The following is a 55,442-nucleotide window of genomic DNA, read 5'->3' as shown; positions in this document are numbered from 1 at the left end:
AACACGAAGCTTGTCCACAAGTCCGGATGCATCCACGAGTTGGCCAAAGGCTGCAAGCTGCTCATCCAACTTTCGACCATTGGCCGCCGTTAGACCGTGGGTTTGATATTCAATACCGATGCGACAGCCCAGCAGATCAAGGTCATTAAGCAGTTCGCGCAAATCCGCCGCCGGATTGGCATTGTCCCGATCTGCCCAAACAATGATGTTTTCAATATTGGAGGTCTGCCGCGCCTGCCGCAAATCGGCCGAGCGGGTCATCAGCACATTACTACCATCGGCTTTGACAACGAGGCATTGGAAGAAGCAAAAGCCAAAAGTATCGTAGCCGGTCAACCAATACATGCTTTCCTGTGCAAAGAGCAGGATCGCATCAAGCTTTTGCTCGGCCATGACCATCATCAAACGATCACGGCGCGCATTGAATTCTTCCGGTTCGAAATGAAGGCCCATAATGCTACTCCGTAATTGTAATGGCCGATATCTGCCGGCCATAATCTGGTTCGTTGCGGTGCGTGGTGCGGCGATAGGAAAAGAACTGGTCTTCATCAGCATAGGTACACAGTTCAAGTGCTGAAGCATTTACACCTGCTTGCTCAAGCTGTGTGATTATGAATGCCCAAAGATCAAACATCTTATGGTTTTCATTGGTTGATTCGCGGAAAAATTTACTGAATGACGAATTCGTTGAGACGAATTGCTCGTAGAATTCCCGGCCCACTTCGTAATTGTCGGGACCAATGGTAGGTCCCAGAACAGCTTGGATACGATCACGTTTGGCACCAAGCCCGATCATGGCCTCGACCGTGTTGCCCAGCACGCCACCAATGGCGCCACGCCAACCGGCATGAGCCGCGCCGATGACCCCAGCGTCCGGGTCGGCGAAAAGAATTGGACCGCAGTCGGCCGACAATGCGCCTATCACTATACCGGGCGTGGCCGTTACCATAGCGTCGGCTTTGGGCCGGTCTCCAGTGAGGGGAGACGTCACGGTTATGACGTCCGGCGAATGCACCTGATGCACCGTCACAAGTTGAGAAAGTGGCACGCCTAACGTTTCTGCAACCCGCCGTCGGTTTTCCGTGACATTGACTTGATTGTCATTGGAGCCGCTACCGACGTTCAGGCCGCGATAAATACCATCAGAGACACCACCTTTTCTGGTGAAAAATCCATGATCGATTCGGTTTTGCCCGGGTGAGCCCAGCAGGGAAGAACGCAGTGGTGCTGGTTTTTCGTACGTGTTCATCGTGGAGTGGTTTCTCCCAAAGGCTGCGGATGGTGATTTAGCTCTCGGACGAAGTCAATCTTCCGTTTCATTTTGTCTGAAAAGGAAATGTATGGGTGGCAGGATCTGTTATACACAGAACCTTGAATAAGGTTCCCATCTCGGTGGGTCCGGCTAGACGTTCAACATCAATATGCAGTTGCTCCTGAACGTCGGGAGATTTGCCTTGCCCTAAAGCACCGGCGCGGTCCAACAACCCCATGGCAATGAGAAAATCGCCTTGTGTCATTGCGCTGGATTTGCACCCTTCAGCACGGGCAGATTGCGCGAGACTATGAAAGTCGACGTGGGTCGTTATGTCCGCTGCGCCCGGCGTGCTAAGGGCATTGATCGGCCTGTGCTGGCTCAATGCCTGCAAAGTGTCGCCATAACCTTGTTCCAGGTGGCCATAATCAACAAGCAATGCTGCTCCGCGTTCGCGGCAAATATGGTTGGCGATCTGATGCATGAGCGCGTTGCGAGCGGGAGCGATTTCAAAAATACTGCCATCTGCCGCAGTATCGCTGCTGCCGGGCAACAGGGCCTTTTCAAGAGAACCAGAGCCTGCAGCAAAAAACAGATTGCCCTCACTGTCGGCAGAAACCATTCTTTCGACAAAGCGACCATTTGATTTCACATATTGCCTTGATGGGATTGCGTCGAAAAGTTCATTGGCAACAAGGATGAGCGGGTTCGCCGGAATTTCGGCGATAGTTTTACGCCATTCGATGTCTGCTGTGTGCTGCGCCAGCGCTTCTTGCTGAATTTTGGTCAACCGCTCGCTAAGTTCAACCATTATTACCTTGGCCGCCTTCATAAAGGCGGGCGAAATTTTTCCGGCGGTGCGTAAAAGATCGTTCATTAAGGTCCCGCGGCCGGGCCCCACTTCACAAAGGCTGAAATGTTGCGGAGACCCTAGTGCTTGCCAGGCTCCAACGCACCAGACACCAATGAGTTCGCCGAACATTTGGCTGACTTCCGGGGCGGTGATAAAATCGCCACTTCTGCCGAAGGGTTCTTGTGTTGTGTAGTAGCCATTATCCCGATCGAACAGGCACAAAGCCATATAATCTGCCACGCTGATCGGACCCGTTGTCTCGATCTGCCGGATAATGCGCTGCTTTAAACTCATCGTTGCGTTTTTACCTCAGGGTTGCGCGCGGACAAGATAAACGCCAGACCAATAATGACCATTGGGATTGAAAGCACCATGCCCATCGTCAACCAGCCGCCAAAAAGATAGCCGAGTTGAGCATCCGGCTCGCGGAAAAACTCGACAAAAATACGAGACAATCCATAGAGCGCCACAAATGTGCCCGAGATAAAACGGGGGCTTTTTAGTTTGCGGCCATAGAAGATCAGTACTGCAAGCACCGCAAACAGCACGATACCTTCAAGTGCGGCTTCATAAAGCTGGCTTGGATGACGTACTACAAGTCCTCCCGTCGGAAAAACCATTCCCCACGGCACATCTGTCTCTCGGCCCCACAACTCACTATTGATAAAGTTTGCTACGCGAACGAGACCAAGGCCGACCGGTACACCGGCGGCAACAGTATCAAGCATGCTGGATATATTGATTTTGCGCGAGCGGGCAAAAAGTACCATTGCGAGTGTCGTGCCCAGCATGCCGCCATGAAATGACATTCCGCCTTCCCAAACCTTGAATATGTCCAAAGGATTGGCGATGTATTTGGCAAAATCGTAGAAGAGAATGTAGCCAATACGGCCACCCAGAACTACACCCAGTGCGGCCCACAAGACGAAATCGTCGAGATCTATGGGCTTCATTGGCGGGGTATTGTTTGCCCAAAGTCGTGGCTTGCTGATGAGTTTCTTGGCGTACCACCAAGCAAAAAGAATACCGACCACATAGCCAAGTCCATACCAGTGTACCGCTATGGGACCTATGGAAAAGATAACCGGATCGATCTCGGGGAAAGCTATCGCAGCAAATGTCGGTACAAGTAGCTCGCTCACAAGGACACTCCGTCTCGTTTTTCTCGATTTTGCGGGACCATGCGCGAGGGCGTGATAGGCGTCAAGCCGCATCTGCGGTAACATTTGTGCGGGCTGGCTTAGCGCTAACTTGCTTGCAATCATTATAAGTGGTCATTATTTGAATGGTGAAACCAGAAAGGTATCTGCAATGACCAATGGATCAAATCGCGTTCTCGATGAACTGGCAAAGCTCGTTACAGATGCTGCCGGTGCTGCCCAAGGCGTGCGCCGCGAAGTTGAAACCGCATTTCGAGGTCAGGCGGAGCGTCTGCTCAATACAATGGACGTTGTCCAGCGTGAAGATTTTGAAGCTGTGCGTGAAATGGCAATAAGGGCCCGGGCGGAGAATACAGCCCTCCAAGCACGTATCGAGGCCTTGGAGGCGCTGGTTGGCAAAAAGGACGAATCGGCGAAGCCCACCTCATCGCGTGCCAAAAAGGCTTAGTGCCTTTTTGAAATTATCTAGGCAATGTCGTCTTCGGCCAGGCTTTCTTCACCGTCGGCGATTGCCTCTTCTTCCGTATCATAAGGGCCGACCTTCGGTCCTTCTACGCCGTCTTTAGTGACGACATAATACCAGTTGCCATCATCGTTTTTTTGTACGGCTTTGACTGTTGGTTCAGTTGCATCGGACATGCTCGTTCTCCTGTTTGACCGTTCCAGACTCCCGCGAGAGTCGCGTTGGAAATAACAAGCTAAGACGTTTTGATATCGACTATATGACGAAGTTTTTTAGACCCTAATCCATTCGGGTCCGCTGATAGTCCCGCTTTGGTCGTTTTTCTCTCCCGCGGACCACTATCCCCAAAATAAATCTTAAGTATTTATCAACAGGTGGAAATCGCCGAAAACTGTTTCCTTAGAGTCAGTTAAAGCGACCAAGTGAATCTTTTTCCTAACTTCTGTCCACACCCATTCTCGTCAATTGGTCAAAAGGGGACTGGCGCTGTGACTCAGCATCAATACACTGAAATTACTGCATGATTCGTTTCAGTGTTCATGCAGCGGTCCGTAAGTTCATGGCCGCAACCCGGTTGGTGTGTTCTGCCTGCCGGTGAGTTTAAAAAATGTTACCGCATTCAGCGTGGGTCTATGTTGACGTGCAGAAAACATTTGGTGTGCTTGGTTTGGGTGCGCTGTATCTCCCGCAGCGTTATACGAGATTCGATTTAGCAGGTAATGGCGATGAGCCTTCTGGAACTAGAGATTGCGCGTGACTTACATCCCGTAGATGTGATCGAGCACGTTGCCCATGCAAACGAATGGGCATTTGAGCGCACCGGTGAAGATGAGATTGCGATTACGGTCGAAGGTAGCTGGACTGATTACCAGATATCCTTTTCGTGGATGGAAGACTTTGAAGCCCTGCATCTGGCCTGTGCTTTCGATATCGCCATCAGCGAGCCTCGCATCAATGAAGTGATGCGGCTTCTCTCATTGGTCAATGAGCAATTGCTGATGGGACATTTTGATCTCTGGAGGCAGGAGGGTGCGGTCATGTATCGTCAGTCCCTGCTTCTTTCCGGCGGTGCCGAGCCTACCAGTAAACAGGTTGAAGTTTTGCTTTCGAGTGCGCTCGATGCATGCGAAACCTATTTTCAGGCTTTCCAGTTTGTCGTCTGGTCCGGCTCAACAGCGCGGGAATCGCTCGACAGCATTTTGTTCGAAACCGTTGGATCAGCCTGATTTTCCTGAAATGGGCTAGGCGGTGGAGTTGAGAAATCATGACCATCAGTTTTGATGATTTCGAGAAAGTCGATATTCGCGTCGGGACTATTATAGAGGCGGAAATATTCCCCGAAGCGCGTAAGCCCGCATTCAAATTACGGATCGATTTTGGTTCAGAGATCGGTATCAAAAAATCCTCCGCCCAAATTACCAAGCGACACACATTGGAAGAGCTAAGGGGAAAGCAGGTCATGGCTGTGGTCAATTTCCCGCCACGCCAGATCGGTCCCTTCATGTCAGAGGTATTGACGCTTGGTTTTCCCGATGAAGCCGGTGACGTTGTTCTAGCTACCGTGAGCCATACGGTTCCGAATGGCGGCAAATTGTTTTAAGCAACGTGTTCTCGTCAGGCTGGAACTTTGACTATCGCACGTAAGCCGTTCTTAGGGCTGTCTTCAAGCGTAATATCGCCGCCATGACTACGAGCAATATCCAAGGCGATTGCAAGTCCCAGGCCAGTGCCGCCTGCGTCCTGGTTGCGGGCCTGGTCAAGCCTGAAGAATGGTTTGAAAACCTCATCACGCATTTCTTTCGGGATACCTGGCCCATCGTCATCGATGGTCAGTATCAGCCAGCCATCGCGATGATCGGCTGCGACAAAAACATTCTGCGCATAGCGGAAGGAATTTGAAACAAGATTGGTGATCAATCGCGAAAACGCGTTGGGGCGGACATGAATTTCCGGTTGTCCGCGAATGGTAGAGGTGAATCCCCGTTTGAGCAGTATCGCTTCTTCCTTGAGTTTGGCGAATAGGCGCTCAAGATTGAAGACGCCGGTCTCTTCGTCAGCCTCGCCCCGTGCGAATGAAAGGTAGCCTTCTAGCATTGACTGCATGTCGTCTATGTCTTGTTCCATCGCTTCGGTATCGACCCTGTTGCTCACCAGTGCCAGTTGAAGCTTAAAGCGGGTCAAAATGGTTCGCAGGTCATGACTGACGCCGCTGAGCATTGTTGTACGCTGCTCAATTTGCCTTTCAATACGTTCACGCATGACAATAAAGGCCGCACCAGCGCGCCTCACTTCTTCGGCGCCGCGGGGTTTGAAGTTTGGTGGCGGTGCTCGTCCTTTGCCGAAACTGTCTGCGGCAGTGGCCAATTGCTGGATTGGTTTAATCTGATTGCGCAGAAACAGGATCGCAATAGCCAGCAACACAAGGGCTGAACCAGCCATCCATACCAGGAAGATCAACGTGTTGGATGCATAAGCCTGACTACGTCGTGCAAAGACGCGCAAAACCTTGTCCTCGAGTTGTATTCGAATTTCCACCAAATCCGAATCCCCGATCGTATCGATCCAGAACGGTCGATTAATCTGCTTGGTGATTTCTTCACTCAGAATATTGTCGAGAATGGAATAGAACGGTTTGGGACCGGGTGCGGGGAGCGGGTCGGGTGGCAATATGGATATGTTAAGAGCTAAACGTTCGCGCGAAATGCGGATCAGGTTCTCGTAGCCCGGATCTTGGGGAAATGTGTCCATCAGATCAATGATGCCGGAAATATCCCGCACCACGGCAGTCGAAAGACGCTGAGTGACTGTCTGCCAATGGCGTTCCATGAACACGAACGCAATAAGCGATTGTAACAGCACCATTGGCGCAATGATGATGATCAACGAACGGGCATAGAGCCTTTTGGGCATCCAGCGGGCCAGCCAACGCGTCAGCTTTCGCCAAGGACCAAGCAATGTGCTTCGTTTGCGCCGCCAATGGCGTTTCTTCACGGCCAATGCGCGATCTGCGGCGTCCGGGGGGCTCATTACATCGATATCCGCTTGCGCTTCCTGCTTTGCGTGTTCGTTATTCAACACTCAACTTATAGCCAACGCCTCGTACTGTCTGCAACCAAACCGGATTTGCAGGATCGTTCTCGATCTTGCGACGCAGGCGATTTATCTGAACGTCGATTGTCCGCTCACCTACGTCTCCTTCCTGTCCGGTCAGTTCGTGACGTGGAACAGTTTCACCCGCGCGGGCAGCGAAAATCGCCATGATGTCCTGTTCGCGATCGGTGAGACGAATCAAATCCCCTGACCGTTTCAGCTCGCGTTTTGCGATGACGAATGTGTAGGGTCCAAATACGATCTGCTCGATCTTCGCCTGTGTAGCGGGAGCGCCACGCCGCAGAATATTGTTGATGCGGAGTATCAGTTCACGCGGATCGAATGGTTTGGGCAGATAATCGTCTGCGCCTGCTTCGAGACCGGTAATGCGGCTGTCTGTTTCCGAGAGCGCGGTAAGCATGAGAATCGGAACGTTTTTTTCCTGACGCAAAGCTTGAGTCAAAGCGATACCGCTTTCGCCCGGCATCATAACATCGAGGATGAGCAGATCATAATCTATACCGGCAAGCTTTCGTCTTGCCTCGTCGGCATTGGCCGCTACCGTAATGCGAAAGCCGCTGCCTGTCAGATATTGGGACAGTAGATTTCGAATTCTGGTATCGTCATCAACGATCAGCAAATGTGGGGCATCGTCCGACAGCGCGAGATCGCTGCTAACGGGTGTTTTTTCTGTATCCTGTACCATGCATCCCCTCTTCACCAAGTGGAACCTATATCTATCCTGACTTCGGCAGGCTGTCGATCTGTTGCCACTGTGCGGGATTTACCATGGCTTTGAGAAAATGCTCAATCACCGCCCGGTCGCTTGGATCGAGCTGTTCCAATGCATTGGCAATGCGGCGTGATTGCGGTGCTGCCAATTCAAGTGCAAGCTCACGCCCCTGATGCGTGGGGTAGAGTTCGCGCTGCCGCCGATCGCGCGGCCCTTGTATCTGCACAATGTGGCCGGTGTCGATCAATTGCTTGAGGACGCGCGCCAAGCTTTGCTTGGTGATCTTTAAAACTTCCAGCAATTCTGCAACGGTCATGCCGGGCTTTCGATTGACGAAATAGAGAACACGGTGGTGCGCCCGCCCGAAAGTAAGCTTTTCCAGTATCATATCCGGGTCGGCGGTAAAGTCGCGATAGGCAAAGAAGAACAGCTCGATAATATCGAGTTCCTTGGCGTGCTGCTCGGTCAGGGCTGTCTCAATGTGCCTATCTGGTGTATAAGATTTCATGCAAGGTCCCCGGTCTTGGAAAAGATTATGTCAGCGTTGTTGACTTAATTTTAGACTGCTGATAATTTTTGGCAAGCTGTTGGCTGCATTTTGAATGAATCGAAAAGCCAATACGTGTTTCTGGAAACTTTCCGTAGTGAAACGCCTATTGGTGCTGAAGGGCAATGGTACACCAATTGGGAAGCGGGACCAGTTGGCGGAAGGCAAATCCCCGTAAAACATCAGGATAAGGCCTGGAGGAAAACATGGCATCCGTTCCATTCGATCAGCTTGAAGGTTACATCTGGATGAATGGCGAATTTGTTCGCTGGGCAGATGCAAAGGTCCATGTACTTACACATGGCCTCCACTATGCAAGCTCTGTGTTTGAAGGTGAGCGTGCCTATGGTGGCGAAATTTTCAAGCTGAACGAACATACGGAACGGTTGCACGAATCCGCGCGAATTCTTGGCTTTACGATTCCCTATTCTGTTGACGAGCTTAACGATGCCTGCCGGAAGCTTTTGGCGAAGCAGGGTTTTCAAGATGCTTATGTGCGTCCGATTGCATGGCGCGGAAGCGAGTCCATGGGCGTTTCGGCGCAAGCGAACAAGATCAATGTTGCGATCGCGATCTGGCAATGGCCGAGCTACTTTGATCCAGCGCAAAAGCTGAAAGGTATCAGGCTCGATATGGCTGAATACCGCCGTCCAGATCCCAAGACCGCGCCTTCTAAATCAAAGGCTGCCGGTCTTTACATGATCTGCACGATCTCAAAGCATGCGGCTGAAGCCAAAGGCTATGCAGATGCATTGATGCTGGATTGGCGCGGGCAGGTGGCTGAGGCGACGGGGGCCAATGTGTTCTTCGTGAAGAACGGCGTAATTCATACGCCAAAACCTGACTGTTTCCTGGACGGGATTACGCGGCGTACGGTTATCGATCTTGCCAAGCGCAGAGGTTATGAAGTTATCGAGCGGGTAATCATGCCCGAAGAGATGGCAGACTTTGAGCAATGTTTCCTGACAGGAACTGCTGCTGAAGTTACGCCCGTATCTGAGATTGGTTCATACAAATTCACGGTAGGCGAAATCGCCATTAACTTGATGAATGACTACGCTGCAGAAGTAACGCCCAAGAAAGTCGCAGCAGAATAACCGCAATTTTCGGTCAACATTACAAGCCTGATACAAATCGATTGTGGTATCAGGCTGTTTGACATTGCTTAAAACTTAGTCATCATGATGTATGTCAGGCATGAGTCTGACGTTGAAACGTTGACGGGGTGTCCATTATGGAAGCGCTTCTTCCTATCGTTATCCAGCTTATCTCTGGTGGTGTCGGCGGCAATATTGTCGGCGGTCTTCTTAAAAATCTCAGCCTTGGTACAACCGGTAATACTGTCGCAGGCGGTGTTGGCGGATTGATTGGTGGTTATCTAACCCAATATCTGGGTGCAGGTGGCGCAGCAGTCGTTGCGGATGCGGTTGCATCTTCCGGGCTCGATATTGGTGCTATTGTCGGCCAAATTGCAGGCGGTGGTATTGGCGGTATCATCTTGACCGCAATTGTGGGAGCCATAAAGAACTCAATGGCCAAGACCTGATCATTGCTAGATGAAGATTTGTTGGGGCGGTCGCTTAGACCGCCCTTTTCATTTGGTATGCTGTTACATTAGGTTCTTTGCGGTTTGATCAGTGAATGACATAGGATTTAGATATTATGGGACAATTGCAGGCCGGTATTATTCCCGTCACGGCCTTTCAACAAAACTGCACCATTCTTTTCGACAGCGATGACAAGCGGGGTGTGCTTATTGACCCGGGTGGGGACAATGATCAGGTGCTTCACGCCATTCAGTCAAATGGGATCATAATCGAGGCAATCTGGCTGACCCATGGTCACATTGATCATGCTGCTGGTGCCATGGATATGAAAGAAGCATTGGCTGTTGATATTGTTGGACCGCATGAGGCCGACCGCTTTTTATTGGAAAGCTTGGAAGAAAAGGCGCTTCAATACGGAATCTCGGGGAATGTGCGCAATTGCACACCGGATCGCTGGCTGAGCGACGGGGACACAGTGTCGTTTGGCGATCATTTGTTTGAAGTCCTGCATTGTCCGGGACATGCTCCTGGTCACGTTGTATATTACAACAAGAAAGCCAAGTTCGCTCACGTTGGAGATGTGCTTTTTAACGGTTCCGTTGGACGGACTGATCTGCCTGGCGGCGATCACGCTGTGTTAATCAATTCAATCACGACAAAACTTCTGCCGCTGGGGGATGATATCGGGTTCATCTGCGGTCACGGTCCGGGTGGAAGATTTGGTGAAGAGCGTCGTACCAACCCGTTTTTGAACGAATAAATGAAAACCGCCGGAATGACCGGCGGTTTTAGTTCAAAATTTAGTTTGCGTTACAGAAATAGTCACGTCCGTCATAGCCGCGAAATGTTCCTGTTTCCGGATTGAAAGACCGATAACGATCCGTGCAATAGCGATACCAAGCGCGAGTCCAAGGCTGAGCCGATCCATAATAGCGCGGTGCTTCGACCTGGCGGTACACTCGAACCGGAGCTCTGTATGTGGGACGGTCGTCATAGTCACGATAAATCACTTCCGGTTCGCGCGGTTGCGCAAGTGCACCACCAATCAGCGCACCGGCTGCAAGCCCAATAGCCCCGGCGGCCAGAGCGTCACCGCCGCGGTGATGATGACGATAACCACGATCATAATGACGCCAGCGATGATCAGCTGACGCTGACGACAGTGGTGCGATGACGGTCGCAGCTACAGCAGTTGCAAGAATGGCAATTTTCATACCCTTATTCATCTGTGCCTCCTTGAAGCATCTTGGCGATTTTCTACGCCGCTTGATTATTTTGGGTCGCGATCACTTGGACCGCCAACCGTAATGTTGTTTTAACCATCTCAGAATGAATGCAGGCTGAACGGCGACCAAGGCAGTTTGTTCCTTGCTGATCCAGTCAAACATTGTTCCGGAGGGGGGAACAGGACACATGATTTCAGCAATTCCAAGGCGCGATAAAGATACTTGAAACCAATCTGACGAGTTGGTTTCAAATTCTTGGTCAAGAAGATTGAAATCCCCGTGCGAAAAGGGGATTTCAACAAATGTTATTCAAGCATAGATCGCTCAGGCCCGCCCCGTTTGGCAGGCTAAAATGGCAGTGCGGTTACAGAATTTACTCTGTAATCGAGATATTCACTGCTTTTGGGCCCTTACCACGGCGATCTGGCTCTGTATCGAACGAAACTTTCTGATTGTCTGCAAGATCTGTAAGCCCGGATGCCTGTACTGCAGAGATGTGAACGAAAATATCCGCTGCTCCGTCATCCGGCTTGATAAAGCCAAAACCTTTTTCGCTGTTGAAGAATTTGACCGTACCGGTCTGTGCCATGCTCAGTTCCTTTTTCTAAATTACCGCGTTCCCCTCCGGGTTTGCGGGATTGGTAGTGCCGTCTTCTGTACTTACTTCCGACGGAGGTCATGCAGGCAATTCTCGAATTCAGGAAAGGAGCCGATCATTGCCGGGATTACTCCCGACCCGGTATTCTTGCGGTTCCGGCGCGCCGTTCTTCCAGTCTTCCAGTGTTCATAGATGCCCGAACGCTTTGAGACTGCTAGAATAAGTCTTTTTTGGCAAGCAAAAGTTTTTCTACCACTTGAGTGAATAGGTAGAAATGCGTTGCCGCTATGAGCAAGGCATGTAGAAATTACGTCGTTATATGTATGTTGCAAACCTATGCCTGTTACGTGGCGAGCTAGAGCAAGTTTTGCTTATAGAGAGTATCTCGCGGTGCTCCGCATTTTCGGCTAACGGCTAGCCAATAAAATTGCTTCGGCGTCAACGATTACGCGTAACGATGCAGGCGCCACCAGCACTTTGCAGTTGTGCGCAGATTTGGTTGGCTTCCCCGCGGCTATCGGCACCGATGCGGACCGCGTAAATTCCGCGCCTGCCCATAGCTGAACGTTTCCGGCTGATGATCGGTTCATGCTTGTCGAGAATGGTGGGGAAGTTTCGCTTTAATCGCTGCATCTGACGTATGGCCGCAGATTGCCTGAAATTTCCGGCGATCTGGATACCCCAAGGCTTTGGCTTGATCTGCGCCATCGAGACTGTCGCAAACCGTACGATTGGCAGCTGTCTGCAAGCAGCGTCAAAATTGAGTTTGCTGTTGAGCGGGAGCTGCTTGATTTCGGCACCGGTTGAAAAATCGTCGGCTGAAATTCCGGTTATATCGAGCACATATTCTTCGGTTTCCAGGGGGAGGAAGCCTCCATTGGATATCCAACGGGAAACTCTTGTGGGGCCTGCATTATAGGCAGCGGCAGCCAAACCCCAGTTTCCAAATGCTTTTCGGAGATCTTTCAATAGTTTAGCTGAAGCAGGAAGCGCCTGCAAAAAATCATAAGGGTCGGCGAGGCCGCGCTCTTTTGCGGTTCCGGGCATGAACTGTGCGATCCCTTGCGCTCCGACTGGGCTTGTTGCGGACACGTCAAACCGGCTCTCTTTCCAGATCAGTCTGGCAAAAAAGTCCCGAGGAACACCATGACCATCCGCATTCGTCGCTATGGCTGCGCAAATTTGGGTAACGCTGGGTGGTAACGGTGCAGCCGGAATTGAAACAGACGGATTGTCCGCAGCAAATGCATCAAAGGCGGCTAAAACACCGCCAGCCACAAGTACGGCAATCGATCTGTAACGGGTCACAATGGCCTTTCAACCTGGAGAACGATATTGAGCATTAAGCACGCTTATATTTCTGATAAAAGGTACTGGTTTACGATTCCGTTGCTACCGGATGGCCAGTGTAGCCATCCAGATTGAAGAGAAATATTATGCCGCTCTCCGTTACAACGATTGGTTTTGATGCAGACGATACGCTCTGGGAGAATGAGCAGTTTTTTCGTTCGTCAGAAAAGCATTTTGCAAATCTCTTGGCGCCCTATGCTGATATCGCCGATCTACCCCAGAGGCTGCTTGAGGTCGAGAAACGCAATCTGGAGTCCTATGGATTTGGGATCAAGGGCTTTACACTTTCATTGGTCGAAACAGCCGTAGAGGTAACTGAGGGAAAGGTGCCCGCAACAATTATCGCCGAAATCCTTGATGCTGGGCGTGAAATGCTGCGTCATCCGGTTCAAACTTTACCCCATGTGGCGGAAACACTTGAGCAACTGACTGGGCGCTACAAGCTGGTGTTGGTCACGAAAGGGGATCTATTCGATCAGGAGCGCAAGCTGGCTCAATCCGGACTGGGAGATTTCTTTGATGCAATTGAAATCGTCAGTAACAAGGACACTGGTACATATGAGCGTGTGTTCAGCCGGCATGGCAACGGTGCCGAGCGGGGTTTGATGATCGGCAATTCACTAAAATCCGACATCGTTCCCGCGATTGAAGCTGGAGCGTGGGGCATATTCGTGCCCCACGAACTTACTTGGGTGCTGGAGCATGTTGAAGCCCCGATCGAGAATCCGCGATTTCGCCAGATAGAACATCTAGGCCAGCTCACTACTCTCCTTGAGGAGATAGGCTGATTATTCGGCCGCGTATTGTTCTTGGGTCTGTTCGTCCGGTCCGTTGGGATCGCCCGCTGCTGTCTCGCAGCCTAAATCCGGGAACGCCACCACGCGGTTACCCGTAAAATCAGTACGTACAACGACCAAGCCCTGTTCCTCAAAATAGGTTAGCAGCCGTCGCGCGCGGCGGGCCGAGTGCGTACCATAGGCTCGCGCTATCGTTGCATCAGAAGGGCATGGACTCGTGGTGACGGCCGCTTGGGCCACAATGAAGAAAACGCCTTGAACATCGTCTGGCAGGCTCTTTGAAAGTTCCAGTGCCTGCTGCCAGGGCTCGCTTTGCGCGGTCTCTCCATCAATTCCAGCGCGTGCGACAGCCAATTTGCGCCGAAATGCGGGGAGTGAGAGCTGATCTCCCGGAACGCGGCGAATGCGGCAGCGGACAAGAAAATCTTGGTACAATACGGCGTCGGTGCGGAAGGACGCGTCGGGATCATTGAGCATTTCATGCATGACCGCCTCGATAAGACTGTTGCGTTCGGCCTCGTCGATTTCAGGAAACAAGGTTGGCGCGGGCGACTCTGCCTGCGCCATAGCCTTGGCCTGGGTCAGCTGGTTGAGGATATCCGCTGTGGGGGTGGGGGCAGGCGGCGTGTGCGTCTTGCGCACCACAGCGCGACGCTCCTCCGGAGCTGGTATGAATATAAGATCACGGGCATCGTCACCCGGTTGGGGAAGAGGGGTAAGCTTGGGGCTGGAAGAGCGCGCTGATGTCTCGACGGCTCCAATGGTAACCGGAAGCGGTCGGCGTGATAAAGCAGGCCCTAGCGCCACGAAATGACCCCGAGCCAGATCACGAAACTGCTCTGCCTGGCGACGTTCCATACCCAACAAATCTGCTGCTCGCGCCATATCAATATCGAGAAATGTGCGCCCCATTAGAAAATTGGATGCTTCTGCGGCTACGTTCTTTGCAAGCTTCGCCAGTCGCTGGGTTGCGATCACTCCGGCTAGGCCGCGTTTGCGTCCACGGCACATGAGATTGGTCATCGCGCCCAACGAAAGTTTACGAGCTTCGTCCGAAACTTCACCAGCTACGGCTGGTGCAAATAGCTGGGCCTCGTCCACGACGACCAGCATTGGATACCAATAGTCTCGCTCTGCATCGAATAGCCCGCCAAGAAAGGCTGCGGCGCATCTCATTTGCTGTTCTACATCCAGACCCTCAAGATCCAGAACCACCGATACGCGGTGTTGCCGGATGCGGGCGGCAATCCGTGTCAGCTCGTTCTCCGTACGAGCTCCATCAACAATGACATGACCATATTTGTCCGCCAGCGTGACAAAATCGCCTTCTGGGTCAATGACGCATTGCTGAACCCATTGCGCGCTCTGTTCAAGAAGGCGGCGCAGGAGATGAGACTTTCCAGAACCCGAATTGCCCTGAACAAGCAAGCGTGTTGCCAAAAGCTCTTCAAGGTCGAGCATGGCCTTTGCGCCTGCTGGCGCTGCTCCCATGTCGATATCGACCTTCATCGCTTCTCCAGTCTTGATATGATTCCGCGCGCGAAATTTCGCGCGCGGCTTGTCTAGCACTCCTTCACGCCGGATGCTTGAGCGTTCTCGTATTTTGCAGATTTAACCCACAGCTGGTTTGACGTTCTCCTGAAAAATTGCGCCGAATTCTTTCATCCGATCAACGATATAATCAGCATCTATCAGAGAGTCCGGCAGATAGAGTCCGGCTTTTACGGGTTCGCCGCCATGCAGCCCAAGAAGACGTTCAACGCTAAGCGCCACGTGCAGCGCAGTGAGAGGAGCCTGTCCCTCCGGGTGCACAATATCAAGCCGAATCGCAGCACGCTCGCCGGTAACCAATTCACCAGTGATCTCGATAGCGATCTCAGTTGAAAAAGCTTCTCCGCGTCTGCGGCTGGCCGAAGTGCCATAGACAAGGCCAACACGGATGGATTTGGCATTTGTAGCTGCCGATAGGCTGAGGACATCCAGCGGCGAATAGGCCGTGGATTCTAATATTGTGCCGTCAATATCCACAAATTGCCGCTTGGCATCGTCATCATTTATCCATTGCCAGTGTCCATCCACTAGGAGGAGTGGATTGGGTGCCGATTCTGTAAGCCGTTGGTAGTCCGCAAGAGCGGCTGGTCCGCCCATGTCTTCTTCGTCAAGCACGACTGTGATTGAGATGTTGTCAATAGTTTTAAACTTACGTACGGCCTGCAAAGTCGGAAATGTTGCAGCACCCGCAAGCCAATTGCTCGCCATTAATATTGGAGCTGCGTTCGGCTTACTGATAGCGAGTGCCATTTCAGGTCCTACTTCGAAAACTCCGCTCGACACACTGAGGTAGGGTAAACCATGCGCCTGAGCATATTTCATGCTATTGAGCGTCGCGTCTTTTACGAAGACTGCAATTGCACTGTAGTTGGTACCATCGATCTGGCCCAGATCATCGCGTTCCAAGTGAATTTTGACAGCTTGCGCGTGACCGATCCCGTCAGCGACGCGTTGCGCTTTGGCCAAGTTACGACCACCGATGGCAATGGGCAGATCCGGATATAATTTGCGTAGTATTTGCGCTGCTTTTGCACCGACAACTCCTGATCCGCCGATGATTAATACGGGATCGGTGATGGATAGTGGCATGGCCTCGACTCCTGCTTTAAACTGGACAATGGTTAAACGTTGGCTGGGATTTTCTTTCCCGATAGTTCATATTACTATTAGTAAGTTACTATTGGTAACATTGCAAGATGCCGAGGGACCAATATTGCCGTTTGTTAAATCAGGGTTGAATGCGAAATGGGACTAGCCGCTGCCAAGAAGATGCCAAAGGCGCAACGCCGCGATCAGCTTTTATCGATTGCTCTCGATATCGTTCGAGACGAAGGTACTGATGCCTTGACCCTTGGCTACGTTGCTGAAAAGGCAGGTGTGAGCAAGCCGATTGCCTACGAGCACTTCGGGACGCGTAGTGGATTGCTCATTGCTCTGTTCGAGCAACTTGATCAGCAGCAAATCGACCAGCTTGCCGCTGCGATTGCAGAAGCGCCCAAGCGGTTGGAAGATGTCGCCCGTGTCGTGAGCGATGCTTATATGGCATGCTATCAGGCCATTGGAGCAGAATGGTCATCCATTTCTGCGGCTCTTAGAGGCGACGAGGTTATGGATGAAATCCAATGCGGCCTAATCGACAGCTACGTCGATCTCTATTGTTCCATACTCGCGCCATATACAAAAATCACTGCAGACGATCTTCGCTTGCGCTGTGTTGGAATCGTTGGCGCGGCAGAAGCAATTTCACGCGAAATGATCCGCGATAAGCTTGAAGAAAAAGCGGCTGCTGCGGTGCTGCAGTCGCTCATCGTCACTTGGTTATCCAAATAGATTTGCCCGTTAATTAACAGGAACAGTCTCCAGAACAGGATTTGGCTTGCCGTGCTTGCTAAGAGTTAACACCAACAGAGCGGCGATCAAACACAATATGCCTGCTACGAAAAATGCGGGCATATAGGTCTGGTATTCGGTGCGAACGAACCCGCCACCATAGGCCGCGGAAGCGGCGCCCAATTGGTGGCCCGCAAAAACCCAGCCAAAGATCAGCCCCGCCTTTTCGCGGCCAAAGCGATCAGTTGCCAGTTTGACTGTCGGGGGCACTGTCGCAATCCAGTCCAGCCCATAGAACATGGCAAAAAGTGACAGGCCATAGAATGAAAAGTTCGAGTAAGGTAGGTACAGGAGCGAAAGACCACGCAGGCCATAATACCAGAAAAGCAACCAACGATTGTCTACGCGATCGGAAAGCCAGCCGGAGCCGATTGTACCGAAAAAATCAAAGAAGCCCATCATTGCCAGAACGCTGGCTGCCATTATCGGTACCATGCCGAAATCACCGCACATGGCAACGAAATGTGTTCCGACAAGACCATTGGTACTCGCCCCGCAGACGAAGAAGGTCGCAAATAGAACCCAAAAGGTGCTGCTACGTGAGGCGTCCTTCAGGGCGATCAACGGCATGGTGATAAGGGTGATAAGCCCTCCCGTGACCGGAGGCGTGGGGACAACCTCTTTGTCGCCATAGGCGGGCAGACCAACATCCGCAGGTCGATCACGCATGAGGAAAAAGACCGCAAGAACTGCAACAATCAACAAGCCACAGATCAGCATAATGGCAGTTCGCCAACCATAATTTTCGCTAAGAGAAGCCATAAGCGGCATGAAAGCTAGCTGGCCCGTAGCGGAGCTCGCCGTCAGCATACCAAGGGCAAGTCCTCTGCGCTCAGTGAACCACCGAGCTGCAACCGTTGCGCCCAGTACCATTGCGGTAAGACCTGTACCGAAACCAACGACTACGCCCCACAACAGGATGAGTTGCCAGATTTCCGTCATTGCAAGCGATGCAAAGAGACCGCCAGTGATAAGGATTAGCGCGACGCAAACGACCTTCCTGACACCAAAATAGTTCATGAACGCCGCTGCAAACGGACCCATCAGGCCGAACAGCAGGAGCCGGATTGAAAATGCTGTTGCAATTTCCTTTGTCTCCCAACCGAACTCTTTTTCGAGCGGGACAATCAGTACGCCGGGAGCGCCGACAGCGGCCGCCGTTACGAGCATTGTCAAAAAAGTAACGGCAACAACCACCCAGCCGTAGTGGAAGTTACGCTTCGCCAGGGCGGCTGCGAGCGGATTGGAGATCATGTCAGGTCTTTCAACAATGGGCTGCTGATTGCTGCCGCTTAAATGATGGGCATCATGTTTGACTATTCATGACGATCATCATATATTTTGTCAATAGTTGTTTTGAAGGGGACCGCAGCATGCGTGTCAGTAAAGATCAGGCAGCGGAAAACCGCGCCCGTATCATAGAAGTTGCAAGCCAGCAGTTCCGTCAGAAAGGCTTTGATGGAATTGGGGTAGCTGATTTAATGAAAAGTGCCGGGCTGACCCATGGGGGGTTCTATGGCCATTTTGCATCAAAGGATGACCTGATCGCAGTTTCCTGCGATGAGGCGATGAAGCGATCTGCGGAAAAATGGTCCGCCTTGACTGAACAGCAAGAACCTGAGGATGCGCTAGCTGCGATTGTATCATCATATCTGGCAAAATATCATTCGGGTGGACTTGCCAATAGCTGCACCATGGCGATGTTAGCGCCGGATATTGCGCGGCACGGTGGTGATGTTCAGACGAATTTCACTGATGGCACCAAGAAATTGCTCGAAATCCTTGCAAGCGTAACTGCGGGTAAGACTGACAAGGACAAGCGGGAAAAGGCTATTGCCACCATGGCCGGTTTGGTTGGTGCCGTCGTCTTGGCCCGCGCCGTTAATGATCCGGCTTTTGCCGATGAAATATTAAGCGCAGGCAGTGTGATTTTTGGACCGGAAAGCGACGACCGATAGGTCGTCCTTATCGACCTGGCCGACCTGTTTTTCCGGGGCGACGCTTTTTACGCGCATCGCTAGAGTCCTCATATGAACCCGCTCCGGTACGTTCGCGGCGAATGATCGTCTGGTCATTCCGGTTCGTGCCCGTGAAAGCGGGTTTCTCCGGAACATTACCGATGACAGGCTTTTCGGTGCGCCCGACGGTCATTTCATCCAGTGAATTTTTACGGAAAACTCCAGGTCCAAGAGGGCGAGTTGTATCACCACCCATTTCGTCGAGGTGCGGTTTGCGAAAGAGCGCAGTGTTCGCCTCGCTTTCATCGGTGACCACGCGATGCACCGAGCGACCGGCATTATGTCTGCCCTTGGTGCGGCCAGTGACAGGACTTTCCATCTCCACTTCTCGAGCCATTGGATCGTCCGAAATGGCAAGCTCCATTTCCCGCAAGCGCTTAATTTCGTCGCGCAGTCGGGCAGCCACTTCAAAGTCCAGATCGTCCGCCGCATCCCGCATTTGTTTCATGAGATGTTCAAGATGGGCCTTGAGATTATTGCCCATCATTGCACCCTCTTCGACAAAACCGGAGATGTCAGCGCGGACGTGATCGCGTTCATAGACGCTATTGAGAATATCGCCGATATTCTTCTTGATACTGGCAGGCGTTATGCCGTGTTCCGTATTATATGCTTCCTGCTTTTCGCGGCGACGATTGGTTTCCGCCATCGCCCGCTCCATGGAGCCGGTAATATTGTCGGCATAAAGCACGACTTTGCCGTCGACATTACGTGCAGCGCGACCAATCGTCTGAATCAATGAAGTCTCCGAACGCAGAAACCCTTCCTTGTCCGCATCAAGAATGGCAACGAACCCGCATTCCGGAATATCGAGACCTTCGCGAAGCAGGTTGATGCCAACCAATACGTCAAATGCACCAAGGCGCAAATCGCGCAAAATCTCAATACGCTCCAACGTATCAATATCAGAGTGCATGTAGCGGACGCGTATCCCCTGTTCATGCAAATATTCGGTCAGGTCCTCTGCCATGCGCTTGGTGAGAACCGTTACGAGGGTACGATAGCCTTTGGCAGAGGTTTCGCGGATTTCTCCCAGTACATCATCCACCTGTGATTTGGCTGGACGTACTTCCACCGGAGGGTCAATAAGGCCGGTCGGGCGGATAACCTGTTCGGCAAACACACCGCCAGATTCTTCCATTTCCCATTTGCTCGGCGTCGCCGAAACAGCAACGGTTTGCGGACGCATCGCATCCCACTCCTCAAACCGCAATGGGCGATTGTCCATGCAGGAGGGCAAGCGGAAACCATACTCGGCCAAGGTCGCTTTACGGCGGAAGTCGCCCTTATACATCGCGCCAATCTGCGGAACCGTGACATGGCTTTCGTCGATGAAAACCAACGCATTGTCAGGAATATACTCGAAAAGTGTGGGCGGTGGTTCACCCGGCTGGCGGCCGGTCAGGTAACGGGAATAGTTTTCAATGCCCGCACAGGATCCTGTTGCCTCAAGCATCTCAATGTCAAAGGTACAACGTTGCTCCAGACGTTGGGCTTCAAGCAGGCGTCCGGCAGCATTCAATTCCACCAGGCGGTGTTTTAGTTCTTCCTTGATCGATTTTATCGCCTGATTGAGCGTTGGACGCGGCGTAACATAATGCGAATTGGCGTAAATCTTAACGGAACGCAGATCGCCGGTTTTCTGGCCAGTGAGTGGATCGAACTCTGTTATCGTTTCAATTTCATCGCCGAACATCGAAATACGCCAAGCACGGTCTTCCAAGTGGGCCGGAAAAAGCTCAATCGTGTCGCCGCGTACGCGGAACGAACCGCGGGTGAAATCCATGTCGCGCCGCTTATATTGCTGTGCAACCAGATCAGCGAGCAACGCACGCTGATCCAATCGGTCACCGATCTTCATTTCGAAGGTCATTGCGGTATAGGTTTCAACTGAACCGATACCATAGATGCACGAGACCGAGGCGACGATAATCACATCATCGCGCTCGAGAAGCGACCGAGTTGCCGAATGGCGCATACGATCAATCTGTTCGTTGATCGACGATTCTTTCTCAATATAGGTGTCGGAACGCGGCACATAGGCTTCCGGCTGATAGTAGTCGTAGTATGAAACGAAATACTCGACCGCATTGTTGGGAAAGAAGGACTTGAACTCACCGTAAAGTTGAGCTGCCAAGGTTTTATTCGGCGCTAGAATAAGGGCAGGGCGTTGGGTTTCTTCAATCACCTTCGCCATGGTGAAAGTTTTACCCGAGCCAGTAACACCAAGAAGAACCTGGGTTTTATCATTATCGCTAATGCCAGCCACCAGGTCGCGTATCGCCGTTGGCTGATCACCAGACGGCACGAATTCAGTTTCCATCTGAATGGATATGCCACCTTCAGATTTGTCTGGTCTAGCCGGTCGATGCGGCTGCCATGCCGTGCCGTTCTTAAACAGCGGATTACCGCTTTCGATCAGAGCAGAAAGCGCGGCAACGGTCGCGGTGGCACCGCCCGGTGCAATGCTGGATGCGTCCTCCAGATTAATATCAAGCCCGGCAACCGGATTAAGACCTGCTGCTGCGCGGATTTTAGGATCGGATGATCCGCCAATGGAGGTTCCGCGAGATGTCCTGCTCGCGTTTGATTTGTCGCCTGACGTCTTTTTGACCTTGGCAGCTTTAGGTTGTGATTTTTTGGTTTCCTCGGTGATTTGGGCAGCCCAGTCACCAATTGAGCCAGTCAGCGGGGTGCCTTCCAGTTCAGGTTGGGGCGCTTCGCCGAAACCGTCGAGCTTATATTTGTCAGGGGATTTTGCCATAGGCTTAATATGGTGAGAGTCTATACAAATGGAAAGAGGCACGCCCTCAAAAGCGATATATTAGAACATGCTACTGACATAAGGCTGTCAGTAGCATGTCAGGATAGAGCGCTACTTTACGGTTTGAACACATGCTCGCGATGGTAGCGAAGAAAATCGGGATGCGGACGTACGAGCACGTCTTTCGGCAGCATGATTCTGCCGGATTCATTGATCAAATTGTCTATCTTCGGGTGATAATACCGCGATGACTTCACAATTCGGTAGTCGGATTCAACCGAGATAAAACCTTTGTCGAAAAGCCAGTGAAAGGTCCGTAGTAATGGTATTCCATTGCTAACCGCGTCCGGCCCAGAATCTTTAACTGGCTTGATATGGGCGCATTCGACTTCGTGACCGCCATCCGCTGCACGCAGATGAATTCCCGTCATTGCGCATCTCCATCCGTAGGCTTCCCCCACAGCTTTGCTGAATGTGCGGTCACGCAGCGCACGTGAGGTTATGAAACGGCTTCGCAACAAAGGTTCAGATGGATCTTCTGCGAAGCCAGAGTGGGGGGCGGTGGGGACTTCTGCCTTCTTTTGGTTCATGTGCTCATTGAAAGCCGATTCCATAATTCTGTTGTACTCTTCAACGGACAGAAGACGTACGCGCTGTTGACTGGCATGTTTGTTCAAACTGCCATCTGATTGCTGCATATTTTGCTCAAAGTAAAACTTGGTGAGAGCGTCTGGCGATGTGACGCTAAAGGGAACGCTTGGGAATTCGCAAAAATCAACCAATTTGGCAGCGCAATACCCATCCTTGCCGACGGAGAATTCCACGGAGACGATACGGGCAGTTGCGAAATATCCTGTCGTTCTATTGCCAAATTCACCAGCTCGCTTGGCTGGCGAATAGTAAATTATCCAGTCATTCAGAACTAGCTCTACTATAGGTAAGTACTTCTTCTCAAAGTAAAAAAATTCGTAAATTGGAGTTGTGGACTCTTGGTTTGATCTGATCTGGAATACTGCGGGCATGCGATTTGAAAATAACCTGTTGAAACATTGATACGTTCCAAACTTATGGTGTCACGCGACAAGCGAAACTTACCTGCAATTGTATTTTATATAGGCATGCAATCCATACATCGGTTGAGCGCTCAGCCATACCGCAGCTTGAGGCCAAGAATTGCGAGAATCAGCAGCAGCGTCATTCCGTTCGCTGCCATAACGGGCCATGACATGATCATGATGCCATAGCAAAGCCAGAGAAACACACCCAAGGCCAAGGTGATATTTGTCACGAGGGAAATACTCGCCGCATCCCTGTGTCTCACGATTTTTATGATCTGTGGAATCCAACCCATGGTGGTTATGACAGCAGCAAGGCTGCCAATGAGTTCAACATGAAGCGGCACGGCGCGTACTTTCAAAAGAGTTTTTTGCAAAGAATATATATGCGAGGATTCACTGCGAAATATAGCGGAATCGTGACGTTAGAGTTGCCCGTGCATAACAATTTCTTCTGTTATCGTACAACACCTAAAAGTCGTCCCGGCAAGTAGATCACCAGTGACGCTGCACCCGTGATTACCGATGTGCCGTCGGCCAACACAGCCTGTCCTGCCGAGCGTTCATCGCCATCAAGAACACGTTCGGAAAGCTGACCGCTTCGAGCCATATTCATGAGCGTAGGAGAGCTTGCAAAAACACCGTGCGCGCCCCCATCAAGATCAGAAGCATCAAGTACAACGATACCTAGTTTTTGCAGCATGGAAATACTTGAGCCATCACCAACGCGCGGGTGCCCGCCAACAATTCGTCCTGATACGTTCAGTGCCCGATCAGCGCGTGACACCAATACAGTGAAAGGCTTTGGCAACTGGCCTATGTCGGCAACTTGAGCCTGGAAAACGTCGATATCTATATCAGGTGCCGCGAGCATTACACCTGACATCCGACGGAAAACATCTGTTTGACCATTCTCTGCCAACTCGCGCAGAGCTTCCATAACGACAAATGTACCCATGGAATGTCCGACAAGCAGAATCTTGCTGGCTTTGGTTTTGGCGGCAAGTCGCAAGGTTTCAGCCAATCCGTCCCGTCCAAAAGTCGCGCTATCGCGATCATAGACGTAAAGGCCAAGCGAGCCAGCGGAGGGCCATGAATAGTGAACTGTGACGGCTGGAATGCCAAAATCATAGCTCATTTGAGCTGCGCGAAAGACGCTGTCCGCAAAGTTGTTGTTGTAGCCGTGCACAAAGATAAAAAGTTCGCGCTGGTTTGCTGGACGTTTTGCAAGTTCAGCATTGATCCTGTCAACGAAGACCGCCCCTGTATCGTAAGGCTGGAATGTCGTGGCGGCAAAGTTGCGTGCCGGATTAGGCTTGGTGCTCGATTTTTCTACCTGCCCGTTCTTGTGGGTAGGAGGAATACCAATATCAATCCGGGAGAAATTCAATTTCGGCGAGCGTTTGGCCGAATAAGGCAAAGAAAGATTGTCTGAGCGCTCGCGACTCGTCGCAACAAACACCGGTATAACGGCTTTTGGACCAGCCTTGTCGTTGAGAACCGGGGCAGGAATGGCAGCATTGGCTTTGACCACGCCACTTGCATCCAGCCCAAGCACCGCGCGTCCGCCGCAACCAGACAAAACAAACATGAGAAGCAGTAATGCCGACAAGCGCGAAAGTGTCATGGCTGAACTCCGGACTACCATCACCGAGCTTGAAACAGCAATCGCCGATTACTGCAACTGAAATCCCATATTATCTTATAAATTAAACCCGTAATTGCTCACCAGCGTGACAAATTTCCAACATTTAAAATTGCAAAAACTCAGACTATCAATGGATTGCGTCCCATATTTAAATGGAGTTCATGCCCATGATAGGCATACTCTTCCGCGACCGCTTCGTCCAATTCCACACCAAGCCCGGGCTCGGACGAGGGAATGACGTAGCCGTTTTCCCATAGAATAGGTTTTTTCAAGATTTTTGCATGAAATCCGCCAAAGGCCTGGATGCACTCCAGGATCAAGAAATTGGGGCTGCAGGTTGCTAGCTGAATATTTGCTGCGCCCACAATTGGCCCGCAATAAAGATGTGGGGCAATTTGCGCATGAAAGGTCTCGGCCATACCGGCGATCTTTTTCGCTTCGAGTAGACCACCAACACGCCCGAGATTCATCTGGAGGATATTGGCCGCGCGGTTCACCAGCAAGCGTTGAAACTCATACTTGGTGGTCAGACGTTCACCGGCGGCGATCGGGATAGAGGTGTGTTGCTGAACATATCCCATATTTTCCGGCATATCGGGCGGCACGGGCTCTTCCAGCCACAATGGATCATAGGGCTCAAGCCGCTTGGCAAGCCGCACAGCACTGGTGGGGGTCATCTGTCCATGGGTCCCGAACAGGAGATCGGCCTTTGCACCGACTGCATCACGCACAAGCTGCACAAATTTTTCACCTAGTTCGAGATGTTCCAGAGACAGCTGGCGTGGGTCGAACGATGTATAGGGGGCAACGGGGTCAAATTTCACTGCCGTATAGCCTTGCGCGACATACTCCGCTGCCCGCTCTGCGGAAGCCTCGGCGTTCCAGTATATATCGGCAGTTTCGCCAAGCTCCGGCTTTGGATAGATATAGGTATAGCTGCGCAATTTATCGTGGACTCGGCCGCCGAGCAGTTCGTAAACAGGTTTATCGGCTTCTTTGCCAATGATATCCCAACAGGCCATCTCAAGTGCTGACACGGCCCCCATGACAGTAACGTCCGGGCGCTGTGTAAATCCGCCGGAATAGGCACGTCTGAAGAATTTCTCAATGTGATGCGGGTCTTCGCCAATAAGCCAGCGTTCGGCTATATCCTCCACCACTTTCCGCATAATTTGCGGGCTGATCGTGGAGTTATATGCCTCGCCATAGCCTATAACACCGGAATCTGTGACTAATTTGACGAAAAGAAACCATGTGCCTCCAAATGAAGGCGGTGGATTGCCGACAACGAAAGTTTTGACATCGGTAATTTTCATGGCTTCTCCAGACATTTGCCTTACAAGAGACTATGCGAGGCTTGACCTATTGCGGAAACCGCGTAACGACCCGGGATATCAGGTTTCCGACAGTTTCCGGACAAGATGGCGGCAACCAGAACAGAGAAGATACATAATTAAAATTGCCTTGGAGACTGTAAATGACCGAACAGACCCAGCCTATCGGCGAGTTGACGCTTCGTACACTGGCTATGCCCGCAGACGCCAATGCAGCAGGCGATATTTTTGGCGGTTGGGTTATGGCGCAGATGGATTTATCCTGCGGTATCCGGGCGGCGGAACGGGCGAGGGGCCGCGTCGTAACCGCTGCTGTTAAGGAAATGGCTTTCGCCAAGCCGGTCAAGATCGGGGATACGCTTTGCGTTTATACCCATATTTCTCATGTCGGGCGGACGTCAATCACTCTTAAGGTCGAGGCTTGGGCACAGCGCTATCTTTCCGATTTAATGGAGCGGGTTACTTATGCCGACTTTGTGATGGTTGCGCTCGACAAAGAGGGTCACCCCACGCCCGTGCCAGCAGAAATTTGATGGCTGCGTGGGTTCTGACATTCGCGTAATTTGCGATCGGATGGCATGCAAAAGTCAAATTTGCTAGCCTTGACTGCCGATCATATATTTATCCCAGAAACCGGCCTGGGCTTCGATCTGTTCAACCACGTCAATCCACAGACCCGATGGATCGTGGAAACCGAAACGCCGTTGGCCGAATGGTTCGTCGGTAATTGGATATTCGATTTTCAGGCCGGTAGCGCTAATTTTTTCAAAGGCCGCTTGAGCATCGTCAACCTGCAGTTCAAAGCATATTCCGGTCCCGCTAAAACTCTCCGAGCCCGGAGGCGATGATGGATGATCAGGGGTCATGAAGGCAATGGACGCTGAGCCTTCCTCTGCTGAGAGCCATGAAAACCATGTGCTGTCAAAACCGCTGACGAAGCCCAGATGTTTAATCCAGAAATCCCGGCACGCTTCTTTTTGAGAAGTGATAATAATGGGATAGCGGTCGGTAAAATTCATTGCATTCTCCGCGACGTTACGAGTCAGCCGGCATTTAACACGATAGGCAAAAGCCGGAGCAAGCCCTGTTTGTCAGGAGCGTTTGTCGAATGAACTCTTTTTGAAAGAATGTTCGGCTTTATTGGTCAAAGAGTGTGCTGGTGACAGAGGAAAATGTCTCTGCAATAAGGTATTATAAGATTTTTGCGGCATACAAGAGCCGTTGCCGTAAACTGTGATTGTAGTGGCGTGTTCTTTTTTTGATTTCATGAGGTGAAGAGTGGTTTTTTCGGGTGCAATTCGTGACTACTCCCGCAAGAAGAATGCGAAAGATAGTTCAAAGGTCGATTTCGTAGAGCTGTTCTTTGATCTGGTATTCGTATTCGCCATCACGCAGATTTCGCACCTGCTTCTGCACGATCTGACATTGAAAGGCCTCGTTGAAAGCGCGCTCCTGCTCGCGGCAGTGTGGTGGGTTTGGGTTTACACCACATGGGTGACAAACTGGATGGACCCTTCCAAACCCCCGATACGCGCCATGTTGTTTGTTCTTATGCTTGCCGGGCTGGTGCTTTCCACGTCCATTCCAACAGCTTTTGGCGAGCGCGGCCTGATTTTTGCGATTGCTTTTGTATTCATGCAACTTGGAAGGTCGCTGTTTATGTTATGGGCGGTTCGCCGTCATAACCAAAGCAATTTCCGCAATTTTCTGCGTATTTCGATATGGCTGGCAATATCGGGAATGTTCTGGATCGCTGGTGGACTCGCTGACCCTGAACATCGAATATTCTTTTGGGGCTTGGCGTTGGCGGTCGAACTTGGCGGACCGGCACTTGGTTTCCGTACGCCGGGATTGGGTTCATCCACTACAGCGGATTGGGACATTGATGGCGATCACATGGCTGAACGCGCAGCTCTGTTCATCATTATCGCGCTCGGAGAATCCATTCTTGTTTCAGGGGCGACCTTTGCCGAACAACACTGGAATCTCATTTCTTTCTCCGCATTTCTGACGACATTCACGGCGTCAGTCGCAATGTGGCTGGTCTATTTCAATGTCGGGCAATCAGCGGCTCACCATAAGATCACGGCAACGGACGATCCAGGTCGTGTTGCCCGCATTGCTTATACCTACATTCACGTCCTTCTGGTTGCAGGAATCATCGTGGTTGCTGTGTCTGATGAACTGATACTTGCTCATCCATCCGGTCACATTGAGACAGCGACCATATGGACATCAATCGGCGGAACAGCTCTCTATCTGTTGGGAAACCTGCTGTTCAAATTCTATATTGCCGGGCGCCCGCCATTGTCCCATATGGTGGGGCTGGGCTTGTGTGCAGTACTTGCTTGTTTTGCCAGCCATATGTCGCCGCTCATGCTAGGCCTTCTCACCAGCCTCATTTTGATCATTGTGACGATCTGGGAATTGAAAGGCAGGCCCAACGACCAACACCACGCCTAACGACAGGAACGCTTTCCACTGCGACGATCCATAAGGTCAAAATGGAAATGGTCGCGGTGGAAGATGTCGTAGCCTGGCCCAAGGACCGTGGTGAAGTAATTACAGGCGTCCGAGCGCACGCTATTGAGCAGGCCGCGCTGGCGAAATGAGAACAATCCCGGCTTTTGAACTTTAATGTCCTTCCCATTGTTCAAAGTGACCTTGGCAATATCCAACGCATTTCCCTTTGAATGCTCCGACATGGCCCGTCCACGCTGATTGCTCATTGTGCGGCAGGAATAACTGGATGCCTGATGAATCGTATTGATGCCTGAGAGGTAACGCAGACGAGTGGAGGGTGACAGATCGCCTTTAACCCATTTGGCGAAGGCGAGTGTCATTTGACAATTCAGGGTGGCGGCTGGTTTCAGTTTTATTCGCCCGCTGGCAAATCCGCTGACCTTTAGAGGATGGTCGATGCGGCAAACACCGCCATCATTGATCGGCTCTCGTTCCTGAAAAACCACGCCGAGCCGTTTAAGCTGTGTTCGGCATGAAACCTCGCTGCCGGACATTGCAAATGTGCTTTCACCGCGCGATATCGGATCACTGATGCTGCCGGGATAACCATAACTTTCTTCGGAAGCGTTTTCACTGTTTTGCACGGGCAGCTCTTCAGCCCGGGAAAGCGGTTGCATTCCATCTTCAGGTTGCTCGGTTTGTTCCGTTTCGGGGGGCGCAGGAGCAACAGTTACGACCTGCTCATAGTTCTCTTCAGCTTGGGGCTGCATATCCTGCTGCGGTTGTGTGGCGATCACGTCTTGCGGATTGCCGACATCTGCGGAGGGGCGTCTAACATCCCCCATTCCGCACGCACTTAAAGAAGCCGAAAGCGTTAAAGCGGCAAAAGTCAAAAGACGCCAGGAGCGCTTGGGGGACGACAACGCACAACTCATGTCACCACTTCCTTTTGCCCGAAATCGGGTCAATTGCACGCAAAAATAGCGTCAAATTGTAAAGGAATAGTCAGCGTCCCCGTTAAGGCTTATGGCGAGACTGAGGCTCGATCCATTGAAGATCGGTTCCGCAAAGCTGGAATAAGCTCTACGGCGATCATGGCGGTGAAGATGAGCGCACAGCCAATTGCTCCACGAAACGATATTGTCTCGCCAAGAAGCATTGCCCCGAAAAGCGCCGCGAAAAGTGCTTCGGATGACAGCATGATCGCGGCCTGCGCGGATGTTGTGAAGCGCTGGCCAACTGCCTGCAGCGTAAAGGCGATACCGGAAGAAAAAATGCCGGCAAAGATAATGAGAGGCGCAACCGAAAGAATATCGGAAACATTGCTGTGCTCGGTGCCACTTGAAATAATCAAGCCAAGCGCAGCGCAGACGAGAAATTGCACGAGCGACAACATAATCGGTCGACCGCTTTTAACAGCGAGCCGGTTGATGAAGATAATCTGCAGCGCCCAGAAGGCCGCGCAAGCTATGGTCAGCCAATCGCCGACAGACAGTCCTTCTACATTGCCTCCCGATAGCAAGTAAATTCCGGTTAGAGCAGTCAATGCGCAAGGCCAAACGATCGGGTGAGGCCATTGCCAGAACAGGACAACCGCTAGGAAGGGCACCATCACCACATAAAGACCAGTGAGAAAGCCTGAGTTTGTGACGGAGGTTGTTTCCAAACCAACCTGCTGCAGCGCGGCACCAGTGAAAAGCAGTGTCCCGATGAAAATGAATCCCAAATAATCCTTTGGTTCCAGCTTCCCGGTTGCAAGGCGTGCCTCGCGAAATGCAAGCGGTGTCACGGTAAGAGCAGCCAGAAGAAACCGCAGGCCGATGAACATAAAAGCTTCCACGCCCCGCATAGCACTTGATTGAGCGACGAAACCAAGACCCCAGATGGCTCCGGCTGCAAGAAGAAGTAAATTGGCACGCCCGCGCGTCATGATATCCCCATTGATTGTAACGGCTAAAGCGTCGACGCCATCTCTATCCACTGGGATGAAACACGGCAAGCGCATCATCCATCAGAAGCGCGGGTCAGCCTGATAATTTTTCCATTGCTCGCATCTGTAAGCAGATAGACTGATCCATCCGGCGCTGCGCGCACATCCCGGATACGTCCGAACTCTCCCTCGAAGAGCCGTTCTTCACCCTTCATCTTGCCCTTCTCGTCGCGGTCAAGACGTACAAGCATTTCAAATTTGAGGGCGCCTGCAAGCAAATCACCCTTCCACTCTGGAAACATATTGCCACTGTAAGCAACTAGGCCCGATGGCGCGATTGACGGATCCCAATAGTATAAGGGCTGTTCGTAACCTTCGGCTGCGGTGCCTTGGCCGATTTTTGCTCCCGAATAGTCCACCCCATAGGTTATTACCGGCCAGCCATAGTTCTTTCCGGCTTGCGGCTGATTGATTTCATCCCCTCCCTTTGCGCCATGCTCGAGGGTGAGCAAAGAGTGGGTTAATGGATCCCATGTTGCGCCCTGCGGATTGCGATGGCCCTTGGACCAGATTTCCGGCAAAGCCTTTTTTCCGTCTGCATAAGGGTTGTCAGAGGGAATTGTCCCGTCCGCATTGACGCGCAATACGGAGCCGGCATGGTCCATGTAGTCCTGTGCCCGCTTTTGCTCGCCCCGTTCACCCATCGTGACAAACAGCTTGCCCTCGGGCGAGATCACGATCCGAGAGCCAAAATGTTGACCCTTGTTTGTTCTTTTGCTCATCGACACCAGGGTACGAACGTTTTCAAGTTCAGTACCATCAGAACCGTACACGAGCTTCGCGCTGGCAAGGGCCGTGCCCGCGCCACCTTGGCCGGGCTGGGAGTAAGTGAAGTAGATCGTATTACTGGTCGAAAAATCTGGGGCCAAGGCTACGTCAAGCAGTCCGCCTTGGCCATTTGCCCAGACTTCCGGAACATTTTCGATAGGCTCGGAGAGTTTCCCTTGCTTGACTAGCCTCATTGTTCCCGAACGTTCGGTCACGAGCAGCGAGCCGTCAGGCAAAAATGCGAGGCCCCATGGGTGATCGAGACCATCGGCGATGGTTTCTGCGGAGACGGTGACAGTCTGGGTTTTGAAATCCTTTGCTTCTGCCGGTAGTGATAGCGCGGAAAGAAGTGCCGACAGGCTTGCGGTCATTACTTTATAATTCCGTCTCATGCCTCGACCTCCTCTAAATTTGGCATTGCGTTGCGATTTTGCATGTAATCCAGGTCACCGTCGTCTCACAGTGGTGTGAATTGGCTCGTTTCGTGCCTGAAATCGTGTAAGCGTAACGTGGGTGCGACTTTTTCCACTTTCTTCGTGAAATTGCGGCAAACAGTGCTATATTAAAGAACGACTGACTGAACGGTTCCGAAGTCTTTGAACTTTGGCGACCGTTTTCTTTTTGTGTTGCGAGGCCCGGGAAAGGGCAACCCAACATTGACTACGAAAGGAGAGGGCATGGAAAAGGTCCCGATGACTCAAGCTGGTTTTGATAAGCTCAAGGAGGAGCTGCGCTTTCGACAACAGGAAGAGCGGCCACGGATTATTCTGGCGATTTCTGAAGCGCGCGCCCATGGCGACCTGTCGGAAAATGCAGAATATCATGCCGCCAAGGAAGCGCAGAGCCACAACGAGGGACGCGTCGGCGAACTTGAGGATTATACGGCCCGCGCCGAAATCATCGATATTTCCAAGCTGTCGGGCGACAAGATCAAATTTGGCGCTACCGTTGAGCTTATCGATGAAGATACTGAAGACAAGAAAGTCTATCAGATCGTCGGTGATCAAGAAGCAGATCCAAAGGCTGGTCGCATATCCATTTCGTCACCAATTGCTCGTGCCCTGATTGGTAAGAGCGAAGGCGATACGATTGAAGTGAATGCCCCTGGTGGTGCGCGGTCTTATGAGATCGTCGGATTTAAATTTATCTGAAGCACGTGCCTGAATCATTAAACAATGTCGAGGTGATAGCCCCAAATTTGAAGCGCAAGCTCTCTGGGGTCACCTCGACAATCGTTCAACTTGTTCCGCTGCAACGAGCCAACGGTCTTGGAATTGTTACAATAGGGCCGGGTCTTCCCTCTACGCTGCCGCATATTGGCTGGGTCGATTTACTGGGCGCTTGGTCCAAGCCGCATAATCGACCATTCCGCATCTGGCACGCACGGCGCAATACCGAGATGGTCGCAGGCATCATTCTACGCTCTGTTCTACGCATGAAGTTCAAGCTGTTATTTACGTCAGCTGCTCAGCGTGATCATAGGCCCTTTACCAAATGGCTTATCCGGCAGATGGACGGTGTTATCGCAACAAGCGGTAGATCAGGAAGCTTTCTCAAGGTTCCGCACCGAGTCATTATGCACGGGGTCGACACCGAAAAGTTTCATCCGCCACAAAACGCGGAGGATCGTTTTTCGGCTTCGGGCTTGCCGGGTAAATATCTCGTGGGGTGCTCTGGTCGCATTCGCCCGTCGAAAGGCACTGACCTTTTCGTTGATGCGATGATCAGTCTTTTACCTCAATATCCCGAATGGACGGCAGTAATGACTGGCCGGACAACCCATGAGTTCGCTGGCTTCGAGAAAGAACTGCGTGGGCGCATAGCCGCTGCAAATCTGCACGATCGGATATTGTTTCTCGGTGAAGTTCCGGACGTACGTATCTGGTACAGAAGAATGACGCTCTATGTTGCCCCGTCGCGTAATGAGGGCTTTGGCCTGACGCCGCTCGAAGCCATGTCTTCGCAGACGGCCATTATTGCCAGTGATGCAGGAGCCTATGCGGAAATGGTAACGCCCGAAACCGGTGCGGTTGTACCTGCTGGTAACGGGCGCGCTCTTGAGCAAGCCATCAAGCCATATCTGGCTGATCCCGCAAAATGCGAAGAGGCAGCAAAAGCCGGGCTTGCTCACGTGCGGGCAAATTTTCCGCTGCAGAAGGAAGCCTCAAATATTCTTGAAGCCTATGAAGAGATTTTTTCCGGTCATCAGATAGTCTAAAGCACCATTAATGGTTCGTTTTTGACAGATCGGATCGTCAGAGATGTGCGCACGCTGTCAACATTGGGCGTTGATGTCAGCTCTTCAATAACGAAATTTTGGAAAGTACTAAGATCGGCTGATACGCAATGCAGCAGAAAATCGGATTCGCCAGAAACCATCCAAGCCCGTCGAACAATGGTCCAACTCTTGGTTTTCTCTGCGAAACTTTTCAAATCGGCATCAGACTGCCGATGCAGCCGGATCATGCAGAATGCTACAATATCCTGTCCAAGTATCGCCCCGTTCAAAATCGCGCGGTAGCCTTGTATGATGCCGCTTTCCTCCAGCTTGCGAACGCGACGCAAACAGGGTGGCGCAGAAATACCAACCCGTTCAGCCAATTCAACATTGGTGATACGGCCATTCTCCTGCAGCTGTTTCAGGATTTTCCAGTCGATAGCGTCGAGGTCCGCCTTCAAAGGCATGATTTTTATCTATCCCCATCCCAAAGCTTGACGATCACCATAGGCGATTCCTGACGCTGTGTAATGCATCGCGCGGCGGTTGCAAACAGGTTCATTCTATCGGCTCCAAAAACGGCGCGTGAAGAGAATGACAATTGTGATGATCTCAAGGCGTCCGGCGAGCATGAGATAGCTAAGAACAAGCAAGGAAGGATCGCTGAGTGTCGAAAAGTTGCCGACGGGTCCTATCGTGTCGCCAAAGCCCGGTCCGACATTGGAAAGTGCTGTCAGCGCGCCTGTGATGGAGGTGCCAAGGTCGTTGCCGAGCATGGTGAGCGCGGTCGCACCGATGACCAGGGAGGCCATGTAGAGAAATATGAAAAGCAGAGCCGACTGAGAAACATCCTGCGTTATTTCGGTACGGCCATAGCGCATTTTTATAATGGCATTGGGTATGATCAGGCGAGTGAGGCTTGCGGATGCAAGCTGCCAAAGGATGATGATGCGATTAAGCTTGATGCCCCCGGAGGTCGAGCCGGAGCAACCACCGAGAAATGTGACAAGGAAGAATATGCCCAGCGCTTCCGCACCCCAGAGCGTATAGTCCTCGGTTGCAAAGCCGGTTGTTGATAATACCGAAACGAGATTGAATGAGGTGGCGATCAGCGCATCACCAAAGCCGATACTTGTCTCCAGCTTCAGCCCGATCGCTAAGAAAAAGCTGAAACCAACAACAATACTGAAAAACAGAATCAGCTGTGGGTCCGCTAGCGATGAGAGGCGCTGCGGCATCAAGGCTTTGATGTAGAGCACAAAGGGTAGGGCACCCAAGATCATGAAAATTGTCGCGATCACCAGAATGGCGCGGTTATGGGCATAAAAACCCAATGAGGAATCATGTGTAGAAAAACCGGCTGTGGCGACAGTCGTCATGCCGTGATTGATGGCGTCGAACATTCCCATGCCCGCAACAAAATAGAGCAGCGTGCAAAGCAGCGTCAGGGTGAGATAGGCAAGGACGATACCCTGTGCGATCTGGTGGATGCGGGGCAGTATTTTTTCAGACTTATCGGACGACTCCATGTGCAGCAATTGAATGCCTCCCACGCGCAAGGATGGCAGTAGCAAAAGACCCAATCCGACAAAGCCGAGGCCGCCAAACCAGCACAGGAGCGATCGCCACATCAGTATTCCGCGTGGCATTGTATCCAGTCCCGTCAAAACCGTCGCTCCAGTCGAAGTAATACCAGACATTGATTCGAAGAGCGCTTTTGAAAAGCTGATGGGGAGGGTCGAAAAATAGAGCGGAAGCGCGCCCAATAGCGCTGCTGTCAACCAGATGGCAACGATCAGCAGAAATCCCAATCGCGGACTGAAGCGAATATCGGAGTTGTGGGTCGCGAGCACCACTAGCCCGCTCAAGACACCAGTGAATATAGCTGACTGCACGAACACCAGCCAATCTCTGTTGCCTATATGCAGGTCAACTAAAGCTGGAATAAGCATGGTTCCAGCCATGACCAAGCCAAATCTTGCGCAAATATTGGTAATGGTACGAAGGATCGGACTGGCCTCGTGCTCGCGATTTTGACTGCTGGTATTTCATAGACTTATCTCGGAATTGACACAATCCGCCCTGAAACACCAGTCTGACCTGCACAAGCTGTGGCTAACCTTGCTATATTGGTTGCAGACCTTGCAAGGAGGGGGGCTGAAACACTACTTTAAAGCCATTGAAAGCGATGGTGGGGTGTGCCAACTATCGCATAGTTCTAAAAGTGCACCATCAAGGTCTAGTTATGACACAGCGCCATGTGCCCGTCCTTATTATCGGTTCCGGTCCAGCCGGTTATACCGCCGCAATCTATGCGGCTCGTGCCAATCTGAAACCTGTCATTGTTGCAGGCCTTCAGCAGGGCGGTCAGCTTATGATCACGACCGATGTGGAAAACTATCCCGGCTATGCCGATCCGGTTCAAGGTCCGTGGATGATGGAGCAGATGCGGCTTCAGGCCGAACATGTCGGCACTGAGATTATTCACGACATCATTACCGAAGTTGACCTGTCGATCCGCCCATTTCGTCTGACTGGCGACGGTGGAACGCAATATACTTGCGATGCCTTGATTGTTGCGACAGGTGCGCAAGCGAAATGGCTTGGCTTGCCGACTGAGCAGACATTCATGGGCTTTGGCGTTTCCGCTTGTGCTACATGCGATGGTTTTTTCTATCGTAACAAGGATGTTGTTGTCGTTGGCGGCGGCAATACCGCTGTTGAAGAGGCGCTGTATCTTTCAAATATCGCCAAGTCAGTCACGATCGTGCATCGCAAAGACCACTTCCGCGCGGAAAAAATTCTACAGGATCGGCTCTTTGGCAAAGAAAATGTCAAAGTTATCTGGGACAATGTCATTGATGAGATTACCGGGATCGAAGCGAAGCCCCCAATGGCTGCATCGGTTACTGGTGTACGGTTGAAAAATATAAAGAGCGGCGAAACCACAGAACTTGAAACGCATGGCGTATTCATAGCCATAGGACATGCACCTGCGGTGGAACTGTTCAAGGGGAAACTCAAGCATAAGCCGAATGGCTATTTGTGGACTGCGGCGGATTCAACCGCCACGGACGTTCCGGGTGTTTTTGCTGCGGGTGATGTAACCGATGATATTTATCGTCAGGCCGTCACCGCTGCTGGAATGGGCTGCATGGCAGCTCTCGAAGCCGAACGTTGGTTGGCGGCACAGGAACCGGTGCGTCAGGCAGCAGAATAGGCTGTATAAGAGGCCGGTCTCGATTTTCGGGACCGACAAAGGGGGAGAGACCGCGCGATGTCGCTTGATTGGGACAAGTTGCGAATATTTCATGCTGCTGCCGAGGCTGGGTCGTTCACTCATGCCGCCGAGACACTGCATCTATCGCAATCAGCTATCTCCCGTCAGGTCAGTGCGCTGGAGCAAGATGTCGGGGTTCCCCTTTTCCATAGGCATGCTCGCGGTCTGATTCTGACTGAGCAGGGCGAGGTACTCTACCGCACAGCACATGAGGTGCTGATGAAGCTGGAGAATGTTCGCTCCCGTCTTACCGAAAGCAAGGATAGGCCTTCAGGTAAGCTGCGGGTGACCACTACGGTTGGCCTCGGCTCCGGTTGGCTGGTTGAGCGCGTTCAAGAGTTTATCGAGCTGTTCCCGGAAGTGCAGCTGCAATTGCTCTTTGACAATGAAGAACTTGATCTGACTATGCGTCACGCGGATTGTGCTATCCGTTTGCGTCAGCCGCAACAACCGGACCTGATCCAGCGCCGATTGTTTACGGTGCATATGCACGTATACGCGTCGCCAAGTTACATTGCCAAGTATGGCAAGATTGAAAATATAGACGAGATCGACTCGCACCGCATTGTGAGTTTCGGTGAGCCGGCACCCTCATATCTTACGAACCTTAACTGGCTTGAAGTCATAGGGCGTTCCGACGGTAATCTTCGCCCGGCGGTACTTCAGATCAATAATCTGCTCTCGATTAAACGTGCAATCCAAAAGGGTGTAGGTATCGGGGTCTTGCCGGATTATATGATCGAAAAGGACTCCACGCTGGTGCGATTGTTACCTGAGATGGAGCTCCCCTCATTCGATACGTTTTTCTGTTATCCTGAGGGGATAAAGAATGCTGCAAAGTTGCATGTGTTCAGAGATTTTCTTTTCAACAAGGCTCGTACCTGGTCTTACTAGTCAGGAAATTTATTTGGGAAGATTTTCTTTCCAGAAATCGGTTTTATCTTGAAAGCAAATTGCTCAAGGAAAGGCGATAGAGGGTTCAAATTCTGATCGGCGAAACAATTGAGTGGTTATGAGCTTTGTGCATAGCAGCTATGCATTTTTGCAGGGTTGTAAGTCGGATCGGGAGAGAACATATCCACATCACTTGGTCGTGCGTCTCCTCCTCCCATTTGCGCACCACCAAGTGTTCCCCTCTGGAGGTTTTGCTGGAAACGGCACCTTCAAAACTTATAGGCCGGGCACTTGTCCGGCCTTTTTTTCATTTACTCACATTTATCCAATAGGCTTGATCTGGCCCAATTTAGATACTTGACCGAGTCCGATAGCGACACAAAAAAAGGGCCATCTTGGCCCTTTTCATTCCTTATAATTATGTGTTTAGCGAAGATTAGCGCAGAAGCGCTGTATCCGCTTGCCTGCTTCTTCGAGGTTTGCATCGGAGGTTGCATAGGAAATGCGGAAATTTGGACCAAGACCGAAGGCAGAGCCGTGCACTGCTGCCACAGCTTCAGTGGCCAGCAGTTCGCTGACGAAGTCTTTGTCATTTTGAATGATTTTGCCTGATGGTGCAGTCTTGCCGATAGCAGCAGCACAGGAAGGATAAACGTAGAACGCACCTTCCGGCTTGGGGCAATCCAGCATATTCGTCTGATTCAGCATTGAAACGATTAGATCGCGACGTCCTTCAAAAGCTTTTTTGAAAACCGGCAAATGTTCTTGCGTGCCATCCAGCGCTTCAACGGCAGCCCATTGTGAAATGGAACTTGTTCCTGAAGTCTGTTGTCCCTGAACCATATCCATTGCCTTGATCAGCTCAATGGGTCCGGCCGCATAGCCAATACGCCAACCAGTCATGGCATAGGCCTTCGAGACGCCGTTCATGGTCAGCGTGCGATCATAAAGATTTGGTTCGACTTGCGCTGGTGTGACGAATTTGAAATCACCGTAAGTCAAATGCTCATACATATCATCGGTCAGAATCCACACGTGCGGATGACGAACGAGAACATCGGTCAACTTCTTCATCTCATCCCAGGTGTAAGCCGCTCCAGATGGATTCGAAGGCGAGTTCATGATGATCCATTTGGTCTTCGGCGTAATAACGCGTTCCAGATCCTCTGGCTGCAACTTGAAATCGTTTGCCTGAATGGCAGACACAATTACCGGTGTTCCCCCGCAAAGAGAAACCATCTCCGGATAGCTGACCCAATATGGCGCAACACAAATAACTTCATCGCCGGGGTTCAATGTCGACAGAAGGGCATTGTAAATGACGTGCTTGCCACCTGTGGAAACGATGGTCTGATTGGCCTTGTATTCCAGTTCGTTCTCACGCTTGAACTTGCGCGTAATGGCTTCGCGCAACTGCGGTATGCCAGAGACCGGCGTATATTTGGTTTCGCCGCGGCGAATTGCAGCAATAGCAGCTTCCTTGACATTATCAGGTGTGTCGAAGTCCGGTTCCCCTACGGAAAGAGAAATGACATCACGACCCTCTGCTTTCAAATCACGCGCTTTCTGGGTGATCGCAATCGTTGCGGATGTCTTCACACGGGAAAGGGTGTCGGCGAGGAATGCCATGGTATCGTTCTCCTGAAGCGAGCGTTGATGACCGGTAGCCGGTTTGCGGGACTGCTATGTCCCAAGACCTGCAGAATCGCAAGTAAAAGCGTGCGCAAAGGCTTCACTTCCTGCGCTTTCTGTGCAGGGTGTGACATCCCATGTCAAAAACATCAGTGTCGGTTGTGTAAAGCGTCAATAGAACTGATTGGACATTGTCAACGGTTGCGGGAAAACACTGCCCGCCACAGGAGAGACGGACCATGCCGAAACTATACTCGCAAATTGAATCCGGAAATTGCTATAAGCCCCGGCTTTTGATGGCTAAATTGAGCTTGCCGTTCGAGCACATTTCGATGTCATCTGTCGATGGCTCAACCCGCAAACCGGATTTCATGGCCAAGAACCCCAATGGCAAGGTTCCTCTGTTGGAATTTGATGACGGACGCCTTCTGGCGGAATCGAATGCGATATTGCTGCATCTAGCAGAAGGCAGCAGGTTTATTCCTGAGGATGCCTATGAACGTGCTCTAATGTATCAATGGTTGTTTTTCGAGCAGTATACACACGAGCCTAATATTGCTGTTCGGCGGGCGTTGCTCGTCTATCCGGAACGAGCCAAGGATGCCACGCCAGAAAGATTGGCTGCCACTCTGGAAGGCGGCAACAAGGCATTGCTGGTGATGGAAAACCAGCTACAGAAAACACCCTACTTGGTCGGTACAAATCTGACGATTGCCGATATAGCACTCTATGCCTATACGCACGAAGCCAACCAAGGCGGCTTTGATCTTTCGGCATATCCATCAGTCGCAAAATGGCTAAGCCGCGTTGCCGGAGATGAAGGGCATGTGCCGATAACATGGCTACCGGCATAATGGCGTGATTTATTTAACTTCGCGATCTGCACCGGTCATGCCGGGTAGCCACGCGGCTAGAGCGTCGATGAGAACTCTGATGCGACCTGGCATATAGGGTTGCTTCGGCCAGACCGCATGTGTGTCGAATATCATCTGTTCAACGTCGGGCAGGAGCCTCTTCAGCGTCCCTGATTCCACCTGATTGCGTATAAGCCAGCAAGGCAACCAAGCAACGCCCATGCCGCTGGCGGCTGCATCCGCTACCGTTTCCAGATCATCAAAAATGACACGGCTTACGGTCTTGGCACTGTCAAATCCCCTCCGTTTGTTTGGAAAAAGCCAAGAACGTATATTGCCATCCTGACCATAAAGAATGGCTTGGTGTGAGGCGATATCTTCAATCGTTTCGGGCGTGCCATGTTTTTCAAGATAGGATGGCGAGGCGCACACCGTCATCCGCTGCCGGGCAATGCGCCTTGCCGCCAGATTGGTTGTATCCGGCAAGCCAGCATTGCGAACAACGAGGTCATATCCTTCTGCAACGAGATCCACCGGGCGGTCTGTAAAAGACACTTCGAAGCGTAACAGCGGATATTGGCGGGCGAGATCAAACAAAACTGGAGCGACACAACGTCGGCCGAATAGCACAGGCAGACTTAGGCGAAGTCGCCCGGATATTATGTCCTTGCCGGACGTGATGGCATTTTCCGCCGCTTCAACTGTCATCAGTATCGATCGGCAATGTTCGTAAAAAGTGTGACCGTCATCGGTGAGTTTGAATGAACGCGTTGTTCTTTGGCAAAGCCGAGTGCCAAGTCGTTCTTCCAACCGCGCAATTGTCTTCCCAACGGCTGAACGCGATAGATGTAACTTGTCAGCCGCCGCAGAAAAGCTGCCCGCGTCCACCACCGCAACAAATTCTTCGATGCCAATCAGCCTGTCCATTTTAAGTCCTTTGTAGAGTTTAACGATACAATCATGGGTAAAATCGGCGCAACTGCTTTGCTCTCATCTCATATAAATACGGAATCCTTGATTTAAAGCGAGGATTTCACATGAGCAAAACAATGAAACAGTGGCAGATTGCAATGCCCGGACGAACTAATCTGAAGCTGGTTGAAACCGCGGCTCGGGAGCCCAGGCGAGGGGAGATACTTATCAAGGTCGCCGCGGTCTCCCTGAACTATCGTGACGGGCTGCTGATTGATACCGGATTTGGCATGCCTGAAAACATGGGCGAGCCGCTCGTTCCCGCTTCAGATCTTGCCGGAACTGTCGTAGCAACCGGCGAAGACGTTAGCCGATTTGCAGCGGGCGATAGAGTGATATCAACCTTTATTCCGGATTGGATCGAGGGTGCCGGACCGGGTACTGCACGAACCCCCAATGGCCGAACGTTAGGCGGTCCGCTGCAAGGTGTCCTGGCAGAATACGTGACGATGAGCGAAGATTGGGCAACTCATGCTCCTGCAAAACTAAATCAGGTAGAGGCGAGTACACTGCCATGCGCCGGACTGACTGCCTGGACAGCGCTGGTGGAGCGCGGAAATATCAAAGCCGGTGATAGAGTAGTCGTGCTCGGCACTGGAGGCGTTTCCCTCTTTGGAGCACAAATTGCCCTGATGCACGGAGCAGAGGTTATTGTGGTTTCCGGAGACGATGCAAAATTGCATCGTGTGCAACAGCTTGGAGTTCATCACACTATAAACCGGAAGAAAGAAGATTGGGTCGAAACCCTTTACCAGATTACCAATGATCATGGAGCCGATCATATTCTGGAGACAGTAGGTGGCCCACATCTGGACAAATCATTGCGGGCCACAGCGGTAACTGGACGCATTTCAATGATCGGTATTCTGGATGGTTTGGAGGTTTCTGGCGGCTTTGTGCCTCTCGCGGTTAAACGCGTGGTTTTGGAAGGTATTCAGGTTGGTCATCGCAAAGGGTTGGAAGACTTGGTAAGAGCTTTTGACCGAACTGAAATCAAACCCGTTATAGATGCGGTTTATTCCTTCAATGAGTTAAATGATGCTTTGGATCATTTAAAGCGGGGTGCATTCGGCAAGATCGTCGTGGAGCTGAACTAAATACATCCAGCCACAGATCAAAAATGGGGCGACCATTGAAACCAATGGCCGCCACAATCATATCAGGGGATATCAGCGGTAGTTTTTAAGGACCGAATCATGAAGATACTCATCGTCCTCACCTCCCACGACAAGCTCGGCGATACAGGCAAGAAAACGGGCTTCTGGCTCGAGGAATTTGCCGCGCCTTACTACGTATTTTTGGATGCGGGCGCAGAAATAACGGTTGCTTCGCCGAAGGGTGGGCAGCCGCCGCTTGATCCCAAAAGCGATGAACCCGACAGCCAAACTGAAATGACGGAGCGATTCCGGCGGGATAAGGCTGCCCAACAAGTTCTGGCAAATACAAAAGTTCTATCAGAACTGAAAGAGGCGGATTACGACGCTGTGTTCTATCCTGGCGGCCATGGCCCGCTTTGGGATCTGACTTCTGACCTCGCCTCAATCAGACTCATTGAACAATTTTACAAAAACGGAAAGCCAGTCGCGGCTGTATGCCATGCGCCTGCGGTATTGCTGCAGGCGAAGATTGACGGCGAACCGCTCGTCAAGGGCAAGCGGGTAGCTGGTTTCACAAATAGCGAGGAAGAAGCGGTGCAACTTACGAGCGTCGTGCCGTTCCTTGTTGAAAATGAGTTGAAGCGGCTCGGCGCTCATTATGAAAAAGTTGATGATTGGCAGGTGCTGGCTGTTACCGACGGTCATCTGGTAACTGGCCAAAATCCCGCTTCTTCGGCAGCGGTCGCCAGTGAGGTTCTCAAGCTGCTGGGATAGGGCAAGAATGCAAAAAGGCGGGATTAATCCCGCCTTTTCTAATTTATGTGCGTTCAGAAATCAGACGATTCCCGTATGCGGCTATCAGCCTTCAACGCTAAGGTTGTCTGCTGACGACTTGCCCGAACGACGATCCTGAACGATCTCGTAGTTGACCTTCTGGCCGTCATTGAGACCGCGCAAGCCTGCACGCTCAACAGCGGAAATATGGACAAAAACGTCTGCACCGCCAGTATCGGGCTGGATGAAACCGTAGCCCTTAGTGCCGTTGAACCATTTCACTGTTCCCGAAGCCATGGGAAGTTCCTTTCAGATATATAAAACAGGCAGCATGCACATATGCGGCCCAGGGAATCGAACCTATGCAATGGAGCTCGTCAGGAAGCGCAACAGGTTACGCAGGTCGCAAAGTCACTCGACCGATAAAATCGATGCAAAATACATATGATAGAATTTCTGGCAAAACAAGCCGTTTTCAAAACGGAACTACACGCGACTTTTCGGGTATCCCGCGGAGCATCTAGCGCGAAAGTTTCTGTACTATCGCAAAAATTGCAGGTGCGGTTGAGTGGTTTGAAAGAGTCAATGTTAGAGTGAGAAAGCCGAATCACGGCCTTCGACGGGGGAGCCCAATGGCGAAGCAGAAACCCAACCGAGTGCCAGCAACCTCCGTCGCTGGCGAAGTGCAAGCGGGGCTTTTGGCGCAGCTTGGCGTTATTGCTGACATTTATTGGAACTCTCCAGTCCGCAATCGTCTGATATTGTTCATTTCGGGCGTGTTCGGTATTATCATTTTGACATCGGTAGGACAGGTATTTCTCAATCGTTGGAATGTGCCGTTTTATGATGCTCTGTCGCGACGCGACTTTCAGGCCTTTCTCGACCAGCTCATGGTGTTTTTCGGGATTGCGGCGGTGCTTCTTGTCTTGAGTGTGGGCCAGACGTGGCTCAATCAGATGACGCGCCTGAAACTGCGGGAAGGCCTGACGCGAGATCTCATTGGCGAGTGGCTGGTGCCCCGGCGTGCGTTCAAACTTTCCAATTCAGGGCCCATCGGCGTTAATCCCGATCAACGCTTACATGAGGATGCACGGCATCTGGCGGAAATGTCGACGGATCTCGGCTTTGGCTTGCTGCAATCCACGATCCTGATGGTCAGCTTTGTCGGTGTGTTATGGGCGCTTTCAAGCGGGTTCGTGTTCAATGTATATGGCTACAGTTTTTCTATTCCGGGCTACATGGTGTGGGCTGCAATTCTTTATGCGTCTCTCGCATCATGGTTGAGTTGGCTTGTTGGACGCAAACTCATCAAGTACAATGCCGATCGCTACCAAAAGGAATCTGAACTGCGTTTCTCGCTGATGCGTGTGAACGAACATATTGATGCGATTTCACTTTACCGCGGTGAGGCCGACGAAAACCGTCGTCTCGGCTTTGATGTCGATAGTCTTCTGGCTTCCATACGATTGCTGGTTAGAGCTTTGACGCAACTCACATGGGTCACGTCTGGCTATGGCTGGATTACCATCGTCGCACCTATTCTGGTTGCTGCACCAGTTTACTTCGCAGGCAATCTTTCGTTCGGCGGTCTTATGATGGCTATCGGGGCATTTAATCAGGTTCACGATGCATTGAAGTGGTTCGTCAACAATTTCGGCGCGATTGCTGACTGGCGTGCAACGCTTTTACGCGTGACGTCTTTCAGGCAGGCTGTGCAGGCAACCGACGCCATGAACAGCATTGAACAGCGCATAAAATTTGCCGAGTCCGATAGGGATCAAATCATTCTTGATTCACTGAAGATCACCGCGCCACGCGCTACAGTACGGCTCAAGGAAAAGCACGCTGTTGTCAAAGAGGGTGATCGCGTTCTCATTACAAGCGAAGCGGGTATTGATCGCACTTTGCTGTTTCGGGCCATTGCCGGCCTTTGGCCTTGGGGGGCTGGCACAGTCACGTTACCCGCCAACAAAACCATTATTTACATGCCGCGTCTGCCCTATTTTCCGCCCGGCAGCTTGCGTGAAGCGATGTCCTATCCGCTCGGTAAAGATGGTTTTACTGACGAGCAACTGGTTGGAGCCTTGCATGAGCTTGGACTGAAGCGGCTTGAAACCATGCTGGATTTCAGTGCTCGCTGGGATCGCGAGCTTAGTGATGATGAGCAACAGTCGCTCGCATTTGCACGGTTGATGCTGCACAAGCCGGAGTGGGTGGTTATTGACGAGTCGCTCGACGCGATGGAGGCAGATGCTTATGACCGGGTGGTAGCAGTCTTGCGTGAGCACCTCGCCAAATCGACGATTGTCCATATTGGGCGAGAAGACAAGAATGATCATGTCTTTTCCACGGTGCTGCATTTTGTCAGCGACCCCTCCGGCCATGGATTGGAGGAGGAGGGGTTGCTAGGTGTTTAAACAATTTCGCCAGACGAAGTTAAGCGAAATAATCCTGAAGTGGCCGTACTTCCAGTGATCCAGCCTTGAGCGCAGCAATTGCTTCTGCAACGGCATCGGCACCCGATAGCGTGGTATAGTATGGCACTTTTTGCATCAAGGTCGCGCGGCGAAGCGATTTTGAATCCGAGATCGCCTTGGCGCTGTCTGTCGTGTTGAAAACCAATTGAACCTGACGGTTTCGGATTGCGTCTTCAACGTGTGGACGACCCTCTTGCACCTTGTTGATCTTTTGCGCTGCTACGCCGTTCTCGCCAAGGAAGCGAGCTGTTCCGCCAGTAGCGAGTATCTTGAAGCCCAATTCCGCCAGCCGTTTTACCGGCGCGAGAATGCGCTGTTTGTCTTCGTCCCGTACGGAAACGAACAATGTACCGTCACGTGGAAGATCAACACCTGCGCCCAGCTGAGCTTTGGCAAAGGCCAGTGCGTAGTCATAATCCAGCCCCATGACTTCGCCCGTCGAGCGCATTTCCGGTCCGAGCAGTGTATCGACACCGGGGAAACGAGCGAACGGGAACACAGCCTCCTTGACTGCAATATGTTTGCGCCCTGTAGCGGAAGGCTTGCCGCCATAATGCGACAAAGCTTGTTCCAGCGTCTCTCCCGCCATGATACGGGCCGCTACTTTGGCAATCGGAGTGCCTATGGTTTTGGCAACGAAGGGTACTGTCCGTGAGGCGCGTGGATTGACCTCAAGAACATAGATCGTGCCGTCCTTGATGGCGTACTGGACGTTCATCAATCCAACCACGTTAAGCGATTTGGCAAGCGCGGCGGTTTCCTTTTCCAGATCGGATACGGTTTCGGCGGAAAGGGAATGAACTGGCAAAGAACAAGCACTGTCGCCGGAGTGGATGCCAGCTTCTTCAATGTGCTCCATGATGCCGGAGACCCAAGTGTCCTTGCCATCGCAGAGGCAGTCCACATCGACCTCGATGGCTTCGGTCAGATAACGATCAAACAGCAGGGGATTTTTACCAAGCAGCGTGTTGATTTGTCCGGTCTTGTCGTTCGGGTATTTCTGCTTGATATCTTCCGGCACGAGCTCAGGAACCGTATCAAGCAGGTAGGCCTGTAAGCCGCGCTCATTGTGGATGATCTGCATCGCGCGACCACCCAAGACATAGGAGGGACGTACGACCAGCGGGAAGCCAAGCTCTCCAGCTATGGTGCGTGCCTGCTCAACCGAGTAGGCAATGCCATTCTTGGGCTGCGTGAGATCAAGCTTGATCAGCAACTTTTGGAAGCGGTCGCGGTCTTCAGCAAGGTCGATGGCGTCCGGCGAAGTTCCAAGGATAGGAATGCCAGCTTTTTCAAGCGCATCTGCGAGTTTCAGCGGTGTTTGCCCGCCAAATTGCACGATCACGCCATGCAAGGTTCCTGCCGTTTGTTCGGCCCGCAGGATTTCCAACACGTCTTCGGCTGTCAGTGGCTCAAAGTACAAGCGGTCTGACGTGTCATAGTCTGTGGATACTGTTTCAGGGTTGCAGTTGATCATGATGGCTTCGTAGCCAGCATCCCGCAGCGCAAAGGCAGCATGGCAGCAGCAATAATCGAACTCAATGCCTTGGCCGATACGATTGGGGCCGCCGCCGAGAATCACAACCTTCTTGCGGTCGGAAATCTGGGCCTCGGAAACCAAAGCACCTGCAAATGGAACTTCATAAGTGGAGTACATATAGGCCGTTGGCGATGCAAATTCCGCAGCGCATGTATCAATGCGCTTGAAGACTGGATGAACGTCAAGCTTGTTGCGTAGCTTGGTAACTTCGCTGGGCTCGATTTTTGCCAGACTTGCAAGGCGTGCGTCGGAAAAACCCATGCCCTTCAATGCGCGCAGGTTTTGCGCGTCCTGAGGAAGCCCGTGCTCGCGCACGCGCTCTTCCGTGCCAATGATCTCTGCCATTTGTTCGAGGAACCACGGGTCGATCTTGCAACCTTCATGCACTTCTTCGACAGTCAGTCCAAGCCTTAGTGCTTGCCCCACCATACGGAGCCGGTCTGGGGTAGGAGTGCCAATAGCGGCGCGAATAGCATTGTTGTCATTGCCCTCGCCAATGCCTGGAATTGTGATCTCATCAAGTCCGGTAAGGCCAGTCTCCAGTCCGCGCAAGGCTTTCTGAAGCGATTCTTTGAATGTACGGCCAATGGCCATAACTTCACCGACCGATTTCATGGCTGTCGTTAGGGTAGGTTCTGCGCCGGGGAACTTCTCAAAGGCAAAGCGCGGTATTTTGGTGACGACGTAGTCAATAGATGGCTCGAACGAGGCTGGCGTAGCGCCGCCGGTAATATCATTGTCGAGTTCATCGAGCGTGTAGCCCACAGCAAGCTTGGCTGCAATCTTTGCGATCGGGAAGCCAGTGGCCTTCGATGCCAGTGCAGATGAGCGTGACACGCGGGGATTCATTTCGATAACAATCAGGCGGCCATTTTCCGGATTGACCGCAAACTGTACATTCGATCCGCCGGTCTCTACGCCGATCTCGCGCAATACCGCAATCGATGCGTTACGCATGATCTGGTATTCCTTGTCGGTCAGCGTCAAAGCTGGGGCAACAGTAATAGAGTCGCCGGTATGAACACCCATCGGATCTATATTTTCGATGGAGCAGATAATGATGCAATTATCCGCCTTGTCGCGAACGACCTCCATCTCGTATTCTTTCCAGCCGAGAACGGATTCTTCAATCAGCACTTCAGTGGTTGGCGATGCGTCAAGACCACTGCCGATGATCTCGTAAAATTCTGTTCGGTTATACGCGATACCGCCGCCTGTACCGCCCATGGTGAAGGAGGGGCGGATGATGGCAGGTAGACCAACATGGTCTAATGCGGCACCGGCCATGCCGAGGGCATGCGATACATAGCGCTGCTTGCGGTCACCTTCGCCGAGCTGCCACTCGGTTTCCAGCTTGTCTAAAGCCGCATCGAGTTCTGCACCGGAATATTGGGCTTTAACCGCTTCGCGCTGTTCCTGGTGTAATTTGCGGTCGAGATCTTTTACCTCGGTAGCGTTTGCGAGCATTGATTTTGGTGTTTCCAGACCAATCTTTGCCATGGCCTCGCGGAATAACGCGCGATCTTCCGCCTTGTCGATCGCTTCAGCATTCGCGCCAATCATTTCGACATTATAACGATCGAGTACACCCATGCGACGCAGCGAAAGGGCGGTGTTCAGCGCAGTCTGACCACCCATGGTTGGCAGCAGCGCGTCGGGACGTTCCTTGGCGATGATCTTCGCAACGACTTCAGGCGTGATTGGCTCAATATAGGTCGCGTCTGCCAATTCCGGGTCAGTCATTATCGTTGCCGGGTTGGAGTTGACGAGGATGACCCGGTAACCCTCTTCTTTAAGTGCCTTGCAGGCCTGGGTGCCGGAATAGTCGAACTCGCATGCCTGACCGATAATGATCGGGCCAGCGCCGATAATCAGAATAGATTTGATGTCGGTGCGTTTTGGCATGTTCGGGTCCTTATCATAGCGGTCTGCACAAAAAACCGCACGGTTTCACCGTACGGGTAGCTACTTGAATTCAAATGCGAGGCTAAGGCTGCCTTATAGGCAAAGGAAACGCTTTGCGTAACCCCAAAAAGCGACGTTAACGCATTTTAAGGCGGTTTTGGGGTTTCGTTTCGCATTACGGCCACAACGTAACATTCCATCGCAAAAGTTGATGTGCCACTTCCTGCAAGCAAAAGTTGAAAAATAACATCGCGCATGAAACAAATGCCGCGTATTGATGTTGTGCATACAGCGTATCAGCCGGTTTGGATCGGCAAGCGATCGGGAGACGGAACATGCGTTGGCAGGGGCGTAGACAGAGCGACAATGTTGAAGATCAACGCGGCGAAGGCGGCGGCGGTTTTCCAGGGGGCGGAAGATTTCGTATTCCTGGCGGTTCCGGATTGCGGACGGCCGGCGGCGGTGGATTTTCCGGCATTCTCATCCTCGCTGCAATTTTTCTTTTTTTGAAATTCTGCACCAATATTGATCCGATGCAGATACTGGTTGATTCTGGTGGCGGGCAATTGGTGCCGGGCCAAACCCAGAGCGATACCTCGGTCAAAAACAACGACGAGACGACGCAATTTGCCAAGACAGTTCTTGCAGAGACGGAAGATGTCTGGAGCGGTATCTTCAAAGCTGAGGGTCAAACCTATCCAGCGCCAACGATGGTGTTATTCAGTGATCAAGTGCGTTCCGCATGTGGCTTTGCCAGCGCAGCGTCCGGTCCCTTCTACTGCCCGGGCGACCGGAAGCTTTATATCGATTTAAGCTTCTATGACGAGCTGGATAAGAAGTTCGGGGCATCGGGCGATTTCGCGCAAGCCTATGTGCTGGCGCATGAGGTTGGGCATCACGTACAGAATTTGATTGGCGTGTTGCCCAAGTTCAATCAAATGCGGCAGAACATGAGCGAAGCGGAAGCCAATGCCATGTCAGTGCGTGTTGAACTGCAGGCAGACTGTTTTGCCGGTATATGGGGACACTTTACCGAGCAGAAAGGTATTCTTGACGTTGGCGATCTGGACGAGGCACTCAATGCTGCGCAACAGATCGGCGATGACACTATGCAACGCAAGACTCAAGGTTATGTCGTTCCAGAGAGCTTTAATCATGGAACGTCTGCCCAGCGCAGCAAATGGTTTAAGCGTGGATTTGATAGCGGCAAGCTGGATAATTGCGATACGTTCAGCGGTAGTATTTAATTAGATAAGAACGCGATTAGATCGCGTTCTTTCTGTTCTTGACGTTGTTGCCCAATGCATAAGCAACGGCTGCCTGCGAATGTATGGTTGTTGAATCGTAGACCGGTAACGCCAAATTATCTTCGGTCAGCGATAAGCAAATTTCGGTGCAACCGAGAATTACGCAATCAGCGCCAGCCTCTTTGCCACGGGCAACGATTTTCTCCAGTGCATGGCGAGACTCGTCTTTGACCAAGCCGCAGCAAAGTTCGTCAAAAATAACGGAGTGAATCTTGGCCCGGTCAATTTCATTGGGGACGGCGAGGTCGATCTGGAAATTATTGTGTAAATAATCCGCGTAAAAGCCGTGCTCCATCGTATAGCGTGTAGCCAATAGAAGCGGGCGCTTCTTGCCTGCGGCTGATAAAGTGCGGCCTGTTTCGTGCCTGATATCAATGAGCGGAATACTGACAGCAGCAGCAACGGCGTCGGCAACAAGATGCATCGTGTTTGTGCAGATTAGGATGCAATCTGCTCCTGCCGCTTCAAGGCGGCTGGCTGCATCCGACAGAAGCGCAGCAGCATCATTCCAGCGGTCGCTCTTTTGCAAGGCGACAACTTCGGAAAAATCCAGCGATTGGAGGGCGATTTTTGCAGAGGATAATCCGCCAAGATGTCCGCGGATTTCCTCATTGATCTGACGATAATAAACCGCAGTGCTTTCCCAGCTCATCCCGCCGATCAGTCCAATAGTGCGCATGATGGATCCCTCATTTCCCTAGCCAGAGGATAGAGGTTGCAGCGCACAATGTGTTCGCATAGTTTTTAAAATTCAGATATGTTGGCGCAAATATTGCGCGTAAATATATAATACCACGCGATAAATTTGTTGGGATTTATAGATGATCGACGATCGCGATCGCAAGATTCTGGATATTCTGCAAGAAAATGCCTCTGTGGGCGTATCCGATCTCGCTAACAGAGTGAACCTTTCCATTTCCGCGTGTTCCCGTCGCATCCAGCGCCTGGAAGAGGAGGGGTATATCCAGCGCCGCGTTGCTCTGGTAGATCGGCCTCTGGCCGGATTACCAACGACCATGTTTGTTATCATTCGTACGGCGCGCCACTCGGCGGAATGGCTGGAACAGTTTCGCGCGGCAATTTCCGACATACCGGAAATTGTCGAGGTGCATCGCATGACCGGCACTATCGATTATATATTAAAGCTCGTTCTGCCACGTGTGGAAGCTTATGACGAAATATATAAGTCATTGGTCGAAAAGGTGGAATTTTTTGACATCTCAGCATCAGTTTCAATGGAAACGTTGAAATCCACTACAGCAGTTCCAACGCATTACATAAAGTGACTTCTGTCGCGGTATCAATTTGACCGATCTCTATAAGCAAACTTGCTTTAAGTAGTTAGCTGCTTTTCTATGCGGATCATGGCCCGCTCAAATACGGACGTGTTGTTAAGCGCGCGAGCGATTACCAAGGCGCCCTGAATGTCTATTATAGCTTCTTCAGCGAGAGCTGCGGCCACTTCTGGATCGTGCCCAAGCTTCTGCAAAGCCTTATTGAGTGCAGCAATCCATGCCGCGAAGTAATTATTGATCTGTAACGCGAAGCGATCACGGACATTGTCGAGAGCAAACGCACCAACGAGACAGATGCGGCGGCCGGACTTGAAGTATTCAATTACCGCGGCGCACATCATCCGTATCGCAGTTTGAGAGTCGGCGGCTTCGCGCAATGGGCTGTAAATCTGCTTTTCAAACCAACCTTCTATCTCCGCGAGGACGGCCTGTGCCATTTCGGTTTTTCCGCCTGGAAAGAAGTAGTAAAGGCTACCTTTTCCAAGCCCGGTCTTTTCGGTGATGATTGAAAGACTTGCCCCTTCAAAGCCGTGTTCCCGAAAGATTTCGGCAAGCACCGGAACAACGTCAGAGCGTTCGGAGACAGTTTTGACCATATTACAGCTCGAGTTCCGATAATCCCGGATGTCCAATCGGACGTGGACCAGTTTGATCCCACAAGAACTTCCGATCTGCCTCTTTGATTGCAAGATCATTGATGGAAGCATAGCGTTTCTGCATCAGGCCATTTTCGTCAAACTCCCAGTTTTCATTGCCATAGGCGCGAAACCAATTGCCGGAATCGTTGTGATACTCATATGCAAAACGCACTGCTATCCGGTTGCCCGAAAACGCCCAAAGTTCTTTGATCAGGCGGTATTCCAATTCTCGCTTCCACTTTTCTTGCAGGAAGGCGACGATTTCAGCGCGGCCACATAAGAATGTTGATCTGTTCCGCCAATAGCTATCCTGTGTGTAAGCCAGCGCCACGCGCTCAGGATTGCGTCCGTTCCAGCCGTCTTCCGCAGCCCGAACCTTTTGGATCGCAGTGTTGTGCGTAAAGGGTGGAAAAGGCGGACGTTGCTCTGACATTTGATTTCTCCTTTTGTACCAAATGGTAATGTGTGTACCTATTGGTACATTATCAGTTCTTAGTCAAGGGACGGTGTACCCTTGTCCTCCCGTGGTGAGGCTTTAAACTAGACGAGCCATAATCATTTGCAGGAAATCAGCATGTCCTATGAAACACGTATCTCGTTGGGTAGTTTGAGCCTATCCCGATTGATCCTTGGCGCATGGAGGTTGCTCAGCGACCTTGAACGATCTGATGTTGATAGTGTCGCCAGGCTGGTTAATGGTGCAATTGACATCGGTATTACGAGTTTCGACCACGCTGATATTTATGGGAATTATGGTGTGGAAGAGGCTTTTGGTGCCGGATTACAAAGGTGGGGCGGCAGCCGTGATACAATTGAGCTGATTACCAAATGCGACATTATGCTGATATCGGGCGCCCGCCCTGAAAATCGCATTAAGCACTATGATACGAGCTCGGCGCACATTCGGGCTTCCGTGGAGCGGTCGCTGAAAAACTTACATACGGATTATATTGACGTGCTGTTACTGCATCGGCCCGATCCCTTGATGGATGCCGATGATACAGCCCGGGGTCTGGAAGATGTAGTCAAGGCTGGCAAAGTCCGTGCGGTTGGCGTATCAAACTTTCTGCCGCATCAGTTTGATCTTCTGGCATCAAGATTGCCATTCCCGCTGGTCACCAACCAAATCGAATTTTCTGTCAAATATGTTTCGCCTTTGACGGATGGAAGCCTCGACCACGCCCAAAGATTGAGATATGCGCCGATGATCTGGTCACCGCTTGGCGGCGGCAGTCTTTTCACAGGCGAGGGCGTGCAAGAGGTACGGCTCCGCGCTGCTCTGAGCGATATTGCTTCGCAATTGGATAATACAGATATTTCGGTAATTGCCATTGCTTGGCTGCTGCGTCACCCCGCCAGCTTAATCCCCGTTCTTGGAAGCCTGAAGATTGATAGACTAAAAACAATGGCGACTGCGCTCGATATCGAGCTCAATCGCCAACAATGGTTTGCAATTCTAAAGGCGAGTACCGGAGAGGACGTTGACTAAGCGGCGTGATCACGCTCCGATAGTAACTCCATGCCCTTCTTCTGCCGGATCAGATTGAAAAACCGGCGGAAAAGATAGTGTGAGTCCTGGGGGCCGGGAGATGCTTCGGGATGGTGCTGAACCGAAAATACAGGACGTCCAGTTACCCGCAGACCGCAATTGCTGCCATCAAAGAGCGAGACATGGGTTTCTTCGACATTGTCGGGGAAGGAGGCTGCATCAACAGCAAAACCATGATTCATGGATACAATCTCAACCTTGCCGGTTGTGTCATCGCGAACTGGATGATTCGCCCCGTGATGGCCTTGATGCATTTTCTTGGTGTCGCCACCAAGCGCCAATGCCAGCATCTGATGTCCAAGACATATACCAAAAACCGGGATTTCAGTTTTAATCAGCTCTTTGATTGTTGGGACAGCGTATTTTCCGGTTGCCGCAGGATCGCCGGGACCATTGGAGAGAAAAATTCCATCTGGATTATAGGCAAGGACATCTTCGGAGGTCGCTGTCGCGGGGAGAATTGTTATCTTTGCACCAAGTCCTGCGATTAGGCGCAGAATATTCCGCTTGATACCGTAATCAATGGCAACGACGTGAAACTCTGGTGCGGACTGTTCAGCAAAGCCCTGATCCCAAACCCATGGCTTTTCGGTCCAAACCGAGCTTTGTCCGGATGTAACATCCTTGGCGAGATCGAGATCCAACAATCCATGCCACGAAGCAGCGCGCGCTTTGAGCGCCGGAATATCGAATTTGCCATCAGGATCATGTGCAATTACGGCGTTTAGCATGCCCTTTTCGCGGATGAGCGCCGTCAAGGCCCTCGTATCGACACCGGCAAGGGCGATAACACCCCGTGCTTTCAACCAAGCATCCAGATGATCGACCGATCGATAGCTTGATGGCGAAGTGATATCGGCTTTGAATACTGCTCCAACAGCACCAGCGCGCTTTGCCGGCGTAAGGTCTTCAATGTCTTCATTGTTTGCGCCGACATTGCCAATATGCGGAAACGTAAACGTGACAATCTGACCGGCATAGGAGGGGTCAGTGAGGATTTCTTCGTAGCCTGTCAAAGCAGTGTTGAAGCAGACTTCAGCTTCGCAAATGCCCGTAGCGCCGAGACCTTTGCCTTCAATAACCGTGCCGTCAGCCAGCACGAGCAAGGCTGTGGGCTTTACTTCGGACCAAGCCGCAGTTTTTGCTTGCGTACCTGCTTCTATTGATGTGGCTGTCATGCGGTACTCCTGAATGAGCTAGCGTCGCACTGGATAAATGGGGCCATTGAAAAATGTCCTCGAATATCCCATATGACGTGGCTGAGCGCGATGGTTGGGTAATCATCCACCGCAGCAACAATAAAAATGTCTGGCTAAGTCCCAGTCCATAAACAAAGCAACGCCTTCGGTCAATTGCAAGACGAGCACTTGGTGGTAATTCATGTCGTGGATGACATGGCGCCATTGTTGATTTCGCTCGAAGCGACGACTAGGGTGGGCGCATAACAGGAGAATACGGCCATGCGCGATATAATCGCCGGGGCACTGAATACAGCCATCAAATCTCAGGACAAACGCCGCGTCTCGACGCTACGCCTGATCATGGCAGCCATCAAAGATCGTGACATTGTAAATCGCGGAATCGGGAAAGATCCGGTTAGCGGTGATGAAATCAGCGTAATTCTGGCAAAGATGATCAAGCAGCGCGAAGAATCTGCGAAGATGTACGAAGAAGGTAACAGGCTTGAGCTGGCTGAACAGGAGCGTGAAGAAATCGAGATCATTCGTGATTTCATGCCCAAGCAGTTTTGTGAGTCTGACATACGCAATGCCTGTACGCAGGTAATCGGCGAAATTGGCGCTGGTGGGCTGCGCGATATGGGTAAGTGCATGAACGCTCTTAAAGAGAAATATGCTGGGCAAATGGATTTCAGCAAAGCCAGTGGCATCGTGAAGGAAATATTGCAGTAGCAA

The 55,442-nt window shown here is 51.6% G+C and carries 56 protein-coding genes (1 of these 56 only partly in view); 23 read left to right on the top strand and 33 right to left on the bottom strand.

Translation table 11 applies throughout. The features are described from left to right. The 4 genes from V9K95_RS04645 to lgt all read right to left on the bottom strand — a co-directional run. A protein-coding gene (locus V9K95_RS04645) for a M24 family metallopeptidase (protein WP_307279555.1) crosses the window boundary here: on the bottom strand, positions 1 to 453 show its 5' portion. Its footprint begins 699 nt before the window's first position; the window shows 453 of its 1,152 coding nt (coding positions 1-453); it begins with the start codon at positions 451 to 453; the stop codon falls past the left edge of the window. 4 nt (positions 454 to 457) lie between these two features. After that, a complete protein-coding gene (gene pgeF, locus V9K95_RS04640) occupies positions 458 to 1,249 on the bottom strand; it encodes a peptidoglycan editing factor PgeF (RefSeq protein ID WP_307279552.1) in 792 nt (263 codons plus the stop codon). Between the two features lie 67 nt (positions 1,250 to 1,316). Next, complete coding sequence (locus V9K95_RS04635) at positions 1,317 to 2,399, bottom strand: class I SAM-dependent methyltransferase (protein WP_336439709.1); 1,083 nt, start codon at positions 2,397 to 2,399, stop codon at positions 1,317 to 1,319. Continuing rightward, on the bottom strand, positions 2,396 to 3,247 hold the full coding sequence (lgt, locus tag V9K95_RS04630; protein ID WP_336439710.1) for a prolipoprotein diacylglyceryl transferase: 852 nt from the start codon (positions 3,245 to 3,247) through the stop codon (positions 2,396 to 2,398). Before lgt ends, V9K95_RS04635 begins: the two co-directional genes overlap by 4 nt. 169 nt (positions 3,248 to 3,416) lie before the next feature. Between lgt and V9K95_RS04625 the strand changes: the two genes are divergently transcribed. Next, positions 3,417 to 3,713: an accessory factor UbiK family protein gene (locus tag V9K95_RS04625; RefSeq protein WP_115053225.1), complete on the top strand. Its 297-nt coding sequence runs from the start codon at positions 3,417 to 3,419 to the stop codon at positions 3,711 to 3,713. A gap of 17 nt (positions 3,714 to 3,730) precedes the next feature. Here V9K95_RS04625 and V9K95_RS04620 read toward each other — a convergent pair whose 3' ends face one another. Beyond that, positions 3,731 to 3,904: a hypothetical protein gene (locus V9K95_RS04620; protein WP_307279543.1), complete on the bottom strand. Its 174-nt coding sequence runs from the start codon at positions 3,902 to 3,904 to the stop codon at positions 3,731 to 3,733. A gap of 549 nt (positions 3,905 to 4,453) precedes the next feature. Between V9K95_RS04620 and V9K95_RS04615 the strand changes: the two genes are divergently transcribed. Together V9K95_RS04615 and V9K95_RS04610 are read left to right on the top strand one after the other, a co-directional pair. Then, a complete protein-coding gene (locus V9K95_RS04615) occupies positions 4,454 to 4,954 on the top strand; it encodes a YbjN domain-containing protein (protein ID WP_115052418.1) in 501 nt (166 codons plus the stop codon). A gap of 38 nt (positions 4,955 to 4,992) precedes the next feature. Beyond that, entirely contained in the window at positions 4,993 to 5,328 is a 336-nt protein-coding gene (locus V9K95_RS04610) for a tRNA-binding protein (RefSeq protein WP_115052419.1), read from the top strand. Positions 5,329 to 5,342: 14 nt separating this feature from the next. On the opposite strand, the gene V9K95_RS04605 is transcribed toward V9K95_RS04610, so the two are convergent. From V9K95_RS04605 to V9K95_RS04595, 3 genes are all read right to left on the bottom strand, one after another. After that, positions 5,343 to 6,638, bottom strand: a complete 1,296-nt coding sequence (locus V9K95_RS04605) for a sensor histidine kinase (RefSeq protein ID WP_435530168.1) — start codon at positions 6,636 to 6,638, stop codon at positions 5,343 to 5,345. 157 nt (positions 6,639 to 6,795) lie between these two features. Next, positions 6,796 to 7,524 (bottom strand): response regulator, encoded by a 729-nt coding sequence (locus V9K95_RS04600; protein ID WP_307279537.1) that lies wholly within the window; start codon positions 7,522 to 7,524, stop codon positions 6,796 to 6,798. Positions 7,525 to 7,555: 31 nt separating this feature from the next. Then, entirely contained in the window at positions 7,556 to 8,059 is a 504-nt protein-coding gene (locus V9K95_RS04595) for a MarR family winged helix-turn-helix transcriptional regulator (RefSeq protein ID WP_307279534.1), read from the bottom strand. 245 nt (positions 8,060 to 8,304) lie between these two features. On the opposite strand from V9K95_RS04595, the gene V9K95_RS04590 reads away from it, so the two are divergent. The 3 genes from V9K95_RS04590 (at position 8,305) to V9K95_RS04580 (ending at position 10,405) form a co-directional block, all read left to right on the top strand. Next, on the top strand, positions 8,305 to 9,195 hold the full coding sequence (locus V9K95_RS04590; RefSeq protein WP_336439711.1) for a branched-chain amino acid aminotransferase: 891 nt from the start codon (positions 8,305 to 8,307) through the stop codon (positions 9,193 to 9,195). A gap of 137 nt (positions 9,196 to 9,332) precedes the next feature. Continuing rightward, a complete protein-coding gene (locus V9K95_RS04585; protein ID WP_115052423.1) occupies positions 9,333 to 9,644 on the top strand; it encodes a hypothetical protein in 312 nt (103 codons plus the stop codon). A 116-nt stretch (positions 9,645 to 9,760) separates the two neighbouring features. After that, on the top strand, positions 9,761 to 10,405 hold the full coding sequence (locus V9K95_RS04580; RefSeq protein WP_307279528.1) for an MBL fold metallo-hydrolase: 645 nt from the start codon (positions 9,761 to 9,763) through the stop codon (positions 10,403 to 10,405). Positions 10,406 to 10,445: 40 nt separating this feature from the next. Here the strand turns inward: V9K95_RS04580 and V9K95_RS04575 are convergent, their stop codons facing one another. From V9K95_RS04575 to V9K95_RS04565, 3 genes are all read right to left on the bottom strand, one after another. Next, entirely contained in the window at positions 10,446 to 10,871 is a 426-nt protein-coding gene (locus tag V9K95_RS04575) for a BA14K family protein (RefSeq protein ID WP_115052425.1), read from the bottom strand. 373 nt (positions 10,872 to 11,244) lie between these two features. Further along, positions 11,245 to 11,460, bottom strand: a complete 216-nt coding sequence (locus tag V9K95_RS04570; protein WP_008124224.1) for a cold-shock protein — start codon at positions 11,458 to 11,460, stop codon at positions 11,245 to 11,247. Positions 11,461 to 11,907: 447 nt separating this feature from the next. Next, positions 11,908 to 12,777, bottom strand: a complete 870-nt coding sequence (locus V9K95_RS04565) for a lytic transglycosylase domain-containing protein (protein WP_336439712.1) — start codon at positions 12,775 to 12,777, stop codon at positions 11,908 to 11,910. Positions 12,778 to 12,905: 128 nt separating this feature from the next. On the opposite strand from V9K95_RS04565, the gene V9K95_RS04560 reads away from it, so the two are divergent. Continuing rightward, positions 12,906 to 13,607, top strand: a complete 702-nt coding sequence (locus V9K95_RS04560; protein ID WP_115052427.1) for an HAD family hydrolase — start codon at positions 12,906 to 12,908, stop codon at positions 13,605 to 13,607. Here the strand turns inward: V9K95_RS04560 and V9K95_RS04555 are convergent, their stop codons facing one another. Both V9K95_RS04555 and V9K95_RS04550 read right to left on the bottom strand, forming a co-directional pair. Beyond that, positions 13,608 to 15,125 (bottom strand): ATP-binding protein, encoded by a 1,518-nt coding sequence (locus tag V9K95_RS04555; protein WP_336439713.1) that lies wholly within the window; start codon positions 15,123 to 15,125, stop codon positions 13,608 to 13,610. 102 nt (positions 15,126 to 15,227) lie between these two features. Then, complete coding sequence (locus V9K95_RS04550) at positions 15,228 to 16,256, bottom strand: NAD(P)-dependent oxidoreductase (RefSeq protein WP_336439714.1); 1,029 nt, start codon at positions 16,254 to 16,256, stop codon at positions 15,228 to 15,230. Positions 16,257 to 16,412: 156 nt separating this feature from the next. On the opposite strand from V9K95_RS04550, the gene V9K95_RS04545 reads away from it, so the two are divergent. Further along, entirely contained in the window at positions 16,413 to 16,997 is a 585-nt protein-coding gene (locus V9K95_RS04545) for a TetR/AcrR family transcriptional regulator (RefSeq protein ID WP_336439715.1), read from the top strand. Positions 16,998 to 17,006: 9 nt separating this feature from the next. Here V9K95_RS04545 and V9K95_RS04540 read toward each other — a convergent pair whose 3' ends face one another. Then, a complete protein-coding gene (locus V9K95_RS04540; RefSeq protein ID WP_115052431.1) occupies positions 17,007 to 18,311 on the bottom strand; it encodes an MFS transporter in 1,305 nt (434 codons plus the stop codon). Between the two features lie 119 nt (positions 18,312 to 18,430). Between V9K95_RS04540 and V9K95_RS04535 the strand changes: the two genes are divergently transcribed. After that, positions 18,431 to 19,015, top strand: coding sequence for a TetR family transcriptional regulator (locus V9K95_RS04535; protein ID WP_115053227.1), 585 nt, complete (start codon positions 18,431 to 18,433; stop codon positions 19,013 to 19,015). Positions 19,016 to 19,022: 7 nt separating this feature from the next. Here V9K95_RS04535 and uvrB read toward each other — a convergent pair whose 3' ends face one another. From uvrB to V9K95_RS04510, 5 genes are all read right to left on the bottom strand, one after another. Beyond that, on the bottom strand, positions 19,023 to 21,839 hold the full coding sequence (gene uvrB / locus V9K95_RS04530) for an excinuclease ABC subunit UvrB (RefSeq protein WP_336439716.1): 2,817 nt from the start codon (positions 21,837 to 21,839) through the stop codon (positions 19,023 to 19,025). A 116-nt stretch (positions 21,840 to 21,955) separates the two neighbouring features. After that, complete coding sequence (locus tag V9K95_RS04525) at positions 21,956 to 22,861, bottom strand: HNH endonuclease (RefSeq protein WP_336439717.1); 906 nt, start codon at positions 22,859 to 22,861, stop codon at positions 21,956 to 21,958. Between the two features lie 122 nt (positions 22,862 to 22,983). Beyond that, positions 22,984 to 23,271 carry a SemiSWEET family sugar transporter gene (locus V9K95_RS04520; protein ID WP_336439718.1) on the bottom strand — a complete coding sequence of 96 codons (288 nt, stop codon included), beginning with the start codon at positions 23,269 to 23,271 and terminating at the stop codon, positions 22,984 to 22,986. An 80-nt stretch (positions 23,272 to 23,351) separates the two neighbouring features. After that, a complete protein-coding gene (locus V9K95_RS04515) occupies positions 23,352 to 24,521 on the bottom strand; it encodes an alpha/beta hydrolase (RefSeq protein ID WP_336439719.1) in 1,170 nt (389 codons plus the stop codon). 140 nt (positions 24,522 to 24,661) lie between these two features. Continuing rightward, the gene (locus V9K95_RS04510; protein ID WP_336439720.1) at positions 24,662 to 25,858 is read right to left on the bottom strand and encodes a mandelate racemase/muconate lactonizing enzyme family protein; all 1,197 of its coding nucleotides are present in this window, start codon (positions 25,856 to 25,858) and stop codon (positions 24,662 to 24,664) included. Between the two features lie 161 nt (positions 25,859 to 26,019). Here V9K95_RS04510 and V9K95_RS04505 point away from each other — a divergent pair, with 161 nt between their 5' ends. Then, positions 26,020 to 26,409 (top strand): acyl-CoA thioesterase, encoded by a 390-nt coding sequence (locus tag V9K95_RS04505; protein ID WP_115052435.1) that lies wholly within the window; start codon positions 26,020 to 26,022, stop codon positions 26,407 to 26,409. Between the two features lie 63 nt (positions 26,410 to 26,472). Here V9K95_RS04505 and V9K95_RS04500 read toward each other — a convergent pair whose 3' ends face one another. Next, positions 26,473 to 26,895, bottom strand: coding sequence for a VOC family protein (locus V9K95_RS04500; protein ID WP_307279477.1), 423 nt, complete (start codon positions 26,893 to 26,895; stop codon positions 26,473 to 26,475). Positions 26,896 to 27,154: 259 nt separating this feature from the next. Here V9K95_RS04500 and V9K95_RS04495 point away from each other — a divergent pair, with 259 nt between their 5' ends. Further along, entirely contained in the window at positions 27,155 to 28,339 is a 1,185-nt protein-coding gene (locus V9K95_RS04495) for a low temperature requirement protein A (protein ID WP_115052437.1), read from the top strand. On the opposite strand, the gene V9K95_RS04490 is transcribed toward V9K95_RS04495, so the two are convergent. From V9K95_RS04490 to V9K95_RS04480, 3 genes are all read right to left on the bottom strand, one after another. Continuing rightward, the gene (locus tag V9K95_RS04490) at positions 28,336 to 29,184 is read right to left on the bottom strand and encodes an extensin-like domain-containing protein (protein ID WP_370878726.1); all 849 of its coding nucleotides are present in this window, start codon (positions 29,182 to 29,184) and stop codon (positions 28,336 to 28,338) included. The two genes, V9K95_RS04495 and V9K95_RS04490, sit on opposite strands and share 4 nt — an antisense overlap. 179 nt (positions 29,185 to 29,363) lie before the next feature. Continuing rightward, the gene (locus V9K95_RS04485; protein WP_336439721.1) at positions 29,364 to 30,269 is read right to left on the bottom strand and encodes a DMT family transporter; all 906 of its coding nucleotides are present in this window, start codon (positions 30,267 to 30,269) and stop codon (positions 29,364 to 29,366) included. A 74-nt stretch (positions 30,270 to 30,343) separates the two neighbouring features. Further along, a complete protein-coding gene (locus V9K95_RS04480) occupies positions 30,344 to 31,489 on the bottom strand; it encodes a PQQ-dependent sugar dehydrogenase (RefSeq protein ID WP_336439722.1) in 1,146 nt (381 codons plus the stop codon). 285 nt (positions 31,490 to 31,774) lie between these two features. Here V9K95_RS04480 and greA point away from each other — a divergent pair, with 285 nt between their 5' ends. After that, positions 31,775 to 32,248, top strand: coding sequence for a transcription elongation factor GreA (greA, locus tag V9K95_RS04475; protein ID WP_115052440.1), 474 nt, complete (start codon positions 31,775 to 31,777; stop codon positions 32,246 to 32,248). 5 nt (positions 32,249 to 32,253) lie between these two features. Further along, positions 32,254 to 33,315, top strand: coding sequence for a glycosyltransferase family 4 protein (locus V9K95_RS04470; protein ID WP_336439723.1), 1,062 nt, complete (start codon positions 32,254 to 32,256; stop codon positions 33,313 to 33,315). Here the strand turns inward: V9K95_RS04470 and V9K95_RS04465 are convergent. Next, positions 33,312 to 33,782, bottom strand: coding sequence for a winged helix-turn-helix transcriptional regulator (locus V9K95_RS04465; protein ID WP_115052442.1), 471 nt, complete (start codon positions 33,780 to 33,782; stop codon positions 33,312 to 33,314). The genes V9K95_RS04470 and V9K95_RS04465 overlap by 4 nt on opposite strands. 96 nt (positions 33,783 to 33,878) lie before the next feature. Continuing rightward, positions 33,879 to 35,279: a TrkH family potassium uptake protein gene (locus V9K95_RS04460; RefSeq protein WP_115052443.1), complete on the bottom strand. Its 1,401-nt coding sequence runs from the start codon at positions 35,277 to 35,279 to the stop codon at positions 33,879 to 33,881. Between the two features lie 281 nt (positions 35,280 to 35,560). Between V9K95_RS04460 and trxB the strand changes: the two genes are divergently transcribed. After that, positions 35,561 to 36,535 carry a thioredoxin-disulfide reductase gene (trxB, locus tag V9K95_RS04455; protein WP_336439724.1) on the top strand — a complete coding sequence of 325 codons (975 nt, stop codon included), beginning with the start codon at positions 35,561 to 35,563 and terminating at the stop codon, positions 36,533 to 36,535. Between the two features lie 57 nt (positions 36,536 to 36,592). Continuing rightward, a complete protein-coding gene (locus tag V9K95_RS04450; protein ID WP_115052445.1) occupies positions 36,593 to 37,489 on the top strand; it encodes a LysR family transcriptional regulator in 897 nt (298 codons plus the stop codon). Positions 37,490 to 37,915: 426 nt separating this feature from the next. On the opposite strand, the gene V9K95_RS04445 is transcribed toward V9K95_RS04450, so the two are convergent. After that, on the bottom strand, positions 37,916 to 39,118 hold the full coding sequence (locus V9K95_RS04445; protein ID WP_336439725.1) for a pyridoxal phosphate-dependent aminotransferase: 1,203 nt from the start codon (positions 39,116 to 39,118) through the stop codon (positions 37,916 to 37,918). 242 nt (positions 39,119 to 39,360) lie between these two features. On the opposite strand from V9K95_RS04445, the gene V9K95_RS04440 reads away from it, so the two are divergent. Next, a complete protein-coding gene (locus V9K95_RS04440) occupies positions 39,361 to 39,975 on the top strand; it encodes a glutathione S-transferase family protein (protein ID WP_336439726.1) in 615 nt (204 codons plus the stop codon). Between the two features lie 9 nt (positions 39,976 to 39,984). Here V9K95_RS04440 and V9K95_RS04435 read toward each other — a convergent pair whose 3' ends face one another. Further along, positions 39,985 to 40,902, bottom strand: coding sequence for a LysR family transcriptional regulator (locus tag V9K95_RS04435; RefSeq protein ID WP_307279453.1), 918 nt, complete (start codon positions 40,900 to 40,902; stop codon positions 39,985 to 39,987). A gap of 110 nt (positions 40,903 to 41,012) precedes the next feature. On the opposite strand from V9K95_RS04435, the gene V9K95_RS04430 reads away from it, so the two are divergent. Both V9K95_RS04430 and V9K95_RS04425 read left to right on the top strand, forming a co-directional pair. Then, the gene (locus V9K95_RS04430; protein WP_336439727.1) at positions 41,013 to 42,044 is read left to right on the top strand and encodes a zinc-dependent alcohol dehydrogenase family protein; all 1,032 of its coding nucleotides are present in this window, start codon (positions 41,013 to 41,015) and stop codon (positions 42,042 to 42,044) included. 99 nt (positions 42,045 to 42,143) lie between these two features. After that, a complete protein-coding gene (locus tag V9K95_RS04425; protein WP_115052450.1) occupies positions 42,144 to 42,818 on the top strand; it encodes a DJ-1/PfpI family protein in 675 nt (224 codons plus the stop codon). Between the two features lie 84 nt (positions 42,819 to 42,902). Here the strand turns inward: V9K95_RS04425 and V9K95_RS04420 are convergent, their stop codons facing one another. Continuing rightward, positions 42,903 to 43,115, bottom strand: coding sequence for a cold-shock protein (locus V9K95_RS04420; protein WP_008124164.1), 213 nt, complete (start codon positions 43,113 to 43,115; stop codon positions 42,903 to 42,905). A gap of 335 nt (positions 43,116 to 43,450) precedes the next feature. Here V9K95_RS04420 and V9K95_RS04415 point away from each other — a divergent pair, with 335 nt between their 5' ends. Further along, a complete protein-coding gene (locus tag V9K95_RS04415; RefSeq protein ID WP_336439728.1) occupies positions 43,451 to 45,235 on the top strand; it encodes an ABC transporter ATP-binding protein/permease in 1,785 nt (594 codons plus the stop codon). Positions 45,236 to 45,254: 19 nt separating this feature from the next. On the opposite strand, the gene carB is transcribed toward V9K95_RS04415, so the two are convergent. Next, a complete protein-coding gene (gene carB, locus V9K95_RS04410) occupies positions 45,255 to 48,740 on the bottom strand; it encodes a carbamoyl-phosphate synthase large subunit (protein ID WP_115052452.1) in 3,486 nt (1,161 codons plus the stop codon). 335 nt (positions 48,741 to 49,075) lie between these two features. Here carB and ypfJ point away from each other — a divergent pair, with 335 nt between their 5' ends. Continuing rightward, the gene (ypfJ, locus tag V9K95_RS04405; protein WP_115052453.1) at positions 49,076 to 49,987 is read left to right on the top strand and encodes a KPN_02809 family neutral zinc metallopeptidase; all 912 of its coding nucleotides are present in this window, start codon (positions 49,076 to 49,078) and stop codon (positions 49,985 to 49,987) included. A 16-nt stretch (positions 49,988 to 50,003) separates the two neighbouring features. Here ypfJ and V9K95_RS04400 read toward each other — a convergent pair whose 3' ends face one another. Further along, a complete protein-coding gene (locus V9K95_RS04400; protein ID WP_336439729.1) occupies positions 50,004 to 50,726 on the bottom strand; it encodes an aspartate/glutamate racemase family protein in 723 nt (240 codons plus the stop codon). Positions 50,727 to 50,868: 142 nt separating this feature from the next. On the opposite strand from V9K95_RS04400, the gene V9K95_RS04395 reads away from it, so the two are divergent. After that, positions 50,869 to 51,333, top strand: a complete 465-nt coding sequence (locus tag V9K95_RS04395) for an Lrp/AsnC family transcriptional regulator (protein WP_307279428.1) — start codon at positions 50,869 to 50,871, stop codon at positions 51,331 to 51,333. Between the two features lie 47 nt (positions 51,334 to 51,380). Here V9K95_RS04395 and V9K95_RS04390 read toward each other — a convergent pair whose 3' ends face one another. Further along, positions 51,381 to 51,938 carry a TetR/AcrR family transcriptional regulator gene (locus tag V9K95_RS04390; RefSeq protein ID WP_336439730.1) on the bottom strand — a complete coding sequence of 186 codons (558 nt, stop codon included), beginning with the start codon at positions 51,936 to 51,938 and terminating at the stop codon, positions 51,381 to 51,383. Position 51,939: 1 nt separating this feature from the next. Further along, positions 51,940 to 52,413 (bottom strand): nuclear transport factor 2 family protein, encoded by a 474-nt coding sequence (locus tag V9K95_RS04385; RefSeq protein WP_307279424.1) that lies wholly within the window; start codon positions 52,411 to 52,413, stop codon positions 51,940 to 51,942. A 141-nt stretch (positions 52,414 to 52,554) separates the two neighbouring features. On the opposite strand from V9K95_RS04385, the gene V9K95_RS04380 reads away from it, so the two are divergent. Then, positions 52,555 to 53,469, top strand: a complete 915-nt coding sequence (locus V9K95_RS04380) for an aldo/keto reductase (protein WP_336439731.1) — start codon at positions 52,555 to 52,557, stop codon at positions 53,467 to 53,469. Here the strand turns inward: V9K95_RS04380 and carA are convergent. Beyond that, entirely contained in the window at positions 53,466 to 54,707 is a 1,242-nt protein-coding gene (gene carA / locus V9K95_RS04375; RefSeq protein ID WP_336439732.1) for a glutamine-hydrolyzing carbamoyl-phosphate synthase small subunit, read from the bottom strand. The genes V9K95_RS04380 and carA overlap by 4 nt on opposite strands. 282 nt (positions 54,708 to 54,989) lie before the next feature. On the opposite strand from carA, the gene V9K95_RS04370 reads away from it, so the two are divergent. Further along, a complete protein-coding gene (locus tag V9K95_RS04370) occupies positions 54,990 to 55,439 on the top strand; it encodes a GatB/YqeY domain-containing protein (RefSeq protein ID WP_115052460.1) in 450 nt (149 codons plus the stop codon). The last annotated feature ends 3 nt before the right edge of the window (positions 55,440 to 55,442 follow it).

The sequence above is a fragment of the Phyllobacterium sp. CCNWLW183 genome (genome assembly GCF_037203775.1).
Lineage (GTDB): Bacteria > Pseudomonadota > Alphaproteobacteria > Rhizobiales > Rhizobiaceae > Phyllobacterium > Phyllobacterium ifriqiyense.
The sequence above is the reverse complement of the archived record's forward strand: the minus strand, read 5'-3'. Positions and strand labels throughout refer to the sequence as shown.

What these genes read in the sequence shown, in the direction of transcription:
- V9K95_RS04500 (WP_307279477.1), bottom strand. Translation starts at nt 26,895, where the DNA reads ATGAATTTTACCGACCGCTATCCCATTATTATCACTTCTCAAAAAGAA.
- V9K95_RS04415 (WP_336439728.1), top strand. Translation starts at nt 43,451, where the DNA reads ATGGCGAAGCAGAAACCCAACCGAGTGCCAGCAACCTCCGTCGCTGGC.
- V9K95_RS04570 (WP_008124224.1), bottom strand. Translation starts at nt 11,460, where the DNA reads ATGGCACAGACCGGTACGGTCAAATTCTTCAACAGCGAAAAAGGTTTT.
- V9K95_RS04635 (WP_336439709.1), bottom strand. Translation starts at nt 2,399, where the DNA reads ATGAGTTTAAAGCAGCGCATTATCCGGCAGATCGAGACAACGGGTCCG.
- V9K95_RS04425 (WP_115052450.1), top strand. Translation starts at nt 42,144, where the DNA reads ATGAAGATACTCATCGTCCTCACCTCCCACGACAAGCTCGGCGATACA.
- V9K95_RS04590 (WP_336439711.1), top strand. Translation starts at nt 8,305, where the DNA reads ATGGCATCCGTTCCATTCGATCAGCTTGAAGGTTACATCTGGATGAAT.
- V9K95_RS04545 (WP_336439715.1), top strand. Translation starts at nt 16,413, where the DNA reads ATGGGACTAGCCGCTGCCAAGAAGATGCCAAAGGCGCAACGCCGCGAT.
- V9K95_RS04525 (WP_336439717.1), bottom strand. Translation starts at nt 22,861, where the DNA reads ATGCCCGCAGTATTCCAGATCAGATCAAACCAAGAGTCCACAACTCCA.
- V9K95_RS04385 (WP_307279424.1), bottom strand. Translation starts at nt 52,413, where the DNA reads ATGTCAGAGCAACGTCCGCCTTTTCCACCCTTTACGCACAACACTGCG.
- V9K95_RS04620 (WP_307279543.1), bottom strand. Translation starts at nt 3,904, where the DNA reads ATGTCCGATGCAACTGAACCAACAGTCAAAGCCGTACAAAAAAACGAT.
- V9K95_RS04400 (WP_336439729.1), bottom strand. Translation starts at nt 50,726, where the DNA reads ATGCGCACTATTGGACTGATCGGCGGGATGAGCTGGGAAAGCACTGCG.
- V9K95_RS04615 (WP_115052418.1), top strand. Translation starts at nt 4,454, where the DNA reads ATGAGCCTTCTGGAACTAGAGATTGCGCGTGACTTACATCCCGTAGAT.
- V9K95_RS04560 (WP_115052427.1), top strand. Translation starts at nt 12,906, where the DNA reads ATGCCGCTCTCCGTTACAACGATTGGTTTTGATGCAGACGATACGCTC.
- uvrB (WP_336439716.1), bottom strand. Translation starts at nt 21,839, where the DNA reads ATGGCAAAATCCCCTGACAAATATAAGCTCGACGGTTTCGGCGAAGCG.
- ypfJ (WP_115052453.1), top strand. Translation starts at nt 49,076, where the DNA reads ATGCGTTGGCAGGGGCGTAGACAGAGCGACAATGTTGAAGATCAACGC.
- trxB (WP_336439724.1), top strand. Translation starts at nt 35,561, where the DNA reads ATGACACAGCGCCATGTGCCCGTCCTTATTATCGGTTCCGGTCCAGCC.
- V9K95_RS04535 (WP_115053227.1), top strand. Translation starts at nt 18,431, where the DNA reads ATGCGTGTCAGTAAAGATCAGGCAGCGGAAAACCGCGCCCGTATCATA.
- V9K95_RS04370 (WP_115052460.1), top strand. Translation starts at nt 54,990, where the DNA reads ATGCGCGATATAATCGCCGGGGCACTGAATACAGCCATCAAATCTCAG.
- V9K95_RS04485 (WP_336439721.1), bottom strand. Translation starts at nt 30,269, where the DNA reads ATGACGCGCGGGCGTGCCAATTTACTTCTTCTTGCAGCCGGAGCCATC.
- V9K95_RS04435 (WP_307279453.1), bottom strand. Translation starts at nt 40,902, where the DNA reads ATGGACAGGCTGATTGGCATCGAAGAATTTGTTGCGGTGGTGGACGCG.
- greA (WP_115052440.1), top strand. Translation starts at nt 31,775, where the DNA reads ATGGAAAAGGTCCCGATGACTCAAGCTGGTTTTGATAAGCTCAAGGAG.
- carB (WP_115052452.1), bottom strand. Translation starts at nt 48,740, where the DNA reads ATGCCAAAACGCACCGACATCAAATCTATTCTGATTATCGGCGCTGGC.
- V9K95_RS04490 (WP_370878726.1), bottom strand. Translation starts at nt 29,184, where the DNA reads ATGGGGGATGTTAGACGCCCCTCCGCAGATGTCGGCAATCCGCAAGAC.
- V9K95_RS04580 (WP_307279528.1), top strand. Translation starts at nt 9,761, where the DNA reads ATGGGACAATTGCAGGCCGGTATTATTCCCGTCACGGCCTTTCAACAA.
- V9K95_RS04440 (WP_336439726.1), top strand. Translation starts at nt 39,361, where the DNA reads ATGCCGAAACTATACTCGCAAATTGAATCCGGAAATTGCTATAAGCCC.
- V9K95_RS04380 (WP_336439731.1), top strand. Translation starts at nt 52,555, where the DNA reads ATGTCCTATGAAACACGTATCTCGTTGGGTAGTTTGAGCCTATCCCGA.
- V9K95_RS04430 (WP_336439727.1), top strand. Translation starts at nt 41,013, where the DNA reads ATGAGCAAAACAATGAAACAGTGGCAGATTGCAATGCCCGGACGAACT.
- V9K95_RS04585 (WP_115052423.1), top strand. Translation starts at nt 9,333, where the DNA reads ATGGAAGCGCTTCTTCCTATCGTTATCCAGCTTATCTCTGGTGGTGTC.
- V9K95_RS04450 (WP_115052445.1), top strand. Translation starts at nt 36,593, where the DNA reads ATGTCGCTTGATTGGGACAAGTTGCGAATATTTCATGCTGCTGCCGAG.
- V9K95_RS04610 (WP_115052419.1), top strand. Translation starts at nt 4,993, where the DNA reads ATGACCATCAGTTTTGATGATTTCGAGAAAGTCGATATTCGCGTCGGG.
- V9K95_RS04540 (WP_115052431.1), bottom strand. Translation starts at nt 18,311, where the DNA reads ATGATCTCCAATCCGCTCGCAGCCGCCCTGGCGAAGCGTAACTTCCAC.
- V9K95_RS04575 (WP_115052425.1), bottom strand. Translation starts at nt 10,871, where the DNA reads ATGAATAAGGGTATGAAAATTGCCATTCTTGCAACTGCTGTAGCTGCG.
- V9K95_RS04445 (WP_336439725.1), bottom strand. Translation starts at nt 39,118, where the DNA reads ATGGCATTCCTCGCCGACACCCTTTCCCGTGTGAAGACATCCGCAACG.
- V9K95_RS04390 (WP_336439730.1), bottom strand. Translation starts at nt 51,938, where the DNA reads ATGGTCAAAACTGTCTCCGAACGCTCTGACGTTGTTCCGGTGCTTGCC.
- V9K95_RS04555 (WP_336439713.1), bottom strand. Translation starts at nt 15,125, where the DNA reads ATGAAGGTCGATATCGACATGGGAGCAGCGCCAGCAGGCGCAAAGGCC.
- V9K95_RS04395 (WP_307279428.1), top strand. Translation starts at nt 50,869, where the DNA reads ATGATCGACGATCGCGATCGCAAGATTCTGGATATTCTGCAAGAAAAT.
- V9K95_RS04505 (WP_115052435.1), top strand. Translation starts at nt 26,020, where the DNA reads ATGACCGAACAGACCCAGCCTATCGGCGAGTTGACGCTTCGTACACTG.
- V9K95_RS04510 (WP_336439720.1), bottom strand. Translation starts at nt 25,858, where the DNA reads ATGAAAATTACCGATGTCAAAACTTTCGTTGTCGGCAATCCACCGCCT.
- V9K95_RS04460 (WP_115052443.1), bottom strand. Translation starts at nt 35,279, where the DNA reads ATGGCTGGAACCATGCTTATTCCAGCTTTAGTTGACCTGCATATAGGC.
- V9K95_RS04465 (WP_115052442.1), bottom strand. Translation starts at nt 33,782, where the DNA reads ATGCCTTTGAAGGCGGACCTCGACGCTATCGACTGGAAAATCCTGAAA.
- V9K95_RS04480 (WP_336439722.1), bottom strand. Translation starts at nt 31,489, where the DNA reads ATGAGACGGAATTATAAAGTAATGACCGCAAGCCTGTCGGCACTTCTT.
- pgeF (WP_307279552.1), bottom strand. Translation starts at nt 1,249, where the DNA reads ATGAACACGTACGAAAAACCAGCACCACTGCGTTCTTCCCTGCTGGGC.
- V9K95_RS04515 (WP_336439719.1), bottom strand. Translation starts at nt 24,521, where the DNA reads ATGACACTTTCGCGCTTGTCGGCATTACTGCTTCTCATGTTTGTTTTG.
- V9K95_RS04595 (WP_307279534.1), bottom strand. Translation starts at nt 8,059, where the DNA reads ATGAAATCTTATACACCAGATAGGCACATTGAGACAGCCCTGACCGAG.
- carA (WP_336439732.1), bottom strand. Translation starts at nt 54,707, where the DNA reads ATGACAGCCACATCAATAGAAGCAGGTACGCAAGCAAAAACTGCGGCT.
- V9K95_RS04600 (WP_307279537.1), bottom strand. Translation starts at nt 7,524, where the DNA reads ATGGTACAGGATACAGAAAAAACACCCGTTAGCAGCGATCTCGCGCTG.
- V9K95_RS04550 (WP_336439714.1), bottom strand. Translation starts at nt 16,256, where the DNA reads ATGCCACTATCCATCACCGATCCCGTATTAATCATCGGCGGATCAGGA.
- V9K95_RS04605 (WP_435530168.1), bottom strand. Translation starts at nt 6,638, where the DNA reads ATGCCCAAAAGGCTCTATGCCCGTTCGTTGATCATCATCATTGCGCCA.
- V9K95_RS04625 (WP_115053225.1), top strand. Translation starts at nt 3,417, where the DNA reads ATGACCAATGGATCAAATCGCGTTCTCGATGAACTGGCAAAGCTCGTT.
- V9K95_RS04420 (WP_008124164.1), bottom strand. Translation starts at nt 43,115, where the DNA reads ATGGCTTCGGGAACAGTGAAATGGTTCAACGGCACTAAGGGCTACGGT.